Source organism: Plantibacter sp. 2H11-2 (assembly GCF_050031945.1).
GTDB lineage: Bacteria > Actinomycetota > Actinomycetes > Actinomycetales > Microbacteriaceae > Plantibacter > Plantibacter auratus.
The window spans coordinates 1-44,715 of the sequence record NZ_JBNBBL010000015.1; the positions used below are offsets into that span (position 1 = coordinate 1).

40 protein-coding genes and 1 other RNA gene are annotated in these 44,715 nt (G+C 70.0%); 16 read left to right on the forward strand and 25 right to left on the reverse strand.

Annotated features, from left to right (window positions below; genetic code table 11):
* Positions 1 to 89: 89 nt before the first annotated feature.
* Positions 90 to 521, reverse strand: coding sequence for an RDD family protein (locus ACQG07_RS18815; protein WP_191941307.1), 432 nt, complete (start codon positions 519 to 521; stop codon positions 90 to 92).
* 139 nt (positions 522 to 660) lie between these two features.
* On the opposite strand from ACQG07_RS18815, the gene glnA reads away from it, so the two are divergent.
* A complete protein-coding gene (gene glnA / locus ACQG07_RS18820) occupies positions 661 to 2,085 on the forward strand; it encodes a type I glutamate--ammonia ligase (RefSeq protein WP_056005986.1) in 1,425 nt (474 codons plus the stop codon).
* Between the two features lie 75 nt (positions 2,086 to 2,160).
* Here the strand turns inward: glnA and ACQG07_RS18825 are convergent, their stop codons facing one another.
* The 4 genes from ACQG07_RS18825 to ACQG07_RS18840 all read right to left on the reverse strand — a co-directional run bounded on the left by ACQG07_RS18825 (position 2,161) and on the right by ACQG07_RS18840 (position 8,886).
* Positions 2,161 to 5,154 carry a bifunctional [glutamine synthetase] adenylyltransferase/[glutamine synthetase]-adenylyl-L-tyrosine phosphorylase gene (locus ACQG07_RS18825; RefSeq protein WP_426739109.1) on the reverse strand — a complete coding sequence of 998 codons (2,994 nt, stop codon included), beginning with the start codon at positions 5,152 to 5,154 and terminating at the stop codon, positions 2,161 to 2,163.
* Between the two features lie 21 nt (positions 5,155 to 5,175).
* A complete protein-coding gene (locus ACQG07_RS18830) occupies positions 5,176 to 6,531 on the reverse strand; it encodes a glutamine synthetase family protein (RefSeq protein WP_079705870.1) in 1,356 nt (451 codons plus the stop codon).
* A 97-nt stretch (positions 6,532 to 6,628) separates the two neighbouring features.
* On the reverse strand, positions 6,629 to 8,596 hold the full coding sequence (locus ACQG07_RS18835; protein ID WP_426739111.1) for a hypothetical protein: 1,968 nt from the start codon (positions 8,594 to 8,596) through the stop codon (positions 6,629 to 6,631).
* A gap of 104 nt (positions 8,597 to 8,700) precedes the next feature.
* Positions 8,701 to 8,886: a hypothetical protein gene (locus ACQG07_RS18840; protein WP_064293764.1), complete on the reverse strand. Its 186-nt coding sequence runs from the start codon at positions 8,884 to 8,886 to the stop codon at positions 8,701 to 8,703.
* A gap of 34 nt (positions 8,887 to 8,920) precedes the next feature.
* On the opposite strand from ACQG07_RS18840, the gene map reads away from it, so the two are divergent.
* A complete protein-coding gene (gene map, locus ACQG07_RS18845) occupies positions 8,921 to 9,823 on the forward strand; it encodes a type I methionyl aminopeptidase (RefSeq protein WP_426739112.1) in 903 nt (300 codons plus the stop codon).
* Between the two features lie 9 nt (positions 9,824 to 9,832).
* Positions 9,833 to 10,609 (forward strand): polyphosphate--glucose phosphotransferase, encoded by a 777-nt coding sequence (ppgK, locus tag ACQG07_RS18850; RefSeq protein WP_426739113.1) that lies wholly within the window; start codon positions 9,833 to 9,835, stop codon positions 10,607 to 10,609.
* 57 nt (positions 10,610 to 10,666) lie between these two features.
* Here ppgK and rnpB read toward each other — a convergent pair.
* The 4 genes from rnpB to ACQG07_RS18870 form a co-directional block, all read right to left on the reverse strand.
* Positions 10,667 to 11,033, reverse strand: an RNA gene (rnpB, locus tag ACQG07_RS18855) — RNase P RNA component class A.
* A gap of 71 nt (positions 11,034 to 11,104) precedes the next feature.
* A complete protein-coding gene (locus ACQG07_RS18860) occupies positions 11,105 to 11,842 on the reverse strand; it encodes a zinc ribbon domain-containing protein (protein ID WP_285025556.1) in 738 nt (245 codons plus the stop codon).
* Between the two features lie 44 nt (positions 11,843 to 11,886).
* A complete protein-coding gene (locus ACQG07_RS18865) occupies positions 11,887 to 12,702 on the reverse strand; it encodes a Nif3-like dinuclear metal center hexameric protein (protein ID WP_124769292.1) in 816 nt (271 codons plus the stop codon).
* 36 nt (positions 12,703 to 12,738) lie between these two features.
* The gene (locus ACQG07_RS18870; RefSeq protein ID WP_124769291.1) at positions 12,739 to 13,356 is read right to left on the reverse strand and encodes a LysE/ArgO family amino acid transporter; all 618 of its coding nucleotides are present in this window, start codon (positions 13,354 to 13,356) and stop codon (positions 12,739 to 12,741) included.
* A 71-nt stretch (positions 13,357 to 13,427) separates the two neighbouring features.
* Here ACQG07_RS18870 and ACQG07_RS18875 point away from each other — a divergent pair, with 71 nt between their 5' ends.
* From ACQG07_RS18875 to ACQG07_RS18885, 3 genes are all read left to right on the forward strand, one after another.
* Positions 13,428 to 14,324, forward strand: a complete 897-nt coding sequence (locus ACQG07_RS18875) for a LysR family transcriptional regulator ArgP (RefSeq protein WP_426739114.1) — start codon at positions 13,428 to 13,430, stop codon at positions 14,322 to 14,324.
* A 63-nt stretch (positions 14,325 to 14,387) separates the two neighbouring features.
* Positions 14,388 to 14,807, forward strand: a complete 420-nt coding sequence (locus tag ACQG07_RS18880) for an organic hydroperoxide resistance protein (RefSeq protein WP_064293757.1) — start codon at positions 14,388 to 14,390, stop codon at positions 14,805 to 14,807.
* Between the two features lie 80 nt (positions 14,808 to 14,887).
* Positions 14,888 to 15,052 carry a hypothetical protein gene (locus ACQG07_RS18885; protein WP_164486944.1) on the forward strand — a complete coding sequence of 55 codons (165 nt, stop codon included), beginning with the start codon at positions 14,888 to 14,890 and terminating at the stop codon, positions 15,050 to 15,052.
* A 14-nt stretch (positions 15,053 to 15,066) separates the two neighbouring features.
* Here ACQG07_RS18885 and ACQG07_RS18890 read toward each other — a convergent pair whose 3' ends face one another.
* The 3 genes from ACQG07_RS18890 to ACQG07_RS18900 form a co-directional block, all read right to left on the reverse strand.
* Positions 15,067 to 15,306 (reverse strand): hypothetical protein, encoded by a 240-nt coding sequence (locus ACQG07_RS18890; RefSeq protein WP_124769288.1) that lies wholly within the window; start codon positions 15,304 to 15,306, stop codon positions 15,067 to 15,069.
* A gap of 133 nt (positions 15,307 to 15,439) precedes the next feature.
* Positions 15,440 to 16,366, reverse strand: coding sequence for an aldose 1-epimerase family protein (locus ACQG07_RS18895; RefSeq protein ID WP_124769287.1), 927 nt, complete (start codon positions 16,364 to 16,366; stop codon positions 15,440 to 15,442).
* A gap of 10 nt (positions 16,367 to 16,376) precedes the next feature.
* Complete coding sequence (locus tag ACQG07_RS18900; RefSeq protein WP_124769286.1) at positions 16,377 to 17,675, reverse strand: kynureninase; 1,299 nt, start codon at positions 17,673 to 17,675, stop codon at positions 16,377 to 16,379.
* Between the two features lie 71 nt (positions 17,676 to 17,746).
* On the opposite strand from ACQG07_RS18900, the gene ACQG07_RS18905 reads away from it, so the two are divergent.
* The 3 genes from ACQG07_RS18905 (at position 17,747) to ACQG07_RS18915 (ending at position 20,052) form a co-directional block, all read left to right on the forward strand.
* Complete coding sequence (locus tag ACQG07_RS18905) at positions 17,747 to 18,271, forward strand: FMN-dependent NADH-azoreductase (protein ID WP_426739115.1); 525 nt, start codon at positions 17,747 to 17,749, stop codon at positions 18,269 to 18,271.
* Entirely contained in the window at positions 18,241 to 18,390 is a 150-nt protein-coding gene (locus ACQG07_RS18910; RefSeq protein WP_426739116.1) for a hypothetical protein, read from the forward strand. Before ACQG07_RS18905 ends, ACQG07_RS18910 begins: the two co-directional genes overlap by 31 nt.
* 90 nt (positions 18,391 to 18,480) lie before the next feature.
* Positions 18,481 to 20,052: a molybdopterin-dependent oxidoreductase gene (locus ACQG07_RS18915; RefSeq protein WP_426739118.1), complete on the forward strand. Its 1,572-nt coding sequence runs from the start codon at positions 18,481 to 18,483 to the stop codon at positions 20,050 to 20,052.
* Between the two features lie 25 nt (positions 20,053 to 20,077).
* On the opposite strand, the gene ACQG07_RS18920 is transcribed toward ACQG07_RS18915, so the two are convergent.
* The 4 genes from ACQG07_RS18920 to ACQG07_RS18935 form a co-directional block, all read right to left on the reverse strand.
* Positions 20,078 to 20,854 carry an SGNH/GDSL hydrolase family protein gene (locus ACQG07_RS18920; protein ID WP_426739119.1) on the reverse strand — a complete coding sequence of 259 codons (777 nt, stop codon included), beginning with the start codon at positions 20,852 to 20,854 and terminating at the stop codon, positions 20,078 to 20,080.
* A 45-nt stretch (positions 20,855 to 20,899) separates the two neighbouring features.
* Positions 20,900 to 21,943 (reverse strand): LLM class flavin-dependent oxidoreductase, encoded by a 1,044-nt coding sequence (locus ACQG07_RS18925; RefSeq protein ID WP_426739120.1) that lies wholly within the window; start codon positions 21,941 to 21,943, stop codon positions 20,900 to 20,902.
* A gap of 69 nt (positions 21,944 to 22,012) precedes the next feature.
* On the reverse strand, positions 22,013 to 22,363 hold the full coding sequence (locus tag ACQG07_RS18930; protein ID WP_064293749.1) for a hypothetical protein: 351 nt from the start codon (positions 22,361 to 22,363) through the stop codon (positions 22,013 to 22,015).
* 177 nt (positions 22,364 to 22,540) lie between these two features.
* A complete protein-coding gene (locus tag ACQG07_RS18935; RefSeq protein ID WP_426739121.1) occupies positions 22,541 to 23,200 on the reverse strand; it encodes a ThuA domain-containing protein in 660 nt (219 codons plus the stop codon).
* Between the two features lie 212 nt (positions 23,201 to 23,412).
* Between ACQG07_RS18935 and ACQG07_RS18940 the strand changes: the two genes are divergently transcribed.
* Positions 23,413 to 24,768 carry an O-acetylhomoserine aminocarboxypropyltransferase/cysteine synthase family protein gene (locus ACQG07_RS18940; RefSeq protein ID WP_426739122.1) on the forward strand — a complete coding sequence of 452 codons (1,356 nt, stop codon included), beginning with the start codon at positions 23,413 to 23,415 and terminating at the stop codon, positions 24,766 to 24,768.
* Positions 24,765 to 26,096 (forward strand): LLM class flavin-dependent oxidoreductase, encoded by a 1,332-nt coding sequence (locus ACQG07_RS18945; RefSeq protein WP_124769281.1) that lies wholly within the window; start codon positions 24,765 to 24,767, stop codon positions 26,094 to 26,096. Before ACQG07_RS18940 ends, ACQG07_RS18945 begins: the two co-directional genes overlap by 4 nt.
* Before the next feature lie 12 nt (positions 26,097 to 26,108).
* Here the strand turns inward: ACQG07_RS18945 and ACQG07_RS18950 are convergent, their stop codons facing one another.
* Complete coding sequence (locus ACQG07_RS18950; protein ID WP_426739123.1) at positions 26,109 to 27,095, reverse strand: NAD-dependent epimerase/dehydratase family protein; 987 nt, start codon at positions 27,093 to 27,095, stop codon at positions 26,109 to 26,111.
* A 111-nt stretch (positions 27,096 to 27,206) separates the two neighbouring features.
* Positions 27,207 to 27,629 (reverse strand): alternative ribosome rescue aminoacyl-tRNA hydrolase ArfB, encoded by a 423-nt coding sequence (gene arfB / locus ACQG07_RS18955; RefSeq protein WP_124769279.1) that lies wholly within the window; start codon positions 27,627 to 27,629, stop codon positions 27,207 to 27,209.
* 79 nt (positions 27,630 to 27,708) lie between these two features.
* On the opposite strand from arfB, the gene ACQG07_RS18960 reads away from it, so the two are divergent.
* The gene (locus tag ACQG07_RS18960; RefSeq protein WP_426739124.1) at positions 27,709 to 28,716 is read left to right on the forward strand and encodes a diacylglycerol/lipid kinase family protein; all 1,008 of its coding nucleotides are present in this window, start codon (positions 27,709 to 27,711) and stop codon (positions 28,714 to 28,716) included.
* A 7-nt stretch (positions 28,717 to 28,723) separates the two neighbouring features.
* Here the strand turns inward: ACQG07_RS18960 and ACQG07_RS18965 are convergent, their stop codons facing one another.
* The 7 genes from ACQG07_RS18965 to ACQG07_RS18995 all read right to left on the reverse strand — a co-directional run bounded on the left by ACQG07_RS18965 (position 28,724) and on the right by ACQG07_RS18995 (position 38,343).
* Entirely contained in the window at positions 28,724 to 29,440 is a 717-nt protein-coding gene (locus ACQG07_RS18965) for a cyclodeaminase/cyclohydrolase family protein (protein ID WP_426739125.1), read from the reverse strand.
* 36 nt (positions 29,441 to 29,476) lie between these two features.
* Positions 29,477 to 30,487 carry a LacI family DNA-binding transcriptional regulator gene (locus ACQG07_RS18970; protein WP_192017997.1) on the reverse strand — a complete coding sequence of 337 codons (1,011 nt, stop codon included), beginning with the start codon at positions 30,485 to 30,487 and terminating at the stop codon, positions 29,477 to 29,479.
* Between the two features lie 49 nt (positions 30,488 to 30,536).
* Positions 30,537 to 32,789, reverse strand: a complete 2,253-nt coding sequence (locus tag ACQG07_RS18975; RefSeq protein WP_426739126.1) for a beta-L-arabinofuranosidase domain-containing protein — start codon at positions 32,787 to 32,789, stop codon at positions 30,537 to 30,539.
* Between the two features lie 2 nt (positions 32,790 to 32,791).
* Positions 32,792 to 35,152, reverse strand: a complete 2,361-nt coding sequence (locus ACQG07_RS18980) for a beta-glucosidase (protein ID WP_426739127.1) — start codon at positions 35,150 to 35,152, stop codon at positions 32,792 to 32,794.
* Positions 35,149 to 36,042 (reverse strand): carbohydrate ABC transporter permease, encoded by an 894-nt coding sequence (locus ACQG07_RS18985; RefSeq protein WP_079002436.1) that lies wholly within the window; start codon positions 36,040 to 36,042, stop codon positions 35,149 to 35,151. Before ACQG07_RS18985 ends, ACQG07_RS18980 begins: the two co-directional genes overlap by 4 nt.
* Positions 36,042 to 37,001: a carbohydrate ABC transporter permease gene (locus ACQG07_RS18990; protein WP_079705845.1), complete on the reverse strand. Its 960-nt coding sequence runs from the start codon at positions 36,999 to 37,001 to the stop codon at positions 36,042 to 36,044. The genes ACQG07_RS18985 and ACQG07_RS18990 overlap by 1 nt, the downstream gene beginning before the upstream one ends.
* Positions 37,002 to 37,083: 82 nt before the next feature.
* Positions 37,084 to 38,343 carry an ABC transporter substrate-binding protein gene (locus tag ACQG07_RS18995; protein ID WP_164486943.1) on the reverse strand — a complete coding sequence of 420 codons (1,260 nt, stop codon included), beginning with the start codon at positions 38,341 to 38,343 and terminating at the stop codon, positions 37,084 to 37,086.
* 258 nt (positions 38,344 to 38,601) lie between these two features.
* Here ACQG07_RS18995 and ACQG07_RS19000 point away from each other — a divergent pair, with 258 nt between their 5' ends.
* From ACQG07_RS19000 to ACQG07_RS19015, 4 genes are all read left to right on the forward strand, one after another.
* Entirely contained in the window at positions 38,602 to 39,600 is a 999-nt protein-coding gene (locus ACQG07_RS19000; protein WP_124769272.1) for a LacI family DNA-binding transcriptional regulator, read from the forward strand.
* 52 nt (positions 39,601 to 39,652) lie between these two features.
* Positions 39,653 to 41,863: an alpha-galactosidase gene (locus ACQG07_RS19005; protein ID WP_426739128.1), complete on the forward strand. Its 2,211-nt coding sequence runs from the start codon at positions 39,653 to 39,655 to the stop codon at positions 41,861 to 41,863.
* Between the two features lie 37 nt (positions 41,864 to 41,900).
* Entirely contained in the window at positions 41,901 to 43,436 is a 1,536-nt protein-coding gene (locus tag ACQG07_RS19010; protein ID WP_191941053.1) for an alpha-N-arabinofuranosidase, read from the forward strand.
* Positions 43,433 to 44,715 (forward strand): glycoside hydrolase family 27 protein (locus tag ACQG07_RS19015; RefSeq protein WP_426739129.1); only part of this gene is annotated, 1,283 nt, incomplete at its 3' end. The genes ACQG07_RS19010 and ACQG07_RS19015, both read left to right, overlap by 4 nt.

A 44,715-nucleotide genomic window follows, 5' to 3' on the forward strand; every position in this document is an offset into this window, starting at 1 on the left:
AAGACGTCATACGAGATCTTGTATTAAGTCTCGTGGGCTCGGAGATGTGTATAAGAGACAGGGGCGGCCGTTCGCGTTTCCGGCTGCGTTCAGCGCACCCGCAGGAGCACCGTGCCGGCGACCTTGTCGTGGAAGCCGCGCTGGTCCGAATCCCAGACGAGCGCTGGAACGACCACGCAGAGGAGCACCGTCCGGACGGCCGGCCGCCAGAGTCCGACCCACCCGCCGGTCAACGGCATGAGACGCATCCCGCAGAGGCGATGGCCGAGACTGCCGCCGATGGTCGGGATGAACACGAACTGCATGATGGCGAAGATCACGAGCGTCGCGGTGGCGTCGTAGGCGAAGAACGCGACGGAGAGGACGACCGCCAGGGCCCAGTCGATGACGAGGGCGGTGATCCGCCGACCGACCCGCGCGACCGACCTGACGCCGCTCTCCGGGAGTCCCAGGCGTTCACCGGGGAAGGCGCTGGGAGGAAGCTCTCCGAAGGTCCGTGGATTCTGCGGGGTGTGGGGCACTGTGCCATTCTATTCGGGCGGGGATTCTCGTAACATCCACGAAACATGGGTGTCATGGCGGGGTAACCCCCTCCCCGTAGTCTCACAGATGGCTGCGCTGTGCAGCCTCCCTGTACCAACCCCATTTGGAGCCATTCACATGTTCAGTGATTCTTCCGAAGTGCTCAAGTTCATCAAGGACACCGATGTCAAGTTCCTCGACATCCGCTTCACGGACCTTCCCGGCGTGCAGCAGCACTTCAACATCCCGGCCAGCACCGTCGACGAGGAGTTCTTCACCGTCGGCCAGCTCTTCGATGGTTCGTCCATCCGTGGCTTCGCCAACATCCACGAGTCGGACATGCAGCTCATCCCGGATGTCTCCACCGCTTACATCGACGCCTTCCGTGCCGAGCGCACGCTCATCATGGTGTTCGACATCTACAACCCCCGCAACGGCGAGATCTACTCCAAGGACCCGCGTCAGGTCGCCAAGAAGGCTGAGAAGTACCTCGCCTCGACCGGCATCGCCGACACCGCGTTCTTCGCGCCCGAGGCCGAGTTCTACATCTTCGACGACGTCCGATACGAGGTGAACCAGCACTCGAGCTTCTACTCGGTGGACTCCGAAGAGGGAGCCTGGAACACCGGGCGCGCCGAAGAGGGCGGCAACCTCGGCAACAAGACGCCCTACAAGGGTGGCTACTTCCCCGTCAGCCCCGTCGACAAGCAGGCCGACCTCCGCGACGACATCAGCCTCAAGCTGATCGACGCCGGCCTCATCCTCGAGCGCGCGCACCACGAGGTGGGCACCGGCGGCCAGGCCGAGATCAACTACCGCTTCGACACCATGGTCGCCGCGGCGGACGACATCCTCAAGTTCAAGTACATCGTGAAGAACACGGCTGAGCTGTGGGGCAAGACCGCGACGTTCATGCCGAAGCCGCTCTTCGGCGACAACGGCTCGGGCATGCACACGCACCAGTCGCTGTGGAGCGACGGCAAGCCGCTCTTCTACGACGAGAACGGCTACGGCGGCCTGTCCGACCTCGCCCGCTGGTACATCGGTGGCCTGCTGAAGCACGCCCCGGCCGTCCTGGCGTTCACGAACCCGACGGTGAACTCCTACCACCGCCTGGTCCCCGGCTTCGAGGCCCCCGTCAACCTGGTCTACTCGGCCGGTAACCGCTCGGCGTCGATCCGTATCCCGATCACGGGCACGAACCCGAAGGCCAAGCGCATCGAGTTCCGCGCGCCCGACGCCTCCGGCAACCCGTACCTCGCGTTCGCCGCTCAGCTGATGGCCGGCCTCGACGGCATCAAGAACCGCATCGAGCCGCACGAGCCCGTCGACAAGGACCTCTACGAGCTTCCCCCCGAGGAGGCCAAGAACATCCCGCAGGTGCCCGCATCGCTCGGCGCTGCGCTCGAGGCACTCGAGGCGGACCACGAGTTCCTCCTCGCCGGCAACGTCTTCACGCCGGAGCTGATCGAGACCTGGATCCAGTACAAGCGCGAGAACGAGATCAAGCCGCTGGCCCAGCGCCCGCACCCGTTCGAGTTCGAGCTGTACTACGGCGTCTGACGACACCTGCTGCACCGCGAACCGCCCGTCATCCTCTCGGATGGCGGGCGGTTCCGTGTGGTCGAGGCGATCGGCTCAGATGCCGTAGAAGCCGTGCTCGAAGACCGTCCGGGCGCGCCGGGTGGCCGCGAGGTAGTCCTGTTCCAGGAGACTCGCCGACCCGGTCGGGTATTCCAGGAGCCGCGCCACACCTTCGAGCTGTTGTCGGTCGCTCGGCAGCACGTCCTGCGTCTTGTTCAACCACAGCGTCATGGCCGAGCGGATCCGCGACGCGAGGATCCAGGCCTCACGGAGTCGTTCGGCGGACTCCCGGTCGACGAGATCCGCCTCCACCGCCGCGTCGAGCGCTCGGAGCGTCGAGGTGGTTCGCAACGACGGCACCGCCGCCCCGTGCTCGAGCTGGAGGAGCTGCACGAACCACTCGACGTCGCTGAGCGAGCCGCGCCCGAGCTTCAGGTGTCTCGTCGGGTCGGCGCCCTGCGGCAGCCGCTCGTTCTCGACACGTGCCTTGATCCGCTTGACCTCGCGGACGGACTGCTCACTGATCGCGGCTGGATAGCGGACCGTGTCCGCCACCTCGGTGAACGCCTCGATGAGCTCGGTGTCGCCCACGACTCCGGCGGCGCGGAGCAGCGCCTGCGCCTCCCATGTGAGGGACCAGCGCGCGTAGTAGTTGCGGTAGGAGTCGAGGGAGCGCACGAGCGGACCGTTCTTCCCCTCGGGACGGAGGTCGAGGTCGAGGTCGAGCGGGAGCCGGGCGTCCTCGCTCAGACGCTTGAGTTCTGCGGCGATCGCTCCGGCCTGGCGCTGTGCATCCTGGGTGTCGACCCCGTCCTTCGGCCGGAACACGTAGAGGACGTCGAGGTCCGAACCAAGGCCGAGCTCTGCGCCGCCGTAGCGGCCCATGGCGATGATGGCGAACTCGATGTCCGCGCCGAGGCCGCCGATGCGTCTGACGGCGCCGAGGAGCCCTGCGAGCGTGGCCGTCGACACGTCCGTCAGTCCGGCTGCGAGGCCCTGCACGTCCAGCATCCCGACGGTCGACGACATCGCCAGCCGGAGGACTTCGCGTCGCCGCACCGCGCGGATGGCGGCGGCTGCGGTGTCCGGTGAGTCGTGTCGTCTGAGGATGGCGGCGATCTCCTCGCCGAGCGCGGACGACAATCGTGGGAGGAGGTCCTCGTCCCCCGCGAGCCAAGCGGCCGACTCGGGGATGCGGTCCATGAGCTCGCCGATGAACCGGGACCCCGAGAGGACCCGCGTGAGCCGCTCGGCCGCGCCTGAGGAGTCGCGGAGCATCCGCAGGAACCAGTGCGACTCGCCGAGGGACTCGCTGAGCCGTCGGAACGCGAGCAATCCGTAGTCGGGGTCGGCGCCGTCCGCGAACCAGCCGAGCATCACGGGGAGCAGATGCCGCTGGATGTTGGCGCGTCGAGACACACCGGCGGTGAGCGCCCCGATGTGGGCGAGCGCCCCGCGGGGGTCGACGAAGCCGATCGCCGCGAGTCGCGCCTCCGCCTGACCGCTCGTCAGACTCAGACCGCTCTCGGGCAGGGCCGCGACCGCCGAGAGTAGCGGACGGTAGAACAACCGCTCGTGCAGCTGCCGGACACCGTGCTTCGTGGCCTCCCAGCGCGTGACGAGGGCCTGTGCGGTCGTCGCGAGCGTGCTCGACCGGGCCAGGGAGCGGAGCGACGGCTCGTCGCGCGGCATCATGTGCGTGCGCTGCAGGCGCGTCAGCTGCAGGCGGTGTTCGAGCACACGGAGCAGGCGGTAGTCGTGCGCGAACTCCTGCGCCTCGGCTCGACCGATGTATCCGGCGGTCGCGAGGCCGTCGAGGGCGGCGAGGGTTCCGCGTTGATGCACGGAGTCGTCGAGCTGTCCGTGGACGAGCTGCAGCAGTTGGACCGTGAACTCGATGTCGCGGAGCCCGCCCGGGCCGAGTTTCAGTTGGTAGTGGACGTCCTCCGCCGGAATGTGTTCGGTGACCCGTTCGCGCATGCGCTGCACGGATTCGACGAAGCCCTCGCGGGACGCACTCCCCCACACCTTCGGCTGCACCGCCTCGATGTAGCGGGCACCGAGGTCGGGATCGCCGGCGAGGGCCCGTGCCTTGAGGAGGGCCTGGAACTCCCAGCTCTTCGCCCAGCGGTCGTAGTAGACGAGATGCGACTCGAGCGTGCGGACGAGGGCGCCGGCCTTCCCCTCCGGACGGAGGTTCGGATCGACCTCCCACAGGCTCGGCTCGAGACCAGCCTGTCCGAGACCGCGCATGGTGAGGACCGCGAGCCGGGTGGCGATCTCGACGGCACGCCCGTTGTCGAGCCCGTCCTCGTCGTCGCCCGAACCCTCACCGACGAAGATGACGTCGACGTCGGAGACGTAGTTCAGTTCTCGTGCGCCCGCCTTGCCCATGCCGATGATGGCGAAGCGGGTGGCCGCGACCTCCTCGCGCGGGTACACGCCGGGCCCCCTCGGGCCGCTCGTCTGCGTGCGTGCGACGGCGATGGAGGCCTCCAACGCACCCGCTGCGAGATCGGAGAGGGCACTGGCGACCCGGTCGAGCACGACGATCGGGTCCGGGGCGCAGAGGTCGAAGAGGGCGACCTCTGCGAGCAGTCGGCGGTAGACCACGCGGATCGCGTCCCAGGCCGGCTCCTCGACGATCGCGGCGAAGCCGTCCTCGGCACCGACGCTCGCGAGCAGTTCGTCGCGCGCCTCCTGCAGCGTCGGGACGCGGGTGACCGGCAACTCGAACACCGACAGCTGGTCGGGGTGGCGGAGGAAGAAGTCGATGAACCCCTGCGAGGCGCCGAACAGTCGGAACAGTCGCTCGGCCGAGGCCTGGTCCGCCAGGAGCGCCGACAGCTCGTCGGGTGACTTCCGACCGACCATCAGCACACCGACCAGCGCGGCGTCGGGGTCGGCCGCGACGGCGAAGGAGGGCGACAGCGACGCCGGGTCGAGCTGGACGAGCTCGGCGAGCTCGTCCAGCCGGTCCCGGGCCTCACCCAGACCGGTGAACCCGAGTCGGGCGAGCGTACTCAGAGAGATGTTCTCGCGGACCATGCGACCGACCGGTCCCCTCGTCTAGAGCATCTCCAGGTTGCTGGCCAACTCGAAGGGGGTCACCTGGGCCCGGTACTCGTGCCATTCCTGTCGCTTGTTCAGCAGGACGTAGTTGAACACCTGCTCGCCGAGCGTCTCCGCCACGAGTTCGGAACCCTCCATCAGGCTGACCGCGCGATCGAGGCTGGCGGGAAGGGCGTTGTATCCCAGTGCCCGACGCTCGGTGTCGGAGAGGGTCCAGACGTTGTCCTCGGCCTCCGGCGGGAGCTCGTAGCCCTCCTCGATGCCCTTCAGCCCAGCGGCGAGCATGAGCGAGAAGGCGAGGTACGGGTTGGCGGCGGAGTCGATGGCGCGGTACTCGACCCGAGCGCTCTGGCCCTTGTTGGGCTTGTACAGCGGCACGCGCACGAGTGCGGAGCGGTTGTTGTGGCCCCAGCAGACGAAGCTCGGGGCCTCGGACAGCTTGTTCGGTCCGACGCCACCCCAGAGTCGCTTGTAGGAGTTCACGAACTGGTTCGTCACCGCGGTGATCTCCGGAGCGTGCGTCAGGAGTCCGGCGATGAACTGCCGGCCCGTCTTCGAGAGCTGGTACTGCGCACCCGCCTCGTAGAAGGCGTTCGAGTCGCCCTCGAACAACGACATGTGCGTGTGCATGCCGCTGCCGGGCTGGTGGACGAGCGGCTTCGGCATGAACGTCGCGTAGACGCCCTGCTCGATCGCCACCTCCTTCACGACGGTGCGGAAGGTCATGATGTTGTCGGCCGTCGTCAGGGCGTCGGCGTACCGCAGGTCGATCTCGTTCTGGCCGGGTCCCGCCTCATGGTGGCTGAACTCGACGGAGATCCCGAGGTCCTCGAGCATCCGGACGGAACGTCGACGGAAGTCGTGCGCGGTGCCACCGGGGACGTTGTCGAAGTAGCCCGCGGAGTCGACCGGCTCCGGTCCGTCGACGCCGTACTGCGAGGACTTCAGCAGGTAGAACTCGATCTCGGGGTGCGTGTAGAACGTGAACCCCATGTCGGCGGCCTTCGCCAGGGTGCGCTTCAAGACGTTCCGCGGGTCGGCGACGGCGGGCTGGCCGTCAGGCGTCGTGATGTCGCAGAACATGCGCGCCGTCGGGTCGATCTCGCCGCGCCACGGCAGGATCTGGAAGGTCGTCGGATCGGGGTGGGCCAGGAGGTCCGACTCGTAGGAGCGGCTGAGCCCCTCGATCGCCGATCCGTCGAAGCCGAGGCCCTCGGAGAACGCGCCTTCCACTTCGGCCGGGGCGATCGCGACGGACTTGAGCGTCCCGACGACATCGGTGAACCACAGCCGGACGAACTTGACGCCCCGCTCCTCGATCGTGCGGAGAACGAAGTCGCGCTGCTTATCCATCTGCCCCTCTTCCTTCGGCCGGCGGCCCGTGTCTAGGCTACTGGCTCCGTCCCGGTTCCCGCTCATCAGCGCGCGCCGGGCGTGGGCGATCCACGGCTCACCACCAGGCGAGGACGAAGAGTGCGGTCCAGCCGGCCGTCGCCGCCCACAGCAGTGAGAGGGCGGCGATCCGCAGCCGCGATCCACGGTGGGCCCCTTGCCAGACGGGCACCAGCCCGAGGCAACTCACGAGGAGGGCGATGGAGAGCCACGGCAAGGCGGCGGGCACCCCGACGAGAGCGATCGCCGGACTCGAGGCAGCCGCACGGACGAGCACGACGGCTCCGCCGATCGCCCACGTCGCTCCGAACACCGGAGCGATCCCCAGCAGGAGGCCGTCCTGGACCGGCTGGCGCCGAAGCGCCTGGGTGATCAACCGGTAGCCCCACGCCACGGACCATCCGATGGCCACGAGCCCGAACAGGATGGGCAGCACCAGTAGCAGCCACCCGCCACCGGTGTCCGACGAGGTCTGCTCGGCCCATCGCGGGCTCGCCGCGACATCGGCTCGATCGACGACGGCGACGGCCGCGTCGTCGGCGTCGCAGAGCGCCGCCCGATAGCTCGCCGGATCGCTGAGCCACGCGCGCACCGCGACCCGCGCGCACGCACTGCTGACCGATGGGACGGCTCCCGACCCGGGGAAGACCGCCACGAGGGCGTCCGCCGTGCCGTCGGCGAGGGGGACGACGAGGGCGGCGGCCTGTTCCGGTGCGCTGAGCACGAAGACCGACGTCCCGATCGCTCCCGGCGGCGGCGTCGCACCCACGGCGAACGAGGAGCAGGCGGCGGCCGCGACGTCGTCCAGCAACGTCGGCGTGGTGACCTCCGCGTCCGAGCGTTCGATCGCCCCAGGCCAGCCGGTCGTCGAACACCCGAGCACGCGGTCGAGGATGCCTTCGGGGTCGGTCAGCTCGGCGATCGCATCGTTCGCCACGGGATCCAGCACCGTGCTGTCGCCGTCCGCGACCGAGCTCAGGAGCACCGGGAGTGCCGCCTGGGCGGTGGGATCGGACAAGGCGTGTGAGGCGATCGCCAAGAGCGCGTCGCCACCGAGGGTGATCGGCCGCGGTCCGGAGGTGCGGTGCGGTGCGGCGACGAGCGCATCGGTGGCGGCGGTGAGGATCCCGGCCGAACGTGAGACCTCGGTCGGCGCGGTGTCCGGGGTCGCGGACTCCGGTTCCTCGGCGGCGGCGGCCTGTGGTGCCGCCGGCGGGGACGGAACGGGACCCTGCGGCTCGACGCCGCGCTCACGTACGACGGCCAGGGAGGCCGCCACACCGCCCGCGGAGACGATCCCGGGTGCACCCAGGTCGGGGCCGTCGAGGACGACACCGTCGACACCACCCGGATCGGCGTCGGACGCCGCGAGGGCCACGCCGGCCGACGAGCCCACGGCCAGGATGGCCCATCGCGCGTAGCCCAGCTGCTGCCGGAGGTCGCGGAGGTCCGCCGCCGCAGGCGCGACGCCGAAGTCGCTCGGCACGACGCCGTCCTCCTGCCAGGCCGCGGCGCAGGAGGCGAAAGCGCCGCCGACCGCGGCGACGCGGGTTGCACGGTCCCCGTCAGCGCCGAGCGAAGCGCGGATGGCGGCGGTCGCCGGCGCACAGTCGAGCGACGGCGTGGCGTCGCGACCGCCCCGGCGTTCGACGAACACCACGTCGCGGTCGGCGGCAAGCCCGCCCTCGACCGCGAGCTGCTGGATGTCGAGCGTCGAGAGCGCCGACCCGCCGGCGAGGTAGACGAGCGGCGATCGCCCGGTCTCGAGGGCGGCCGGTACGAGCACGTACGGCAGGGTCGCCTCCGCCGAGTCCGGCACCGCGCGCGACAGGGGCACCGTCAACACGCCGCAGCGGGAACCACCGGGCACCGCGGTGACGCACTCGGCGGTACTGACCTCAGCGGCGACCGTCGGCGCTGCACCGGCTGGCGACGTCGGCATGAGCAGGAGTCCGAGAGTGAGGGCCGCGACGGCACCTCGTCCGACGGCGATCGGTCGCCTCCGCGGACGGTCGATCCTGTGCATGTTCCCCCCGCTCGAGCTTCATCGCTCGGCCCATCCTGGCGGATCACACCACGCCTGCGGAAGAGGGCTTACCCGCAATCCGCTCGCGTTGCGACCCGGGTGGCTCAGTCCTCGGCAGCCTCGTCGGCGTCCCACTTCGCGCTGTTGGCACGCAGTCGCTCGAGTGCGTGCGAGGCCTCCGCAGCCGTCTCGAAGGGACCGACGCGGTCGACGACACTCGACTCGAAGCCGAACTCGACCTGACCGGTCTTCGTGTTGTACCAGTACTGCTCGGATGGTTCCTTCGCCACGGCGCGTCTCCCCTGCTCGGTTAGGCTTGATCCTATGCCTTTCGACACCGCAGGTCACCTGATCCCCGGTCGCGTCGGCCGCCCCCGATCGGTGCCGGAGACGATCGTCCGCCCCGAGTACGTCGGCCGCGCCGCACCGGCCACCGACGCCCGGGGCGACCTGTATTCGGCTGAGGAGATCGAACGCATCCGGATCGCCGGGACCATCGCCGCCGATGCGATCCAGGCCGTCGGCGCGGCGGTCCGCCCCGGGGTGACCACCGATGAACTGGACGCCATCGGACACGCGTTCGTCATCGGTGCGGGCGCCTATCCGTCGACGCTCGGGTACCGCGGCTACCCCAAGTCGATCTGCAGTTCGGTCAACGAGGTCGTCTGCCACGGCATCCCCGACGACACCGCTTTGCGCGAGGGCGACCTCGTGAACATCGACATCACCGCCTACCTCGACGGCGTGCACGGCGACAGCAACGTGACCTTCCTCGTCGGCGACGTCGCCGACGACACCCGTCTCCTCGTCGAGCGCACCCGGGAAGCCCTCAACCGCGGTATCAAGGCCGTCGCCCCCGGCCGGCAGATCAACGTCATCGGTCGTGCGATCGAGTCCTACGCGAAGCGGTTCGGGTACGGCGTCGTCCGCGACTTCACGGGCCACGGTGTCGGCCGGTCCTTCCACTCGGGGCTGATCGTCCCCCACTACGACGCCGCGCCGCTGTACGACACGGTGATGGAGCCGGGCATGGTGTTCACGATCGAGCCGATGCTCACGATCGGCTCCCAGGACTGGGAGCAGTGGGACGACGATTGGACGGTCACGACGCGCGACCGGTCGTTGACCGCACAGTTCGAGCACACGCTCGTCGTCACCGAACGCGGCGCAGAGATCCTCACGCTTCCGACCCCGATCGACACCGCCGCAGCGCCCGCGGCGCTCTAGGCTGGACGCATGACGAACGCAGCTCCCCGGTCCGCCGTCGGCATCGATATCGGAGGGACCGGCATCAAAGGTGCGGTCGTCGATCTCACGACGGGTGCCCTCCTCACCGATCGGGTGAAGATCCCCACGCCGAAGGGTGGCGAGCCGAAGGACATCGTCGTGACGGTGCGCGACGTGCTCGACCAGCTGTCCCCGGCCTCCGACGGACTCCCGCTCGGCGTCTGCTTCCCCGCGATCGTCCGCAACGGCCGGACGATGTCCGCGGCGAACGTCTCCGACGCCTGGATCGGCCTCGAAGCCGAGCAGCTGTTCGAGCAGGGCCTCGGGCGTGAGATCACCTTCGTGAACGACGCCGACGCGGCCGGATACGCCGAGACGGAGTTCGGCGCGGCCAAGGGCGCGAGCGGCCTCACGATCCTGACGACGCTCGGCACCGGCATCGGCACGGCGCTCATCTACAACCGCACGTTGATCCCGAACGCGGAACTCGGGCACCTGGAGATCGACGGCAAAGACGCCGAGACGCGGGCGTCCTACGCGGTCAAGGAGCGCGAGGACCTGAGCTGGGAGAAGTGGGCCAAGCGCCTCCAGAAGTACTACGAGCGCCTCGAGTTCCTCTTCTCGCCCGATCAGTTCGTGGTGGGCGGCGGCGTGTCCAAGCACGCGGACCACTTCCTGCCGCTCCTGAAGCTCGACACCCCGATCATCCCCGCCGTGCACCGCAACAACGCGGGCATCCTCGGCGCAGCCGCGCTCGCCGCCGGCCCCGCCGAACGCATCGCCTGAGCACTGCGGGGCGCGCTGCGGCGGTTCCGTCGCAGCGCACGTAGTGGGCGTTGGGTGTGAACGGGTCGACCGGTACGCCGGGTTCTGTCCCACGCTCTCGCGTTTGGACGGCCATCTCTCTCGGGACGACGTTGCCGCCGCCCTCTAGCGGTCTACCCGGGAACTTGGCGAGCAGCCTCAGCGTTCCCTGTTGACCTTGCTCCGGACGAGGTTTACCGAGCCGACCGGGTCACCCCGGTCGCTGGTGGGCTCTTACCCCACCGTTTCACCCTGACCGTGGTCGCCCACGGCGGTCTGTTCTCTGTGGCACTGTCTCGCGGGTCACCCCGGGTGGGTGTTACCCACCGCCCTGCTCTGTGGAGCCCGGACGTTCCTCGGCACCGACACCCGGAGGTCTCGGTGACGCGACCGTCTAGCCGGCCCGTTCACGGAGACGAGTCTACCGGCCCGTGACAGCGGCCGCGGACCGCCGGTGTGGTGCAGACCGCGTCCGGCTCAGATGAGGCCGGACTCGTCCGTCCGCACGACGATCGCGGCGCACTCCGGGCACTGCACGACGTCTTCGGACGGTGCTGCGCGGACGGCCTGGAGGTCGTTGCCGGTGAGTGACATCTTGCATGCGCCGCAGGTGCCGGCGCGGAACAGTGCTGCACCGATACCGCCGCGGGCGCGGCGCTGGTCGTAGAGGGCCAGGAGGTCGGCGGGGATGCCGGGTGCGAGAGACTCGCGGTCGGCGGTGAGTCGTGCCCGTTCGGCCTCGAGTTCGACGAGTTCGGCGTCGCGCTTCGCGACGACCTCGTCGAGGAGTTCCTGGAGTCCGGCGCGCTCGGCGTCGACCTGGGCGACGGCGTCCTCCGCGGCCTCCACCCGCTCCATGACGTTCAGCTGGATCTCCTCGAGGTTGTTCTGCCGGTTCTGCAACGAGGCGATCTCGCTCTGCAGCGCTTCGACGTCCTTGACGGAGGTCGACGACTGGAGACGGTCGGCGTCGCGCTTCATGCGGGCCGCGACGACGGCGACGTCGGACTCGATGCGCCCGAGCTCGGTCTGTGCGTCGTCGCGGACGCCGACCCGCTCCAGGCGACGGAGGCGGACGGTCTCGATCTCGGCCTGGAGCTGCGCGATGCGCGCGGCCTCGGGGAGGTTCGCCGCGCGGTGGGCGGTGCGCTGCACGCCGGTGTCGATGCTCTGCAGGGTGAGCAACGTCTTCTGGTCTGCTGGGCTGGCTTTCACGTCTGTTCCAAACTCTCGACTCATCACCCTACCGGCCGCGCCGACTACTGGGTGACGACGAAGTCCCACGGGTCGGTACGCAGCTCGCTGACCCGGACGTCGAGTCCCGGGAGCTCTCGTCGGAGCGCGTCGGCGGCCCCCTCCAGCCACAGCCACTCGCTCGCCCAGTGGGAGACGTCGACGAGGGCCGGCCCGCCGCCGAGGAGTGCCTGTTCCCGGGCCTCGGACGCCGGGTGATGGCGGAGGTCGGCCGTGATGTACACGTCGGCCGCGCGGACCGCGGGGTGGGACAGGAGCGAGTCACCCGCTCCCCCGCAGAGCGCGATCCTCCGGACGGCCTGGTCGTAGTCGCCGGAGGCACGGACCCCGGTGGCGGTCGCCGGCAGGATCTCGGCGAGGGCACGTGCGATCGCGCCGAGCGTCGTCTCCTCCGGGAGGTCGCCGACCCGACCCAACCCGGTCAGGCCGTCGGCGGCCGGGACGATCGGAGCCGGGTCGTGGAGGCCGAGACGTTGCGCGAGGACGTCCGAGGTCCCGTCGACGACGACGTCGGCGTTGGTGTGTGCGGCGATGAGTCCGGCGCCGCCACGGATCAGGCGCGTGATGAGCGACCCCTTGTACCGGTCACCCGCCACGGTCGTGACACCACGCATCAGCAGCGGGTGGTGGACCAGCAGCAGACCGTCGGGGCGCTCGAGCACCTCGTCGACGGTCACGCCGACCGCGTCGACCGCCAGGAGCACATGCCCGACCGGCTGGTCCGGGTCGCCGACGAGGAGCCCCGGGGCGTCCCAGTCCTCGGCTCCGGACAGTGGCCAGAGGCGCTCGACGACCGTGTTGACCTCACGCAGGGTTCTCATCACCCGGCAATCCTAACCAGGCACCCTCCAGCACGCTCAGGGGCGCAGGACGAGCATGATCGCGAGGGCGATCATGACGAGCGCGATCGCGACGTCGAGGATGCGCCAGGCCACGGGCTTCGCGAAGACCCCGCGGAGCAACCGAGCGCCGTACCCCAGAGCGGTGAACCACAGGATGCTCCCGAGGACCGCGCCGGCGGCGAACCACCACCGCCCCACCTCCCCGTGCGTGTTCGCGATCGAGCCGAGGAGGAGGACGGTGTCGAGGTACACGTGGGGGTTCAGCCAGGTGAGGCCGACCACGGTGAGCACCGCCGCCCTGAGTGAGAGGCCGTTGCCACCGCGGTCGGCGGCGAGACCGGACGGGGCGAGCGCACGGCGTGCGGCCAGCAGTCCGTAGCCGAGTAGGAAGGCCGCGCCGGCCCAACGGAGGACGACGAGGACCACGGGGAACCGCTCCACGACGAAGCCGATGCCGCTGACACCGGCGATGATGAGCACCGCGTCGGAGAGTGCGCACACGAGGACGACCGGCAGGACGTGCTCGCGCCGGATGCCCTGCCGGAGGACGAAGGCGTTCTGGGCGCCGATGGCCACGATGAGTGAGAGGCCGAGGCCGAGGCCCGCGATCGCGGCCTGCAGTGCAGAGGTCATGCTCCGACCGTAAGAGGCGCAGCATGATGAATCCAGTTCAATATTCTGATGAATCGTAAGATCCTCTTATGATGGATTTCCACTTCGATCAACTGCGGGCCTTCGTCGCCGCCGTCGATCACGGCACCTTCGAGTCGGCCGCCCGAGAACTGATGGTCACGCCGTCGGCGATCAGTCAACGCATCAAGGCCCTCGAGCAGAGCGTCGGACGGGTCCTCCTGCTCCGGACCAAACCGATCACCATCACGGCGTCAGGTGAGATCGTGCTTCGCCTCGGCCGCGCGGTGCACCTGCTCGGTCACGACGCGGCGCTCGAGTTGCACGCCGACGACCCGCTCACGCCGGCCACCCCGGCGGTGATCCCGATCGTCGTGAACGCCGACTCCCTCGCCACCTGGCTGCTGCCCGTGCTGGCGGACGTCGCAGCACGGGAGTCGATCGTCTTCGACCTCGCTCGCGAGGACCAGGACCATTCGACCGACCTCCTCCGTGCGGGCAGCGTCATGGCCGCGGTCACGTCGAACGCCGAGCCGGTCCAGGGCTGTACGGTGCGGCCTCTCGGCCGGATGCGTTACCGACCGATGGCGGCACCCCCGTTCGCGACACGCTGGTTCGAGGACGGGGCGACCGCTCAGGCGCTCACCGCAGCGCCCGTCGTCGTGTTCGACCGGAAGGACGATCTCCAGGACGCCTACCTCCGACGACGTGGTGTCGACCCCGCCGACCCGCCGCGACACCATGTTCCGGCCTCGGCGGACTTCGCGACCGCCGTCGGCCTCGGTCTCGGCTGGGGCATGCTCCCGGACGCGCAGTCCGACGCGCCGCTGCGCCGGGGCGAGCTCGTCGTGCTCGACGACACGGGCGGCGTCGACGTCCCGCTGTTCTGGCAGCAGTGGCGACTCCACTCCCGGCTGCTCGAGCTCGTCACGACGGCGGTGGTCGACGCGGCCCGATCCACGCTGCACTGAACGACTGCCGAGAGGTCCCGGAGAAGGTGCACCGGGCACGCACGACGGTGCAAGGATGGAGCAATGGATATCGCGTACACAGCAGTTGCCCATGCCACCGGAGGCGGACGAGACGGACACGTCCGCAGTGAGGACGACCTCCTCGACTTCGACACCCGTCCCCCGAAGGAACTCGGCGGCAGCGGCGAGGGCACCAACCCCGAGCAGTTGTTCGCCGCCGGCTTCGCCGCGTGCTTCCTCAGCGCCCTCCACGCCGTCGGGCGCACCGCGAAGCTCGACACGAAGGACGCCGAGGTGTCGGCGAGCGTCGGCATCGGATCGAACGGTGAGGGCGGTTTCGGCCTGGCCGTCGAGCTCGACGTCTACGTGCCGAACGTGACGCACGATGAAGCCCAGCAGCTGGCCGACCAGGCGCACCAGGTGTGCCCCTACTCGAACGCCACACGCGGCAACATCGACGTGACGGTGTCGATCGTCGACTGACGAAGCTCCCGCCCGCAAGGGCTGTCGATCGTCGTGTCCGCCGGTTACGCTGGCGGGCACGACGATCGAGAGGAAGCATCATGTCTGATTTCGGGGCGGTCGAAGGCATCCGTGACGAGGGCGCGGCAGCCATGCTGCCGGGGCTCCCGGATGCCGTGGTCGAGGACGAGGAGCTGGATGACGACGCGCCCGCCGAGGACGCAGCAGACGAATCCGGTACGGGTCTCGCCGGCTCAGGGACCTGACGCGGAGATCGCGCTCAGCGCAACATCGACGCGGCGATGACGCCGACGATGCCGAGTTGCAGCGCGAGCACGATGCCGATCGTGATGAAGAGCGTGCTCCAGAGGACGATGTTCCCCAGGAGGACGCCCACGAAGGCCCCGAACCGTCCGCGGGGTCGAGCCGTCGACCGCGCCACCTGAAGCCGCTCGGTCTGCGCGACTCGGGGCGTGGACAGGGTGAAGAGATTCGGGCTGGTGTCCAGGTGCGTGGTCATGCCACCAGTGTCCGTCGACACCCGGGGGCGGCACATCGGACGCCGGGGCGATCATCGCCCCCGTGGCGTCATCCTCTGAGCTGATCCTCCTCCGCCCGTGGAACCGTCGACCGTCCGCCGATCGGCGTGCCGGTCACACCTGCGTGAGTCGGATCCCCCAGGACAGCGACCACCGCTCGTCGGGCTCCAACCACCGGAGTCCGGTCCCGCTGTTCAGTGCATCGGCGGGGGCCGTCATGGGCTCGATGGCGATGGCCTGCGTCGGTCCGTCTGCCGCTGGGAAGTTCTTCGGCGTGTAGACCTGGACGAATCGGAAGTCGTCGTCCGCCCAGAGCTCGACGGTGTCGCCGTCCGGTGCGGTGATTCGGTGTCGGACGGCACCGTCGACCTGCTGGACCGAACCCAGGCCGACGTCGATCGAGAGGTCGCCCACGCGAGCACCCGAGCGCAGGTCGTACGGGGTCCCGTCGACGGGACGGGAGACGACCGGGATGCGCTGCTCGTCCGTCTCGAACCAGGTGTCGGCGGCCACCGTCACGGTGAGGTCGGCGGTCGGCACGTCGCCGAGCGCCAGGTAGGGGTGAGCGCCGACGGCGACCGGCGCGGGGCGACTCGACCGGTTCACGATGGTGTGGGTCACCCGCAGGCCGTCATCGTCCACCGTGTAGGCGACCGAGGTGTCCAGGCGGAACGGGTAGCCGTGCTGCGGGAACACCGAGGCGAGCAGGGTCACCGCGTGATCGGTGTGATCCCCCGCCCGGTATCCCGTGTTGCGCAGGAGACCATGGGAGGCGTTCCCGGTCGCTGCCTCGGTGACGTCGAGCTGCTGCGGTTCACCGTCGAGCGTCCACCGGGCATCCCGGACGCGGTTGGGCCACGGCACGAGCACCATCCCGCACCCCATCGGGGCGACGACGTCCTCACCGAAGGACTGCACGAGGGTGCGTCCGCCGACCGTCAGTTCGCGCAGTCCGGCGGCGAGTTCGGTGACCGTCGCTCGGACCTCGCCCTGCGGACCGGTGCGGTGAAGACGGTACTGGGTTCCAGAGGCAGCGGGCATGCCGCCAAGCCTACGACGGACGTCCGCCAGGCGGGGTGGAGCCGCGTGAGGCCGTCCACCGGTGGACGGCGTCGGCGATCCGGATCAGCCCGAGTTCGAGCTCGGCGAAGCCGGAGCTCAAGGGTGCGACCCCGATGCGGAGACCGTCCGGGTGCCGGAAGTCGGGGATCACGCCCGCATTCCAGAGCAGCGGGGTGATCTCGCGGAACGACGGGTGACCGAGCGTCACATGGCCACCGCGACGCGCCGCGTCACGAGGGGTCATCACCCTGACACCGGAGCCCGCGAGGTGCTCATCGGCCCAGGAGATCGCGAACGCGGTGAGCGCCACGGACTTCGCCCGGATGGCGGCGACACCGGCGGACTCGATGAGCGTCAGCGAGTCCTCGAGCGGCAGCATGCCGACGATCGGTGGTGTCCCGCTGAGGAACCGGCGCATCCCGACGGCCGGCTGATAGGCGTCGGCCATGGCGAAGACGTCGGCGGCGCCCATCCACCCCTGGATGGGCTGGAGGAGCCGGTCCTGATGGCGCGCCGCGACGTAGGCGAACGCAGGGGCACCGGGCCCGCCGCCGAGGTACTTGTAGGAGCAGCCCACCGCGAGGTCCACGCCCCACTCGTCGAGCTCGATCGGGACCGCACCGGCGGAGTGGCACAGGTCCCAGAGGACGAGTGCTCCCGCCTGATGGGCGATCGCGGTCAGCTCCTCGACGTCGAGCAGGGCTCCGGACCGGTAGTCGACCTGGCTGAGCACGACGAGTGCGGTCTGCTCGTGGACCACCTCGCGCAGCTGGTGCGCGGCGACACCGTGGACCGGGTCGGCGTCGATCCAACGGACGCGCAGACCGCGTTCAGCGGCGATCCCCTCGATCACGAAGCGGTCGGTCGGGAAGTTCCCCGCATCGATCACGAGCTCGTCGCGCCCAGCGGCCCCTCCGGCGGAGGACATCGCGTCGACCGCCGCGCGGATCAGCTTGTACAGCAGCACGGTCGTCGAATCGGCGACGACCGTCTGGCCGGGTGCGGCACCGAGCACGACCGATCCCAGGCGGTCGCCGAGCGTCAGCGGCAGCTCGAACCAGCGGTCGTCCCACGAGCGGATGAGCCTCGTCCCCCATTCCTCCGCGATGAACGACTGCAGCCGCTCCGCCGTGGCCCGCAACGGCCGCCCCAGTGAGTTCCCGTCGAGGTAGGCGATGACGCCCTCGGCCGGGACGAACGCCGCGCGGTGTTCCGCGAGCGGGTCGGCCACGTCGAGGACGCGTGCGTCCTGGCGGGCGGACGTGGTGGGGGCTGGGGCGTCGACCATCCTGCGACGGTAACCGCCACCGGTGCGCGCCGCAAGGAAGCGGACGGGACCCGGCTTGCTAGCGTTGCCGCATGCCAACCCTCCTGCACCTCGACTCCTCCGCCGATCTCGACACCTCCCGGTCCCGCCGGCTCTCGCAGGCCGTCGTGGACGCCTGGTCGACCTCCGACCCCACCGGCGTCGTCGTCCGTCGCGACCTGCACCTGGATCCGCTCCCCCACCTCGCCGACGCGAGTCTCCACTGGGCGCCGGCCGACCGCCGCCCCGGTACGAACCCGCCCGCCGAGGCCGAGACGCTCCAGCGCGTCCTGCTCGACGAGCTGCTCGGCGCCGACATCGTCGTGATCGGCGCGCCGCTCTACAACTTCTCGATCCCATCGTCGCTCAAGGCGTGGATCGACCACATCCACGTGCCTGGTGTCACCTCCGCGGACACGGGAGCGCTCACCGGCCGGCCGGTCGTCATCGCCACCAGCCGTGGGATCGCCTACGACGCGGGCAGCCCGACCGAGGGTTGGGATCACGAGGTGCCGGCGCTGCGGACGTTGTTCGGCGGAGCGCCGGCATGGACGTCCACGTCATCACGACGAGTCTGACCCTCGCCGACCGTGATCCGGCGCTCGCAGCGCAGCTCGAACGGAGCGAGCAGGAGTTCGCCGAGGCCCTCCGGCTGGCGTCCGAGACGGGACTGCGGCTGGCCGTCTCGACGGCCTGAACGCCGAGACGACGGGCGGACGACGGATCCGACCCGTCTGATCCGGGCAGTGCTCCGAACTCCTGTCGAGCCACGATCAGGGAGAAGCACATGCCATCGAAGCATCAGACCGGCACCACGCGGAGCGGACGACGTCTCGTCTGGTTCGCGGCAGCACTGTCCGGAATCGTCGCAGCAGCGGTGTTCCTCGCGATCGCCGAGCTGGCGGCGCTGTTGTTCGCCCGAGGCAGCAGTCCTCTCCTCACCGTCGGATCGTTCGTCATCGACATCGTCCCGCGGTGGGCGAAGGAGTTCGCGATCGAGACCTTCGGTGGCAACGACAAGATCTTCCTCCTCGTGAGCCTCGGGGTCGCCGTCGTGATCGCCGCGGCGATCGCCGGGGTCCTGCAGCAGATCCGTCCACCGCTCGGTGTCGTGGTCCTCATCGCGGCCGGCGTCTTCGCCGGTGCGACGACCGTCACCCGTGCCGGTGCCACCCCGCTCGCCGTCGTCCCCGTGATCCTCGGTCTGGCGGCCGGTGTCGTGATCCTCGTCCTCCTGAGTCGTCGCCTGCCGAAGCGGGCCACGAACGGCTCGGACGACGAGCGCGCGGCGTTCGACCGCCGAGGCTTCTTCCGCGTGGCCGGCATCGCGGCGGCCGGTGCCGTCGTCGTCGGCGTGGGCGCACGCCTCGTGAACGTCACCACCTCGTCGATCACGGCCGTCCGCGACGCCCTCAAGCTCCCGGCGCCGAAGTCGACCGTCACGATCCCCGACGGAGCCGAGGCGGACGTCGACGGCCTCAGCCCGCTCTTCACGCCGAACGACAAGTTCTACCGCGTCGACACCGCGCTGACCGTGCCGACGGTCGACCCGGCCACCTGGACGCTCACGATCGACGGCATGGTCGGCGAGCAGGTGCAGATCACCTTCGAGGAGCTCCTCGCCATGGGTCTCGACGAATACGTCATCACGATGACCTGCGTCTCGAACGAGGTGGGCGGCAACCTCCTGGGCAACGCAAAGTGGCTCGGTATCCCCGTGCGTGACGTCCTCAAGCGGGCGATGCCCGACTCGAAGGCCGACATGGTCCTGTCTACGAGCGTCGACGGCTTCACGGCGAGCACGCCGATCGAGTCGCTCACCGACCCGAACCTGGACGCGATCCTCGCCGTGGCGATGAACGGCGAGCCGCTGCCGCTCGAGCACGGTTTCCCCGTTCGCATGGTCGTCCCTGGCCTCTACGGCTACGTGTCGGCGACGAAGTGGCTGACGAAGCTGACGGTCACGACCTTCGAGAAGGACGAGGCCTACTGGACCCCGCGCGGCTACGACGCGAAGGCGCCCATCAAACTCTCCTCGCGGATCGACACGCCCCGGATCGACAAGCAGGTGCCGGCGGGTCCTGCCAAGATCGCGGGCGTCGCCTGGGCGCAGACCGTCGGAATCGCCAAGGTCGAGGTCAGCATCGACAACGGCGACTGGCAGAGCGTCAACCTCACGACCGCCATCAACGACGACACCTGGGTGCAGTGGTGGATGGACTGGGAGGCGACCGCCGGCACGCACTACGTCGCCGTCCGCGCGACCGACAAGGCCGGGAACCTCCAGATCGAGGAGCAGGCGCCGATCGCTCCCAACGGATCCTCCGGCTGGCAGCGGACGCTCGTCCGCGTCGGCTGACCGACCCGCGGCTGACCGGTGCCGGTCAGCCCTGGGTGTCGACCGGCTGCAGCTGGGCGATCTTCGGTTCGCGGCCGTCACCGGAGGAGCGTCCGGTCAGGCGGCGCCCGATCCAGGGCAGCACGTGCTCGCGGTAGTAGGCCGCGGTGCGACGTTGACGCGGACCGGGCGGCGCCGCAGCGACGTCGTCGATCCCCCACTCCTCCGGGACCGGCACGTCGAGCGCCGTCAGCACGTTGCTCGCCACCCGGGCATGGCCGAGGGCGTTGAGGTGCAGGCGGTCCACCGACCAGTACCGGAGGTCGGCGAGCGTCCGATCGGCCCAGTTGTCGACGAAGGTCACCCCGTCACGCGGATACCGTACCCGCACGGCCTGGGCCAGCTGCTCGCCGCGGCGGGCGAGGAGCGATCCCATCGGGATGTGAGCGGAAGGGTTCGCCCCGCTCAACAGCAGCACGTGGGCTCCCCCGGCACGTAGACGATCGACCGCACCGTCCAAGCGGTCGGCGACGCCGTCGATCGACACCCGCGGGCGCATGATGTCGTTGCCGCCGCCGTTGAAGCTGACGAGGTCCGGACCCATCGCGATCGCTCGGTCGAGTTGTTCGTCGAGGATCGGCAGGAGCTTCCGCCCGCGGATGGCGAGGTTCGCGTAGCTGACGGTCTCCGTGGACGCCCGGGCGAGGCCGAGGGCCACGAAGTCGGCCCACCCGCGAAGGGTGCCGTCCTCCCGGAGATCCCCGTAGCCCTCACTGAAGCTGTCGCCGATGGCCACGTACCGTCTGAACCCGTGCTGCGTCATACCTGCACTGTACGCGCGACCGGAAGCCGTCTCCGACCGGTCCGCTCAGGCCGGACGGGACTCCCCGTCCGCGGCCGGTCGCCAACCGAGGGCGGGCCCGAGCGCGCCGGCGATGTCGGTGAGCAGCTGCGTGTAGTCGTCCGGTTCGAGCGTGAACGGGAGCGCGAAGGCGACCTCGTCGACCTCCTGGAATCCCGCGTGCTCGTGCAGCCGCTCCGCGATCTCCGCACTGCTGCCGACGAGGTCCTCCGCGAAGAGCATCCGCCGCGGCCCATGGGCGACGCCGACGCGGTGCCGTCTCGAGTCGACGTACTCGTGGTACCGTGCTCGCTGGGACGCCGTCGCGGAGTCCGTCGGGATGACCACGAGCCCCTGCGACACGCGGGCCCGCTCACCCGCCGGGTGGAGTTCTCGGAACCGACGCACCTGGGCGGCCTGGTTCGCGGCGAAGTCCGTCGTGCCGTCCTCGGCGGCGATGACGCTGCTCGTGAGCAGGTTGAAGAACTGTTCACCGGCCCAACCGGCCGACCGCAGGCTGCCGGCTCCGTACCAGAGCCGCTCTGCCAGACCGTCGGCATGCGGCTCGACCCGTGAGGAGTAGTCCTCCTGGCCCTCACGACCGGCGGTGTCGCTGACGACGTCACCGCGGATGAAGGAGCGGAGGCGCAGGACGCGGTCGTAGCCGAGGTCCTCCTGGTCGAGCGTCGACGGATAGATCGCGTGCTTGAACGCGTCGAAGCGCATCGGCTCCCCGGTGCTGAAGCCGGGAAGCAGCCTGCCGCCCGAGAGGACGTCGACCGTGCCCAGGTCCTCCGCGAGCCGGAAGGGGTTCTCCGCGCCGAGCGGTGTGACCGCGGTACCGAGCGCGATGCGCTTCGTGCGCTGCGTCGCCGCCGCGAGGACGGCGACCGGCGAGGAGATGCCGAACTGCAGGTGCCGGTGCCGCAGCCAGGCGCTGTCGAACCCCAGGCGTTCACCGAGCTCGATGAGCTGCAAGGTCGCCTCGTGCCCGGCCGCCGGCTCCTCGGGGTCGAACAGGCCCATCGTGAGGAACCCGAGTCTGCGGAGCGGTGCTGAGGATCTGGCCATGCATCGACTCTACGACGCCGTTCCGACGCGACGACGCCGCAGGAGCTGGACGTGCCCGCGCCGCGGGTGTCAGCTCGGCGAGCCGGCCAGCACGGTGAACATGGCGCCGATGCTTCCGAGGATGAAGAGCATCGTTCCGAGCTGCATGGTCAGCGACTTGTTCCGGGACGCCGTCGGGACGTCCACCTCCAGGATCGGACAGCCGGACCAACCCAGCAGACCGATGCTCAAACCCACGATGACCGAGCAGCACCACCAGACCACGCGGAGTCCCTCGGCGAGGACCGCCGGTCGCCAACCTGAGCTGAGGAGGAGCCCGAGGACGATCGCGGTGCTCCCGACCGCGACGCCGAACCAGACGGTTCCGGTGCGCATGATGCGCTGGACGTTGTTCTCGGGTGACATGAGGTCCTGTGACACGTGGTGCGGCTTTCTCGAGGTTCCGATTCCTGACGCGGGCCGCGGCCGGCCGTCATGGTCGCTCGCAGCCCCGAACAGGAGCATAGACCCGGTCGCGAGGCGCGACTCCCGTTCGACGGGGGCTTGCGCCGACGAGGGTCGCGACACAGACGAAGCCGATCGAGGATCCGTGACGGATCACGCAGACGGCGCCCGGGCCACCCACCGTGCCAGCGTCGCGAGCAGCGCACGGTGCTCCGCCGAGGCGTAGGACCGCTCGTCGTGTCCGAGTGCGTCGACGGCGACGCGCGAGGGCCCCACCTCGCGGACCCACACCGCAGGGAACCGCTCGCCGTCGACGTCGTGCTCGGCGACGGTGGTGCTCCGACCGACGGGTTGCAGCCGCAGGTACTGTTCGTCGTCCACCGGGATGTCGCCGAGCGCTCCGCCGTCGGGCGATGCCAGGCCGCGGACGACGGTCGGGCCCATCGGCGGATGCCAGGACACGCCGGGCAGCCACAGCGCTCCGATCGTCGGCGCCCAGTCCGGGTAGTCGCGGAGTGAGGCGAGCGCCGCATGCATCGCGAGGACACCGATCCCCCGACCGAGTGCCTCCGCGAAGCCGTCGATCGCGGCCGCGGGCGCTCGGCCCTGGTCCTCGGACCGCCACGGGTCGCCGGCGTTGACCACCACGAGCTCCGCGCCCTCGAGTCGCGTCATCGCACGGTCGACGTCCTCGTCGATCTCGACCGCGAAGCCGGCCGTCTCCAGGACCTCCGCGATGAGCGGGCTCGTCTGCGCGTACGGGTGCCACGGATCCGCGTACCGACCGCTCCCCGATGCGATGAGTGCTTTCACGGTTCCCCCTCGTCCGATCCGTCGGCGCCGGTCGATTGTGTCCGCGGCCGACGCCTCTCCAGGGTACGGGGCCTCCCCCGACGGCGGGGTCGCCGGTCGATTGTGTCCGCGCATGTCGTCGTCACCTGCGCCCGCCCCGGTGCCGACCGTAGAGTGCCTGTCACCGACGCCGGGGCGTCGACGACGGCCGAGCTGACGGAGAGGACGAGGCGATGCACGAGCGGGACCGAGGGGGCTTCAGCACCCGACAGCTGCACGCCGGTGGTGCACCCGATGCGCCGCTCCAGCCACGGGCTCTGCCGATCTACGCGAGTGCCGGGTTCGTGTTCACGGACTTCGACGAGGCGGAGCGGCGGTTCGGACCGGACCCTGGTGGATACAGTTACAGCCGGGTCGGCAATCCGACGATCGACGCCGTCGAGCGCCGTCTCGCCGCGTTGGAGGGTGGTGTGGACGCGCTGCTCCTCGGCTCCGGACAGGCGGCCGTCGGCGTCGCCCTGCTCTCCCTGCTCGAGGCCGGCGACCATCTGCTCACCGCGCCGAGTCTGTACGAGGGCTCGCGCAGCCTCTTCACGGAGAACTTCGGCCGGTTGGGGATCACCACGAGCGAGGTCGCCGATCCGCTCGACGCCGACGCCTGGGCACGTGCCATCCGACCGGAGACACGCGCGATCTTCGTCGAGTCCATTCCGAACCCCCGCAACGACCTCACGGACCTCCGTCTCGTCGCCGACCTGGCCCATGCGCACGGGGTCCCGCTCGTCGTCGACAACACCTTCGCCACGCCCTACCTCCTGCGTCCCATCGAGCACGGCGCCGACATCGTCGTCCACTCGGCCAGCAAGTTCCTGGCGGGCCACGGCACCGTGCTGGGCGGGGTCGTCGTCGACGGCGGCACGTTCGACTGGACCGCTCGCGCAGACCGCTACCGACACCTCACCTCGCCGCTCGCCGCGCTCGGCGGGCTCAGCCACGTCGAGGCGGACGGGCGTGCCGCTCTCGCCGCCTACGCACGGGCATCGGTCGCGCTGCGTCTCGGCCCGACGCCGTCGCCGTTCAACGCGTTCCTCATCGCACAAGGCATCGAGACGCTGTCACTCCGCGTCCAACGGCAGAGCGAGAACGCCCTCGCCCTCGCGACGTGGCTGACAGGACGGACGGAAGTGGCCTCGGTCGACTACTCGGGACTCAGTGACAGTCCGTTCCGAGGCCTGGCGGACCGGTACCTGCCGCATGGACAGGGATCGGTGTTCTCGTTCACCCTGCACGGCGGACGGGACGCAGCGCGGACGGTCATCGACCACGTCGGCCTGTTCACGCGGATGACGAACCTCGGCGACGTCCGGTCACTGATCCTCCACCCGGCCTCGACCACGCACGCCCAGCGTTCGGCCGAGCAGCTCGCGGCGAGCGGCATCGGCCAAGGACTCGTGCGGATCTCCGTCGGCATCGAAGACGTCGCCGACCTCATCGCTGACCTCGCCTCGGCGTTCGACGCGCTCCCCGTCCGGGAACCGTCGACGAGCACCGGCGCCAGCGTCACGGCGGATGTGGCGGTCGCCGCATGAGCGCCCGGCAACGCTTCGGCTGGTTCCTGTCACGTGGGTTCGGTCCGCATGGTTGGGGGCATCCGTACCTCGACTGGGACTACCGCTGGCAGGAACCCGCCCTCTACCAGCAGGCCGCGCGCGAGCTCGAGCAGGCGGGCCTGGACCTCCTGATCATCGAGGACGCCCTCTCGCTGGGGAACCCCGAGACGCTCGACCTCCGCATCCGCGGCGCCTACGGCGGGCCGAAGCACGACCCGCTGAGCCTCGCCCCGTTCCTCTTCGCAGTGACGGAGCGCATCGGCATCATCCCGACGGTGAACCCGTTGCAACTGCCGCCGTACCAGGCGGCACGGCAGTTCGCGACCCTGCAGCACCTCAGTCGCGGACGGTTCGGGGTGAACGTGGTCACCGACGTCGGCAGCAGCCGTCACTTCGGTGAGCCGGTCGTGCCGCACGACGTCGCCTACGAGCGGGCGGAGGAGTGGCTCGACGGCGTGCGCGCGCTCTGGCGGAGCTGGCGACCCGGCGCGTACGTGGGCGACACCGCCTCCGGACGCTTCGCCGACGGCCGCCACCTCGACCGCGTCGAGCATCGCGGCGCACACTACGACTTCGACGGGCCGCTCAACGCCCTCCCCTTCGACGATGACTCCGGTGGCGAGCCCGTCATCGTGTCGCCGGGCTCCTCGCCGCGAGGGCTCGCCTTCACCGGGCGACAGTCGGACGTCCAGCTCGCCCTCGCACCGCTCGACATCGCGAGCCTCCGTGCGTACCGGAGACGGGTCCTCGACGCGTCGGCTGCCGTCGGTCGGGACACCCCTCCCGCGATCCTGTTCGTGTTCAAGCCCGTCATCGTGTCGAGCAGTGCCGAGGCCGACCGTCTCGTCGCCGCCTCGGAACAGCCGGACGATGAGACGCTGCGCTCCGTCGCACTCGCGTGGTCGAGCGACCTCGAGACGGACCTCACGGCGCTCGACCTCGACCGACCGGTGGACCCGGCCGTCTTCGGCGACCACGTGTCGCGCGGCAGTCTCGACGCGTTGCGCGGACCGTACGAGTCCTTCGCAGCGGCGACGCTCCGGGAGCTGCTCGTGCCCAAGGCACGCCTCGGGCGGATCACCGACGGCAGTGGTGTCGTCGGCACGGCGGCTGAGGTGGCCGACCACATCGAACGCGCCGGGAGTGAGGCGGACAACGACGGGTTCATCTTCTCGGGCGACCTCCATCCGGTGACGGTGCACCGCATGCTCGACGAACTCGTGCCGATCCTCCGACGCCGCGGGATCCTTCAGCGTCCGAAGGTCGACGCACCGCACGGACTCCGGAGCTCGTTGCAGGCCCCCTGAAGGATCGCGTCGTCAGCGGCTCGTGTTCAGGGCTGCTCGTGGTTCTGGCAGGTCCAACTCCCCGCGGGCGACGAGCGAACGGACGGACTCGAGGACCGCCTCCGTCGAGGTGTAGGCGGGCTCGTATCCGAGCAGCGACCGTGCCTTGTCGATCGACGCGCAGTGGCTCCGTACCAGGTGCTCCCAGGTGGTGTCGGCGTGCTCCGTCGGTGTCTCGGCTCGGAAGTGCTCCCAAGTCACCGACTCGAGCTCGGCCGAGCGTCCGAACCAGCCGGCGACGACGTCGGCGTAGCCGCGGACGGTCACCGCGGCGGCCGAGGTCACGTTGAGGTCCTCGCCGGCGACACGGTCTCGGTTCGCGACGGCGAGCTCGAACGCCTGCGCGACGTCGTCGGCGTGCACGTGGTGCAGCAGCTCGGCACCGAGTCCGGGGATGCGCAGCGGTGAACCGAGTGCGAGGGTCCGCCAGACCCCGGGGTCGAGGTTGCCCAACGGGTTGATGGGCGCCCACCCGGGTCCGACGATGTGCCCGGGATGCAGGGAGGTCGTCACCAGTCCTCCGTCGGCGGTCTCCTGCTGCAGCAGCCGGGCGATCTGGTCCTTCTGGACGCCGTAGTCGCCGAACGGCGCCGTCCCGGAGCCCTCGACGATGGGGACGGACGCGCTGGGACCGTAGCGCCAGATCGATCCGCAGTGGAGCAGCTGACCCGTGTTGCCGCGCAGTCCCTCGACGAGCGCCGTCGCCGAGGCGACCGTGAAGCAGACCAGATCGATGACGACGTCCGGGCCGAGGTCCGCGATGCGTCGCGCGAAGACACCGTCCCGGTCCTCAGCCTCCCGATCGGCCCGGATCCGCTCGACCTGGTCCCACTCGGGCGCGTCCGTGTACGGCGAACGATCGCCGCGGCTCACGCTCACGACCTCGTGGCCGGCCCGGACGAGTCGCGGGACGAGGAAGGTGCCGATGTGGCCGGTCCCGCCGATGACGACGATGCGCATGGTGTTCCTCCGTTCGCGCACGACGACGGCTTCGACGGGTGCGCTCTCCGGGAACGCTAATGGACCGGACCGTCCGACGCACGCCCTTGCGGGAGGCGACGGTGTGACCCGCTAGTCGTCGGAGGGACGTCGCCGTTGCTGCTTGGTGGCGCTCCGCTGCTGTTTCGCGGCGAGGTGGCGTCGCGCCGATCCGCGGGTCGGACGCGTGGGCCGGCGCGTCGGCGCCGGCGGCGCGAGAGCCGACCTGATGCGTGTCGCCAGCGCTTCGAGTGCGAGTTCGCGGTTCCGGAGCTGCGATCGCTCGCGGGAGACGGTCACGGTGATGGCTCCGCCGACCAGCCGGGCGCCGAGCCGCTCGAGCAGTCGGTCGCGCTGCTCATCGGTGAGGACGGCCGACTCGCCCACACTCCACGTCAATTGGACACGGCTGTCGGAGGTGTTGACGTGCTGTCCGCCCGGGCCGGACGACCGGGAGAAACGCCACTGCAGTTCGGCTGCCGGGATCATCAGTCCGGGCGACACCTCGAGGTCCATGGGGCAAGCGTCTCACGAACCCGCGGCACAGCTCGCGTCCACCGCTGGTTCCGAGCCGGTGCCTCCTATCCTTGACGCTGTGAACGATGCACCAGCCGAACGCGGACGTCGACGCGCAGCCGTCATCGTCAATCCCTCCAAGGTCGACATCACGGTCCTCCGCTCGGTGGTCGCAGCCGCGGAGTCGACGCACGGACTGGCACCCTCCACCTGGCATGAGACGAGCGCCGACGACGACGGCCGGGGAGCGTCCGCGTCCGCGATCGCCTCGGCACCCTCGGTCATCCTGGTCGCGGGAGGCGATGGGACACTGCGGGTCGCCGCCGAGGCCATCGCGTCGACCGGCATCCCCCTCGGGCTGGTCCCGGCCGGAACGGGGAACCTCTTCGCCCGAGCGCTCGGCCTGCCGTTGGGCGACCTCAAGCGGTCGGTCGACATCGCCTGTTCAGGGCGTGACCAGGTGGTCGACGTCGGCCAGGTCAGTCTCGGGCGCAGCGACGGCACGAACCGGGACGAGGTCTTCCTCGTCATGGCCGGCATCGGCCTCGACGCGCACATGGCAGGCCACACCAATGAGCGGCTGAAGCGACGGATCGGCTGGCTCGCCTACTCCGATCCGATCGCGCGGAGCATCATCGGGAACCGGCAGTTCGACCTGCACTATCGACTCGACGACCGCCCGGAGGCGGCCGCCCGAGCGCACACGATCATCGTCGGCAACTCCGGCACGCTCACCGGTGGTGTCCTGCTGCTCCCCGAGGCGGTCGTGGACGACGGCCTGCTCGATGCCGTCATGCTGCGCCCTGGCAAGGGCCCGGGTTGGGGGAACATCGGCTACCGCCTGACGTTCAACCGGATGCTGCACCGCACGCGGTTCGGTCGGCTGGTCGGTCGACTCTCGCCGAAGGCACGCGCGATCAGCTACGCACAGGCGCGGACGATGCACCTCCGACTCGAGGAGCCGCAGGAGATCCAACTGGACGGCGACTCGCACGGTTCGGTGATCTCGGTCTCGCTGAGGAACCTGCACCACGCCCTGAGCGTCCGGGTTCCGAGCGGCCCGGCTGCGCGCCCCGGCGGGCGCTGACCACCGGCTACGACGCCGCGTCGGTGGGAGCGGCCTCGGAGTCGATCGACGCCGCGAGCCGGTCGATCCGCTCGAGGGCTCGGTCGAACACGGGGACCAGTTCCCACAGGCGCGGCTCATCGGCGCGGACCTCCTCGAGTGAGCCGTGTGCGCTTCGGACCGAGCCGAGATCGAAGCTGACGTTGGTCCGCGCTCCCGTGATCGCGGCGCGGAGTGCACCGATCGCCACCGCCACGTCGGCGATCAGCGCCGGGTTGCCGTGCTCGGTGAGCCAGGCGAGATCGTCGATCGCGTCGACGGCATGCTCGCCCAGGCGTGCCGAGGCCGCGGCCGCCTCGATGGACGCACCACGGATCGCCTCGTCGCGTTCGACGCCGGCCGGCAGACGGAAGGCACTGCCGAACGCTCGCGAGGCGTGGGCGTCCTCGTCGGCCAGACGCAGTGCCAGCTCGGAGCGCGCCTCGGCGCGCGTGCGGAGTGCGGCGATCGTCGCTTCGGCCTCGGCCTCGGACCCGTTCTCGTCCTGCCCGTTCGCGACCTCGGGGGCGTGCGTGGCTCGGGTGTAGCCGGCGACCATCGCGGTGAGGCCGGCGGCGATCGCCAGCATGAGTCCGGATGCGGCCCCGCCGCCGGGGTTCCCGGTCGCCGTGCCGAGCGCCTGCATCCACGTCGACACGCTCGAGTGCTCCGTCGACACCTCGTCGGTGTCCGATGATCCCGTCATGGCGACCATTCTCCCGCGTCCGCGTCCGCGTCCGCGTCAGCTCGAGGCGCGGACGATGAGTTCGGTCGGGAACTCCGCGCGGTCCCCCGGGTCCGTCCCGGGCTCCGCCTCGAGGACGAGCTGGACCGCACGCGCGGCCATCGCGCGCATCGGCTGTCGCACGGTCGTCATCGGCGGCGGCATCAACCTGGACTGCGGGAGATCGTCGAAGCCGACGACCCGGATGTCGTCGGGGATGCGGAGCTGTAGCTCTTCAGCGGCGCGGTAGACGCCGTAGGCCATCTCGTCGTTGCAGCTGAAGACGCCGATCGGGAGCCCGCCCTGCCTGAGCAGCTTGCGCACGGAGACGAACGCACTCTCCGAGGACCAGGGCGACGAGATCTCCTCGACCGTCGCCCCGTCGGCGTGCCGTTCGACCGCCGCTCGGAAACCGGCCTCCCTCGCACGGCCGAACCGGTACTTCGGCCGGCCGGTGATGATGAGGAACCGACGTGTCCCCCGCCGGGCGAGATGCCGACCCGCGTCGAAGCCGCCCTGCCAGTCGGTGGACCCGACGCTCGGCAGACTCCGCGCCGGCTCCGCACGCGGATCGAGGAGCGCGACGGGGATGTTGGCCGAGGCGAGGATGTCGAGCTGGGAGACGTTGGGACGGATGAGGCACACGACGACACCGGCAGATCCCCGCGCACGTGCCCGACTGGGCCAGTCGTCGACCATCGACTCGCTCTCGGGCGTGAGCACCAGGTCGTAGTTCGCCGCAGCGGCCGCCCGCCGCACACTCGTCACGACCGTGTTCGCCCAGGGGTCGTCCCACTGACTCATCGCCAGGTCGAGCAGGCGCGGGACCGAGCGAGGTCGGCCGCGACGTTGTGCTGCGCGGTCGTAGCCGAGGTCGTGCGCTGCAGCGAGGATGCGGTCACGGGTGTCCGGGGATGCATGGCGCTTCCCGGCGAGCACCCGGGAGACGAGCGACACCGAGCACCCGGACCTCGCGGCTACGTCCGCGAGCGTCACGCTGAGGTCGTCCTGCTCCGGCGTCGTCGTCATGGCTCCATGGTCCCGCATCCCGGGGTGCTGCGCGTGCCCACCCCGGTGGTCAGACTCCCTCGGCGGTCAGCACGCGGAGCTCGGTGCACCGCGGGGTCTCGCGATCCGGCTGCGCGACGAGCGCGAACCGCCGGACACCCCACCCGGCGCTGGTGGGCGTCAGCGGGTACTCCGCCCACTCCAGGTCGTCGTCTCGCCCGCCCTCCTGCGGAGCGACCGGCGTGCCGTCGATCTCCAGGGTGAGACCGTGGCCCGCCGGGTCGTGCAGCCAGGTCACTCTGACGACCCGGCCGAGGAGATGCGGGTCGACGAGCGTCACGGACAGACGCTTGGCCGTGCTCCGCCAGCGGACACCACCCACCGCGCCGCTGGCGCTGGCCACCCCCTCGAACGCGTGATCCGCCTCCGGCTGCTGCTCGCCCAGCGCGACCCGGTCGACCGTCCGTCCGTCGATGCTCGCGGCGCGTCGGTCCCGTTCGACCAAGGCGGTGCGGCGCCGAGCGACGGCGTCCTCGTCCGCCGTCGACGCCACGGGGAACGTGACGGTGTACCGCGCGTCGTGCAGGCCTGCGAACGGTTCCAACGGGATCGGTCCTCGGTCGGAGTCGATCCGGAGTCGCCCGCCGGCGTCCCGGTAGGGCACAGCCGACCGCGGGACGATCGGTGCCGAGGCGAGCGGGGTGAGCGGGCCGACGGCGGTGTGCGGGGCGTGGGCGCGGCCGGCCAGCACCACGTCGGTCGGCAGCGACTCGCCACGGGCGGCCAGGACGGACGGACCCCAGAGGAGCGACGTCCAGTCCGAGCCGTCCGGGTACGGTTCCGCACGACCGCTCATGCGGAGCTCGAACGACACGGTGTCGCCGTCGCTCCACTCACGATCCACGACGAAGTGGCCGCGTTCGAGTCCGGCGGTCACCGGAGCGCGGTTGACGAACACCTCGGGTGTCGGAACACTCCACCCGGGGACTCGGACGCGGAGCCGGAACCGCCGCGGACCGGTGAGCCCGAGGGTGAGTCCGACCACGCCGTCGGAGGGGAAGGCCGTGCGTTGCTCCAGCTCGAGACCGAGTTCCGGGATCCGCACGACGGAGGGCGCGAAGAGCTCGACCGACAGCGTGTCGTCGTCGAACCGGTACAGCGACTCACCGTGTTTCGCGTGGCTCTCCAGGCCGGTCCCGACGCAGCACCAGAAACTGTGCTCCGGCGAGGAGTAGACGCGGTAGTGGTCGGGTCGCATCGAGGTGAAGTAGACGAGCCCGCCGTGCTCGGGGTGCTGCGATGACAGGAGGTGGTTGAAGAGGATCCGTTCGAGCGCGTCGGTGATCGCCGGGTGGGACTCGTCGGCACTGAGCCGTCGGCCCAGCTTGATCAGGTTGTAGCTGTTGCAGGTCTCCGGGCCCTCGCGGTCCTCGGTCATCGGGGTGAAGTCGTCGACGGCGTGGAAGTGCTCCCGGACACTGTTGCCGCCGATCGCGACCGTGCGCCGCGTCAGGATCGTCTCCCAGGCGAACCGCGCCGCACCGGAGAGGGCTGCATCACCATTCCGCGCGGCGAGCGCGGCGAAGCCGACGAACTGCGGGATGCGGGTGTTGGCGTGCAGGCCGGTCAGTTCATCGGACCGGCGCGACAGCGGTTCGCTGAGGGCGGTCGACGTGAAGCGGGCGGCCATCGCGAGATGGCGGGGGTCGCCCGTGAGGTCGAAGAGGTCGACGTACGCCTCGTTCATTCCGCCGATCTCGGTCTCGAGCATGAGCTGGAAGTGCTCGTCGTCGATCCCTGCGGCGAGCTCCTCCCACCACGTGGCGAGGCGCAGGACGACATCGCGCGCCACCTGACTCCCGGTCAGGCGGGCAGCATCGATGAGACCGGCGTACAGCTTGTGCAGGTTGTACCAGGGCACCCAGCGGCCGGCGCGGAAGGTCGACTCGGTGATCCCCGCTGCGACCTCGGCCCAGAGTTCGGCACTCCGAGGGACACCACCGACGTATCCGGTCCCCAGATGATCCTGTGCTCGGGCCAGTTCGGCGACCGTGTACTCCAGTCGAGAGCGCAGGACGTCGTCTCCCGTGGAGGCGACCATCAGGGAGCAGGCCGAGAGGTAGTGCCCGGCGGTGTGGCCGTCGAGTCCGCGCACCTCCCAGTCGTCGTAGGACGCCGCCCGGGGCTCCAGGCCCGCCTCACGGAGGAACGGGGCGAGCAGACGATCGGGCTCGAGGGCTCGCAGGTAGGCGCGGTCGGCCTCCTGCGCCTGGAACAGGGGCCCACCCGTGAGGGTGACCTGGGAGATCGGGACGAACGGCATGGTCAGGCCTTCCTCGCGACCGCGTCGACACGCCGCCAGTCCACGCGGAGCTCGCGCGGCCCGACCAGCTCCCGCCTGCTGCCGGTCACCTCGATCGTGTGGGTGAGCGGACGCTCGAGTGCCGACAGCCCGGCGGACAGGACGTACGTCCCCGGTTCGATCACCCGACGGCCGTCGACTCCGGTGAAGGACAAGCGATCGGCCGACACCGAGAAACGCACCGTGGCCGACGTCCCGGCAGCGACCGTGAGGCGCGCGAATGCGAGCAGCTCGACCGAGGGACGCACGACGGAGGCGACCGGATCCGTGCCGTAGAGCTGGATCACCTCGACGGCGTCCTCCACACCCACGTTCTCGACCGTCACATCGACGAGGACCTCGCCGTCGACGGCGAGCTCCGCTGCACTCGTGAGCGATCGGTAGCGGACGTCCCCGGCGGTGATGCCGTGACCGAACGGGAAGAGCGGCGTGGGGTCGAGCACGCTGATCCCGCGGGACGCCAGACCGAGCGGCGGCTGCAGGTACGTGCCCGGCATGGCCGGCGAGCGAGGGATCTGCACCGGGAGCCGTCCGCTCGGCTGCACCCGGCCGGACAGCAGCCCCGCGACGGCCGCCGCGCCCTCCTGACCGGGGAAGAACGCCTGGACCAGTGCATCGGCCCGGTCGTAGTCCCCCAGTGCGTAGGGTCGCCCGGACAGCACGGTCAGGACGACGGGCGTCCCGGTCGCGAGGACGGCGAGCACGAGGTCGTGCTGGCCCCCGGGGAGGCGCAGGTCCTCGGCGTCACAGCCTTCTCCCGAAGTACCATCGCCGAACAGGCCCGCGATGTCGCCCACGGCCAGCACGACGACGTCGGCTGAACGGGCGGCCTCGACGGCGGCCGGAACGTCCTCCTGACCGGTCTCGGTGATGCTGCATCCCGGTTCGACGACGATGTCAGCCGCGGGGAACTCGGTACGCACCGCGTCCATGATCGTCGGGATGGTGATGCCGAGATCGTGCCCGGGGTGCTTCGACAGCACGTGGTTGGGGAACGCGTAGCAGCCCACGAGACTGCGGAACTGGTCGGCCGCCGGCCCGATCACGGCGATGCGCGCGGGGGTCTGGAGTGGGAGGACGGCGCGGTTCCGGAGGAGGACGACCGACTCCTCGGCCAGACGCGTCGCGATGGCGCGGTTGCGGGGGCCGTCGAGATCGGTCGATGCGGCGTGCTCCGGCACGAGCGGACCCCCGTCGAGCAGGCCGAGCTCGATCTTCTGCCGCAGGTGCCGGAGCACGGCCCGGTCGACCAGCCGCTCGTCGAGCGCCCCGTCCTGGACGAGCCCGACGAGGACGGCGCCGTAGCCGGCGGTCTCCGGGAGCTCGACGTCGATCCCGGCGGTGAGGGCGAGCGCGCCGGCTTCCGCCGCGTCGCTCGCGACATGGTGCATGGTCGCCAGGAACGGGATCGCCCAGTAGTCGGCGACGACGGTGCCGTCGAAACCCCAGTCGTCGCGCAGGATGCCGGTGAGCAATTCGACACTGGCACCGGCGGGGACGCCGTCGAGATCGGTGTAGGCGTTCATCACGCTTCGCGCTCCCCCGAGCCGGATCGCCGTCTCGAACGGCGGAAGCACGACGTCGGCGAGCTCGCGGCGCCCCATGCTCACCGGGGCGTGGTTCTTCGCGCCTCGGGACGCGGCGTAGCCGGCGAAGTGCTTGAGCGTCGCCACGACCCCGGACCGCTCGAGACCACGCACGTACGCGGCGCCGAGCTGGCCGACGAGGTAGGGGTCCTCTCCCAGCGTCTCCTCGACCCGGCCCCAGCGGTAGTCCCGGACGACGTCGAGGACCGGCGCGAGTCCCTGATGGACACCGACCGAACGGAGGTCGTCTCCGATCGCCTCAGCCATCCGCTCAACGAGCTCCTCGTCGAACGAGGCGGCCCAGGCGAGCGGCGTCGGGAAGGCGGTCGCACCGTACGCGGCGAACCCTGTCAGACACTCCTCGTGTGCGATCGCGGGGATGCCGAACCGGTTGCCGGCCACGACCTGCCGTTGCCGTTCCCGCAGGCGATCGACACCCTCGGCCACCGTCACCGGTTCGGTCCCGAAGATGCGCGTCAACTGCCCGAGGCCACCCGTGAAGTCGCCGGTGGGCGCCGATGTCGGCGCAGCCGGGTCGTCGGAGCCACCCACGCTCGGCGCGAAGTCGCCCGCCGTGTCGGTGAACCAGACCGAACCGAGCTGACCGACCTTCTCCTCGAGGGTCATCTGATCGAGGAGTGCTCGCGCCCGCTCGTCGGGTGACGCCCGTCGGTCGTTCCAGACGCCGCGGACGATGCCCGACGTGGTCGGCGTGACGCCGTCGTGTTGCAGGGTCATCCCTTGAACGCTCCGTCCATGATCCCCGTCACCATGCGCTTGCCGACGAAGATGAACGCGATGAGCAGCGGGATGGTGGCCAGGAACGACCCGGCCATCGCCAGGCCGAGGTCGATCGACCGCTGCGACTGCAGGGCCTTGATCGCGATCTGGACCGTGTACATCTCGGGCGACTTCAGGACGATGAACGGCCAGAGGAAGTCGTTCCACGATCCGACGAAGCCGAGCAGTCCCAGGACGAACGCCGCCGGTCGGATGACCGGGAAGACGATCCGCCAGAAGATCTGCCAGGTGTTGGCACCATCGAGTCTCGCCGCCTGGAGCAGCTCGTCGCTCACGGAACTCGAGATGTGCTGACGCATCCAGAAGATGCCGAACGCGCTCGCGAGGCCGGGGACGATGAGTGCCTGCAGGGTGTCCACCCAGTCGAGCGCGGAGATGATCAGGTACTGCGGGATCACGCTGAGCTGCGTCGGCACGGTCATGGTGAGGACCACGAGGATGAACAGCGCGTTGCGGCCGCGGAACTCCAGTTTCGCGAAGGCGAACCCGGCCAGGGCGCAGAGCAGGGCCGATCCGACGCCGATCGACAGCGCGACGATGAGACTGTTGATCATCGATTGGATGAACGGCACGGTCTCGAGCACGAGCCCCACGAGGTGGAACAGGTTGTCGCCCGGGTACAGCCGCGGTGGCAGGGTGGTCGCCGTCGCCGAGTCCGTGGTCGCGACGACGAACATGAAGTACAGCGGGAACATGCTCACGACGACGGCGCACACGAGGAGGACGTAGGTGTACCAGGGGATGCGACCGATCCGGCCGCCGTTCCGTTTCCGGCCGGCGGAGGTCGCGCTCGCCATCAGCTGGGTGGAGTTGAGCGTCTCGGACATCAGCGTCCTCCTCGGGTGCGGGTGGACAGGAAGAAGTTCAGCAGGGCGACGAGGACGACGATCACGAACAGCGCGACGCCGATCGCCGAGCCGTATCCGAACTCGAACTGACCGAAGCCCTGCTCGTAGAGGAACAGCGTGAGCGTCTGACACTGTCGTGCCGCACCGCAGGTGAGGCCGGTGGCCGGGTTCACCAGCAGTGGTTCGGTGAACACCTGGAGCCCGCCGATCGTCGAGGTGACGATCGTGAACACGATGATGGGACGCAACGACGGGATGGTGATGTAGACGAATTGCTTCCATCCACCGGCACCGTCGACGGCGGCCGCCTCGTACACGTCGCGAGGGATCGCCTGCAGTGCCGCCAGGTACAGCAGCGTCGTGTAGCCCGTCCACCGCCAGACGACCATGAGCGCGACGAGGAACCACGAGCCGACCTTGTCGTTGAGGAAGTCGACGTGGTCACCGCCGAAGAAGCTGATGAGGTAGTTGAAGAGCCCGTAGTCACGGTCGAACAGCTGGGCGAACACGATCGTGGTCGCGGCGACCGAGGTGATGTACGGCACGAGCATCGCCATCCGGAACCCGGTGGCGAAGCGCAGGCGGACGTGGTTCAGCAGATGGGCGAGGCCCAGGGCGATGACCAGCTGCGGCACCGTGGAGATGATGAAGATCGCGAAGGTGTTGAGCATCGCGTTCCAGAACCGTGGGTCGGCCGCGAGCCTGGTGAAGTTGTCGAAGCCGATGAAGGTCTGCTGACCGATCGGGTTCCAGTCGAAGAGGGACACCACGAAGGTGAACAGGAGCGGGATCAGGCCGAAGACGGCGAAGATCAGGAAGAACGGGGCGATGTAGACGTAGGGGGCGAAGCGTTCCGGCAGGGTGTTGCGGATCCGCGTCCCGATACCGGGTGGCGACTGCTTCGGCAGCAGCCGAGGTGGGGCGATGTGTGTGGTCACGATGATCCTTCAGGGGCGTTCCGGCGTGTTGCTCGGCCGGAACGCCCCGGGTCGGAGCGGACGGGTGGACGGGGCCGTCGGGTCAGCCGCCGAGGGCGTCCTTCACGGCCTTCATCGCGACGTCCCAGGCCTTGTCCGGTGGGGTGTTGCCGGCTTCGACGTCCGTTACGGTGTTGATCATCGCGGAACCGATCGTCGCCGTCTCCGGACCGTTGAAGAACGGCTTGAACTCCTGCAAGGACTTGCCGAGCACGGCACCGATCTTCGAGTCGCCGAAGAACGGGTCGGTGTAGTCGGCGATCGCGGTGGACTCGTACGCGGAGACCGTGCTGGGCAGGGCGCCGGTGTCGGTGAAGTTCTTCAGCTGCGACTCGGGTGACTGCATCTCCTTGATGTAGGCCCAGGCCGCCTCCGGGTTCGCCGCGCGCTTCGGGATGGCGAGGTAGCTGCCGCCCCAGTTGCCGGCGACCTTGGGCACCGTCGTCACGCGCCACTGGCCGGAGGTGTCGGGCGCGTCCGTCTTGATGCTCTTCAGCATCCAGGACGGAGCTGCCATCGCGGCGAAGGCGCCGTTGGTCTTGCCCGTGCTCCAGCCGGTGGAGAATGCGGGGACGTTCGCGGTGATGCCGGCCTCGATCGCCTTGATCGAGATGTCGAACGCCTCCTTCACCTGCGGATTCGTGTCGTACACGAGCTCGCCCTCGGGCGTGTAGTACTTCTCGTCGACCTGGTTCACAGTCTGGAAGAAGACCGAGGTGCCGGCGTTGTCGAGGAACGGCTTCCCCGTGGCGGCGACGTACTGCTGGCCGACGGAGATGAAGTCGTCCCAGGTGGGCCAGAGCGCCGCGACCTCGTCCGGGTCGGACGGCAGGCCGGCGGCCTCGAAGAGGTCGGCGCGGTACGCCATCGACATCCCGCCCACGTCGGTCGGTACCCCGATGACGGCGTCGTTCTGCGCCACCGCCTGGTCCCAGACCCACGGCAGGTAGTCCCCGGAGATGTCGTCGGCGCCCATCGTGCTCAGGTCGACGAAGTTGTCGGGGTTCGCGACGAAGTTGGGCATGTCGTCCCCCTGGATGAGCACCAGGTCGGGGACCTTACCGCCGGCCAGCGCTGCGGTGAGCGCCTGGGCGGTCTCCTGCGTGCTGCCGACCTCGGTGAGTTTGACGGTGATGTCGGGGTGCGCTTCCTTGTACTTCTCGACATCGGCCTTCTGGTTGATGCCCGTGAAGGACCAGAACTGGAAGGTCTTGTCATCGCCGCCGCCGGACCCGGAACAACCGGTGACCAGGGCGCCGACCATGACGGCGACGGTTGCTGCTGCTGCAAGACGGAATTTCACTGGAAATCCCCCTCCTATGCGGGATCGTGTTCCGCGGTGTCGCGCTACGTTGCGGTCACCGGCCGGAGATCGCTCTCCGGCTCGCGCCGATGTCGACTGGATCGGGGAGCATCCGGACCGTTCGGGCGTGGTGATCACCATAGGCAGCGGGGTTCCAGGGCACCAGGGCAATATTGCGCAACTCGGAGACCGCTCTCTCGGATTCTGCGATGCTCGTTGCCAGACCACCGGCAGGTGGACGATCGCAAAGGAGCGAGGATGCGCAAACCGACCCTGGTCGACGTCGCCCGAGAGGCCGGCGTCTCCCGAGCGACCGCGTCGCGGGTCCTCGCCGGCGCCTCGACGGTCGACGCCTCGATGGTCGTCGCGGTGCGCGAAGCGGCCGCGAGACTGGCCTACCGCACGAACGTCGCAGCCCGGTCGCTCGCCGGAGGCAGGACGGGCGCGGTCGCGATCGTCCTCGCGGCGGGCGAGCTCGAACCGTTCTCCGGATCGTTCGTCGCGGCACCGCTCAAGGGCGCCACCGCCGCGCTCCTGTCGGCAGCCCAGCAGCCCGCGCTCTTCCTCGCCGACCCGCGCCAACTCGACGCGCTCGTCGCCTACCTGGCGGCGCACTACGTGGACGGGGCGGTGGTGATCCTGCAGCACGAGATCAGCACCATCACCCAGGCGCTCGCCTCGGTGGACCTCCCGATCGTCTTCGTCGGCCGCCCGATGGGTGAGCACACGGAGGACGTCACCTTCGTCGACTCCGACAACTACGCCGGCGGTCGTCTCGCGGCGGAACACCTGATCGCGCTCGGCCGCACACGGATCGGCGTCATCTCGGGCCCCGCCGACATGGCCGCCTCCAGCGACCGCGTCCGAGGCTGGCGGGACGTCCTCACCGAGCGCGGCCTCGACACCCGTGCGGTCGCCCGAGGCGATTTCACCATGCCGAGCGGCTCGTCGGCCATGGCGCGGTTGCTCTCCCGGTACCCGGACCTGGACGCCGTCTTCGCGGGCTCCGACCTCATGGCGGTCGGCGCGATGCGCGTCCTCGAGGCCAGTGGCCGCACGGTCCCGGACGACATCGCGCTCGTCGGATTCGACGACACGGTCGTCGCGGCCACGGCGGAGCCACCGCTGACCTCGGTCCGTCAGCCGTTGGAGCAGATGGGCAGGGTCGCCGCGGAACTCGTCATGGAGCTCATCGCCGGCCGGACGACCGCACCGCGCTGGCTCGACACCACGCTCGTCGTCCGGGACTCCGCCTGACCTTCGGCCCACCGGCCGTCACACCCGCCTCACCGACCGCTTCGGAGGAACCATGTCCGACCTCTCAGCGACGCCCGAACACCGCGTCGTCCATCTGCAGTGCGACGGCGTCTCCGTCGTCCTCGTCCAGCACGGGACCCGCCTCCCGACGATCGCGCACTGGGGAGCCGCCGTCGATGCCGACGACCTTGAGTGGCTGGCCGCGTCCACAGCCACCGTGCGCGGCGACCTCGTCGACGGATCTGACGCGCCGTACGAGCCGAGCCTGTTGCCCGAGCACGCGTCGGGCTGGTCGGGTCTGCCCGGCCTCCGGGCGCATCGCGCCGGGACGGCCTGGTCGTCGCGCTTCGAGGTGGCCTCGGTCGAGGTCGACGGGGCGGTCCTCCCGGCCGGCGAGGTGCGGCAGTGCGGCGCCGCGCTGGTCGAGGTGACCGCGGTCGACGACCAGACCCGCATCGCTCTCCTCGTGGCGATCGAACTGACACCGACCGGCCTGCTGCGCACGCGCGTGACGGTCACGAACCGGGGCGACGACCTCCTGGAGATCGAGGGTGTCGTGCCGGCCCTCCCGGTCCCGACGTCGGCTCGGGAGATCCTCGACTTCGCCGGTCGGTGGGGCAACGAGAAGCTGCCGCAGCGGCTTCCGGTCACGACCGGGACGCACCTCCGCGAGTCGCGGCACGGTCGCCCCGGTCTCGACGCCACCGGGGTCACCGCGATCGGAACACCGGGGTTCGACAGCCGGACCGGTGACGTCTGGCTGTGCCACGTCGGTTGGAGCGGCAACCACACGATCGGCGTCGAACGCACCGACGGACACCTCGCGTTCCGTGGCGGCGAACTGCTCCTGCCCGGCGAGGTCCGACTCGGCCCCGGCGAGGACCACCGGACCCCATGGGTGTACGGGGCCCACGGCGTCGGCCTCGATGCCGCCTCGTCGCGGTACCACCGTTGGCTGCGCTCGACCTCGCGGGCGGCTCGGCGTCCGCGCCCCGTCACTATGAACGTCTGGGAGGCGGTCCTGTTCGATCACGACCTCGACGTCCTCACCGAGTTGGCGACCCGGGCCGCGGCCATCGGCGTCGAGCGCTACGTGCTCGACGACGGATGGTTCCGCGGACGTCAGGACGACACCCGCGGCCTCGGCGACTGGACACCGGACCCCGAGCGTTGGCCGGACGGTCTCGCGCCGCTCGCCGACCGGGTGCGATCACTCGGCATGGAGTTCGGGCTGTGGTTCGAACCGGAGATGATCAACGAGGACTCCGACCTCGCACGCGAGCACCCGGACTGGATCCTGCGGGCGAGGGACGAGCTCCCCTCGCCCGTCCGGCACCAGCAGGTGCTCGATCTCGGCAATCCGGCGGCCTTCGACCACATCCTGCAGGCCATCGACACACTGGTCCGCGAGCTCGGGATCGCGTACCTGAAATGGGACCACAACCGCGACCTCGTCGATGCCGGGCATCCGTCGACCGGGCGGGCGGCCGTGCACGACCAGACCGAAGCCCTCTACCGGCTGCTCGACGAGCTCCGATCGCGGCACCCGCACCTCGAGATCGAGAGCTGCGCCTCGGGTGGAGGCCGCGTCGACCTCGGTGTCCTCGAGCGGTCCGATCGCGTCCACACCTCCGACAACCACGACCCGATCGAGCGGGCCCGGATGCTCCGGTGGACGGGGCTCCTCGTCCCGCCCGAGATGCTCGGGTCGCACGTGGCCTCGGCCAGATCAGCCACGACCGGACGCACGCACACGCTCCACACCCGGTGCGCGGTCGCCCTCCTCGGGCATTTCGGCGTGGAGTGGGATCTGCGCGAGCTCGACGATGCGGATCGGACGACCCTCGCCAGATGGATCGCCGTGTTCACGCGTCATCGCGGACTCATCGCCACCGGCCGCGTCGTCGGCGACGGCGAGTGGGACGACGACGCTCCGACCCTGCGCGGGGTCGTCGCGGAGGACGGCACCACCGCGCTGTACACCCTCGTGACTCCCCCGCGGTCGGCCGACTCCCGTCGTCGGGTCCGCCTTCCCGGACTCCGCCCGGACGGTCACTACCGCCTCGCCGTCGCGCAGGACGACTCCCTCGGCCCGCGCTGGGTGATCCCCCAGTGGCTCCGGGATGCGCCGCCACTCGACGCCGACCCGGCCACGCTCGCGGCGGCGCCCGTGCTGAGCGGTGGCCAGCTCGCCGTGATCGGCCTCGACCTCCCCACCTTCCAGCCCGACCGCGCGATCACGATCCTCGTGACCGCCGTCTGACTCACGACCCGCTGCACAGAACAGGACCACATCACCCATGGACTCCACTGCGACCGTCACCGTCGACCTCGACCGGCCGGGCCCCACGATCAATCGACACGTCTACGGCCACTTCGCGGAACACCTCGGGCGCGGGATCTACGACGGCTTCTGGGTCGGCGAGGACTCGCCCGTGCCGAACATCGGCGGCATCCGGCTCGACGTCGTGGAGGCGCTCCGCGAACTGCGCATCCCGAACCTCCGCTGGCCGGGCGGATGCTTCGCGGACCGCTATCACTGGACGAGCGGCATCGGACCTCGCGAGGACCGCCCGAAGCTCGTCAACACGCAATGGGGCGGGACGAGCGAGACCAACGCGTTCGGCACCCACGAGTTCATGGAGCTGTGCGAGCTCCTCGGCGCCGACGCCTACGTCTCGGGCAACCTCGGTTCGGGCACCGTGCAGGAGATGGCCGACTGGATCGAGTACCTGACCGGTGCCGGGGAGACCCCGATGGCCGAGTTGCGTCGGGCGAACGGCCGGGAGGAGCCCTGGGACGTCCCGTTCTGGGGGCTGGGAAACGAGCCTTGGGGGTGCGGTGGCAACCTGCGCGCCGGCGCGTACGCGGACCTGGCACGCCAATTCGGCACGTTCTGCGAGAGCGGCGGGAAGGTCCCGCTCTACCGGGTCGCCGCCGGCGCCGACGGGTTCGACGTGGCCTGGACCAAGACGCTGATGGAGGTCGTCGCCGACGTGGCCACCCACCCGTTCTCGGCGACCCCCTGGGAAGCCGTCTCGGTGCACTACTACACGATCGGCGGCAGCTGGAAGGCGAAGGGCAGCGCGACCGGGTTCGACGCCGCGGAGTACTGGAGCACGATCACCGCAGCACAGGGCGTCGAGCAGCTGCTGTCGTCGCACGCCGCCGTCATGGACGTGTACGACCCGGAGGAACGGTTCGGCATGGTGCTCGACGAGTGGGGCACCTGGTGGGACGTCGAGCCGGGCACGCATCCCGGGCATCTGTTCCAGCAGAACACCATCCGCGACGCCATGGTCGCCGCTTGGCACTTCGACGTGTTCCACCGATTCGCGGGCCGGCTGCGCATGGCCAACATCGCGCAGACGGTCAACGTCCTGCAGGCGATGCTCCTGACCGATCCCGACGGCGGCGAGATGGTCCGGACGCCCACCTTCCACGTCTTCGAGATGAACAGCCCGCACCAGGACGCCACGTCCCTCCCGACGCACGTGGTTGGGCCGGTCCGCGACGCCGACGCCGCACACGCGGGTGGCATCCCGACCGTCTCCGCCTCGGCGAGCGTCAAGGACGGCGTCCTCCATTGCTCGCTGACGAACGTCGACCTCGACGCGCCACTCGTCATCGAGGTCGACGTCCGTGGCGGGTCCGTGGTCGAGCCGCACGGCCGGCTGCTCACCGCTGCGCGGCCCGACGCCCACAACCGTCCCGGTGAGACCGACGCCGTGTCACCGCGACCGCTCACGGGTCTCGACGTCACACCGACGGGTCTTCGCGTCACGCTCCCACCGCACTCGTTCGCAACGATCACGGCTCAGGTCGTCGCGCCATGAGCGAGGTTGAGATCGCGGTCACCGAGGTGCGTGCAGCACGTCGGGCGCGGGCGGACCGCCCGCCGATGGGCTGGAACAGCTGGGACTGCTTCGGAGGGTCCGTCACGGAGGCCGAGGTACTTGCCAACGCCGCGTTCCTGGCCGAGCACCTGCTGCCCGTCGGCTGGGACACGGTGGTCGTCGACATCCAGTGGTACGAACCGGCGCCCGGCGTCGGCGACTACGAGCGCGTCTCCCAGCCGACGCTCGACGCCTGGGGCCGACCGCAACCCGCTCCGAACCGGTTCCCGTCTGCGGCGTCGGGCGGCTTCCGCGCGCTCGCCGACCGCGTCCACGCGCTCGGGCTCCGCTTCGGGGTGCACCTCATGCGTGGCGTGCCGCGTCTGGCCGTCGACCTCGACCTACCGATCCTCGGTTCGACCGCCCGCTGCGGGGAGATCGCCGATCCGTCCAACGTCTGCTCGTGGAACCCCGACAACGTCGGCGTCGACATGACCGCCCCGGGCGCCCAGGCCTACTACGACTCGGTCATGGCACAGCTCGCGGACTGGGGTGTCGACCTCATCAAGCTCGACGACGTGCTCTACCCACCGATCCAGACCGCCGAGATCGAGGCCATCTCGCGGGCGATCGACGCGACTGGTCGACCGATGGTGCTCAGCCTGTCCCCGGGGAAGCGACTCTCGACCGAGCACCTCGACACTCTTCGATCGACGGCGCAGCTGTGGCGGATCTCCGACGATCTTTGGGACGACTGGTCGGCGGTGCTCGAACAGTTCCAGCGCCTCGCCCGCTGGGCGCCCCTCCAGCGTCCGGGGGCGTGGGCCGATGCGGACATGCTCCCGCTCGGGCGGATCGGCATCCGCGCCCACGTCGGTTCGGACCGGCTGAGTCGCCTCACCCCGGCCGAGCAGCAGACGCTCATCACCCTCTGGTGCATCGGCCGGTCGCCGCTCTTCTTCGGCGGCCACCTCCCGGACACCCCGGCGCACACGCTCGCGCTCCTGACCAACCCGGACGTGCTCGCACTGCTCGGCAGCGACGGGACCCGGGAGATCATCCGCGACGGCGACCTCGTCGTCTGGGCGGCTGAGCTCGGCGAGACCCGGTGGCGCGCGGTGTTCTGGCTCGGTGATGCGGACACCGGGCTGCGGGTGCACCTGGCCGATCTCGGTTGCGCCGATCGATCGTCCGTCACCGAGCTGTGGAGTGGTCGGCCGTTGCCGGTCGCCGACGGCGCCTGTCTCTTATACACATCTGACGCTGCCGACGACAATTA

Bases quoted from the DNA above. Each gene is read 5' to 3' on its own strand.
- ACQG07_RS19010 (WP_191941053.1), top strand. From the start codon at position 41,901: ATGGACTCCACTGCGACCGTCACCGTCGACCTCGACCGGCCGGGCCCC.
- ACQG07_RS19000 (WP_124769272.1), top strand. From the start codon at position 38,602: ATGCGCAAACCGACCCTGGTCGACGTCGCCCGAGAGGCCGGCGTCTCC.
- ACQG07_RS18970 (WP_192017997.1), bottom strand. From the start codon at position 30,487: ATGACGACGACGCCGGAGCAGGACGACCTCAGCGTGACGCTCGCGGAC.
- glnA (WP_056005986.1), top strand. From the start codon at position 661: ATGTTCAGTGATTCTTCCGAAGTGCTCAAGTTCATCAAGGACACCGAT.
- ACQG07_RS18880 (WP_064293757.1), top strand. From the start codon at position 14,388: ATGGATATCGCGTACACAGCAGTTGCCCATGCCACCGGAGGCGGACGA.
- ACQG07_RS18875 (WP_426739114.1), top strand. From the start codon at position 13,428: ATGGATTTCCACTTCGATCAACTGCGGGCCTTCGTCGCCGCCGTCGAT.
- ACQG07_RS18980 (WP_426739127.1), bottom strand. From the start codon at position 35,152: ATGACCCTGCAACACGACGGCGTCACGCCGACCACGTCGGGCATCGTC.
- ACQG07_RS18915 (WP_426739118.1), top strand. From the start codon at position 18,481: ATGCCATCGAAGCATCAGACCGGCACCACGCGGAGCGGACGACGTCTC.
- ACQG07_RS18900 (WP_124769286.1), bottom strand. From the start codon at position 17,675: ATGGTCGACGCCCCAGCCCCCACCACGTCCGCCCGCCAGGACGCACGC.
- ACQG07_RS18865 (WP_124769292.1), bottom strand. From the start codon at position 12,702: ATGAGAACCCTGCGTGAGGTCAACACGGTCGTCGAGCGCCTCTGGCCA.
- ACQG07_RS18945 (WP_124769281.1), top strand. From the start codon at position 24,765: ATGAGCGCCCGGCAACGCTTCGGCTGGTTCCTGTCACGTGGGTTCGGT.
- ppgK (WP_426739113.1), top strand. From the start codon at position 9,833: ATGACGAACGCAGCTCCCCGGTCCGCCGTCGGCATCGATATCGGAGGG.
- ACQG07_RS18965 (WP_426739125.1), bottom strand. From the start codon at position 29,440: ATGACGGGATCATCGGACACCGACGAGGTGTCGACGGAGCACTCGAGC.
- ACQG07_RS18905 (WP_426739115.1), top strand. From the start codon at position 17,747: ATGCCAACCCTCCTGCACCTCGACTCCTCCGCCGATCTCGACACCTCC.
- ACQG07_RS18885 (WP_164486944.1), top strand. From the start codon at position 14,888: ATGTCTGATTTCGGGGCGGTCGAAGGCATCCGTGACGAGGGCGCGGCA.
- ACQG07_RS18940 (WP_426739122.1), top strand. From the start codon at position 23,413: ATGCACGAGCGGGACCGAGGGGGCTTCAGCACCCGACAGCTGCACGCC.
- ACQG07_RS18920 (WP_426739119.1), bottom strand. From the start codon at position 20,854: ATGACGCAGCACGGGTTCAGACGGTACGTGGCCATCGGCGACAGCTTC.
- ACQG07_RS18825 (WP_426739109.1), bottom strand. From the start codon at position 5,154: ATGGTCCGCGAGAACATCTCTCTGAGTACGCTCGCCCGACTCGGGTTC.
- ACQG07_RS19005 (WP_426739128.1), top strand. From the start codon at position 39,653: ATGTCCGACCTCTCAGCGACGCCCGAACACCGCGTCGTCCATCTGCAG.
- ACQG07_RS18830 (WP_079705870.1), bottom strand. From the start codon at position 6,531: ATGGATAAGCAGCGCGACTTCGTTCTCCGCACGATCGAGGAGCGGGGC.
- ACQG07_RS18975 (WP_426739126.1), bottom strand. From the start codon at position 32,789: ATGCCGTTCGTCCCGATCTCCCAGGTCACCCTCACGGGTGGGCCCCTG.
- map (WP_426739112.1), top strand. From the start codon at position 8,921: ATGCCTTTCGACACCGCAGGTCACCTGATCCCCGGTCGCGTCGGCCGC.
- ACQG07_RS18985 (WP_079002436.1), bottom strand. From the start codon at position 36,042: ATGTCCGAGACGCTCAACTCCACCCAGCTGATGGCGAGCGCGACCTCC.
- ACQG07_RS18890 (WP_124769288.1), bottom strand. From the start codon at position 15,306: ATGACCACGCACCTGGACACCAGCCCGAATCTCTTCACCCTGTCCACG.
- ACQG07_RS18950 (WP_426739123.1), bottom strand. From the start codon at position 27,095: ATGCGCATCGTCGTCATCGGCGGGACCGGCCACATCGGCACCTTCCTC.
- arfB (WP_124769279.1), bottom strand. From the start codon at position 27,629: ATGGACCTCGAGGTGTCGCCCGGACTGATGATCCCGGCAGCCGAACTG.
- ACQG07_RS18895 (WP_124769287.1), bottom strand. From the start codon at position 16,366: ATGCCCGCTGCCTCTGGAACCCAGTACCGTCTTCACCGCACCGGTCCG.
- ACQG07_RS18910 (WP_426739116.1), top strand. From the start codon at position 18,241: ATGGACGTCCACGTCATCACGACGAGTCTGACCCTCGCCGACCGTGAT.
- ACQG07_RS18870 (WP_124769291.1), bottom strand. From the start codon at position 13,356: ATGACCTCTGCACTGCAGGCCGCGATCGCGGGCCTCGGCCTCGGCCTC.
- ACQG07_RS18835 (WP_426739111.1), bottom strand. From the start codon at position 8,596: ATGCACAGGATCGACCGTCCGCGGAGGCGACCGATCGCCGTCGGACGA.
- ACQG07_RS18925 (WP_426739120.1), bottom strand. From the start codon at position 21,943: ATGGCCAGATCCTCAGCACCGCTCCGCAGACTCGGGTTCCTCACGATG.